Source organism: Neobacillus kokaensis (assembly GCF_014656545.1).
Lineage (GTDB): Bacteria > Bacillota > Bacilli > Bacillales > Cytobacillaceae > Neobacillus > Neobacillus kokaensis.
Genome location: NZ_BNDS01000007.1, coordinates 115,343 through 172,758 on the forward strand (window position 1 = coordinate 115,343; position 57,416 = coordinate 172,758).

Here is a 57,416-nt window from a genome sequence, read left to right on the forward strand (position 1 = left end):
TGTTCTGCCGTTTATTGCAGTATAGAATAGGTTTTAGCGGGCCGCCTTTTATGGCGACCCGCATTTTTTACTGTTCCTGCTTTTCACGCAATGCTTTTGGAATATAGACACAGAAAGGTTCGCTTTCCAAGTAATCCCCTGTCATCGCGTATGCCCTTGACCTTGAGCCCCCGCAAACATAGCGGAACTCACAAACACCACATTTTCCTTTAAAGCCATCGGGATTTCTTAATGCTTTAAAAATGGGTGATTCACGATAAATTTCCGCAAGTGGTGTTTGCCTGACATTCCCCGCCTTTACCGGCAGCAGCCCGCTTGGATAAACATCACCAATATGTGAAATGAATACAAAACCATTTCCGTCATTCACACCTTTTGGAGCTCTTCCCAAACCATCAATAGAACCTGTTAACCCTTTTTCCGTTAGAGCAGACAAATAGCTGATTTCATCAGTTTGCGCCTTTGCCTCACGCATTTTCTGCTGGATTACCACACGGCGGTAATGCATTGCCTCCGTCGTCTTAATATCGAATGCCACTCGTTTGCTAAGGTCATAAAGCCATCTTAGGACCTTTTCATGCTCTACTGGAGAAATCATATCAGATACTTGCCCTCTCCCAGTTGGAACAAGGAAAAAGACACTCCATAGGACACAATCTAATTCTTCAACCAGTTTTGCCATTTCCTCAAGATGCTCGTAATTGTATCGGGATACAACTGTATTTATTTGAATCGGCATTTCCAGTTCGTGTAAATATTGAATTTTTTCCATAGTGAGATCAAACGAGCCTGATGTACCGCGGAAATGGTCATGTATCTCAGCGGTAGGTCCATCCAGGCTGAATGCCCATCGTGAAAGCCCTACTTCTTTGGCTTTTCGCATTGCTTCAATGGTAACATTCGGCGTTGCACTCGGTGTCATCGAAACTCGTACACCTTTTTCCACAGCATATTTAGCAATATCGAATACGTCCTGCCGCATCAACGGGTCTCCTCCTGTAAATACAAGCAGCGGGTTATTCATTTCATATATTTGGTCAATAAGGTTTTTACCCTCTTCGAACGTTAATTCCCTTGGATCTCTTGTATATTGTGCATCTGCACGGCAATGCAGACACTTTAATTGACATGCACGTGTTAGTTCCCAAATTACAATAAACGGATCTTTATTAAAATCTCGGCTAAAATCCATTATGAGACGCCTCCTAATACAGCTATTTCAACCTCAAACAGCCTTAATATCTGTATTATAAAGGTGACTATGGTAAAAAAAAGTGAACTATCTCACAATCATTTTGGGTATATTTGTCCAATTTGTGAAGTAATAATAATAAAAAAACAGCAGAAAAATTCTGCTGTTTTTTATTATTATTATCGAATTCCCAATGCAATTTTCGCGTAACGTGACATCATGTCCTTGTTCCAAGGCGGATTCCATACAATATTGACTTCTACATCTTTGATTTCAGGAATATCTGCTAATGCTCTTTTCACTTGATCAACAATTGTTCCAGCAAGCGGGCATCCCATTGCGGTTAACGTCATCGTAACAGTCAGATTACTTTCATCATCCATTTCAAGATCATATATTAAACCTAAATTAACAATATCTATTCCTAGTTCAGGGTCAATTACCAGCTCCAATGCACCCATTATATTTTCTTTTAATTCTTCGTTCATGTTCGCTCACTCCTACTTTTAAAGTTATCACTATTATATCAAAGGAAATAATATTACCTTAGTTCAAGCATAGTATATCGAATTTTTTAGATCAATGGTGTGAATTTTTTTACAGCTTAGCTATAATCTTGTTAACATAGTTTATATAGGAATTAATTATTTTTTTTATTTATTATGTAGTGTATCATGTAATAACATTTTTTCCTAAAGTTGAGCTTTTTAGCTGAAAATATATAAAGCGAGGGATCTTCCTATGCCACAAAGACATTTAATTGCATTAGACCTAGATGGAACATTACTAAAAGATGATAAAACAATATCTGTAAAAACGAAAGAAGTGCTGAATAAAGCAAAAGAAGAAGGGCATGTTGTGATGATTGCCACAGGAAGACCTTACCGTTCAAGTGAAATGTACTATCGAGAATTGGAATTGGACACACCAATCGTTAATTTTAACGGTGCCTTCACGCACCATCCACGTCAATCGAACTGGGGATTTTATCATGAACCACTTGATGTAAAGGTAGCAAAGGAAATCGTAGATGCATGCCGCAGCTTCCAATTTCACAATATTATTGCCGAAGTAATGGATGATGTGTATTTTCACTATCATGACCAAAAACTATTAGATATTTTTAGCTTTGGTAATCCCAAAATTACCACTGGTGATTTAATGAGTTACCTACATGACTCTCCTACCAGCTTGTTGATTCATACAGAAGAAGAACAGTTAAAAAAAATTCGCAATCATTTATCCGAAGTTCATGCAGAAGTCATTGAGCAGCGCAGCTGGGCGGCACCGTGGCATGTTATTGAAATTATAAAAGCTGGGTTAAATAAGGCAGTCGGATTGAAAAAAGCTGCTGATTATTATGGAATTCCAGCGGAAAGAGTAATTGCTTTCGGTGATGAGGATAATGATTTAGAAATGATTGAATATGCCGGTCATGGAATTGCCATGGGAAATGCGATCCATCAATTAAAAAGCATTGCCAACGATGTAACACTTACCAATGAAGAAGATGGTGTTGCAGCCTACATTGAGGATCTCCTAAATTTGAAATAATTCATTCATTTAGCCATTGTTTACCTAAATGAACGTGCAGTAGTTAGAGCATACTACATTGTGAGGCAGCAGTGCTGTTTCAAAATAGGCTTTTTAGCATATTGGAGGGATTCTAATGGGTAGATCGAACAAATCGAAACGCTTTGTCCAGCAAGGAAAGGATTCCGTTAACAAGCATGCTGAAAGGATTCCTTATCACATGACCTACGCTGAAGCAGAAGCTCAGAAAATGGCCAATGTGCATGACTCTTCGCTCGGAGGAATATAAAAATGGGTAACCAATTATTCCAAGAAGCAAGAAGATTTGTGGAGATGGCAAAGACAGCCGACCCAGAGAATCGTGAAAGTGCAGTATCAAAAGCAAAGAATGCCCTAAGTTCTGCTTTTGCAAACTCCACTTTTGCGGAGCAAAGACAGCTCCAAGAAATGCAACAAGAGCTTGACCAGATCACATAAAGAAAAGCGGATGCACGATCAATTGATGTGCATCCGCTTTTCTTTATTCTAATCGTTCCAGAACAAAAGGATAAGTATGAACCTTTTTACCTTCATTATTTTTTTCATAAAAATACATTAGTAAAGAAGCGTTATGTGGAAGTTTTTCCTGAGGAATGTGAATATCAATTTTAAAAGGCACCCACTCTTGATCTTTCTTCCCTAATTGGACCTTATTTTCTTTAATATATTCTATATGACCGTCTTCTACAACGTAATATAATTCTGCATTTTGATGTTTAATCTCACCCCTGACCAGATAGTTTCCTTTAGTTCCTGACACCTTCACATCCCGGAATGATTCTTCAACTCCCGGAATATATATTTTTTGTTTACTGCTCAGTTTGGAACGATTTTTGATTGGTTTGTTGTTGATATTAATTGGTTTTAAGGTTGTATAAATGGTGTATTCACCTTCTGGAAGCCTCTTCCCTTCAAATTGGTAATTCCATTTTACCACCCGTTTAAGATCATCATGTGGTTGTACTGTAATTGTTTGAAATGCCTGTAAGAAATAACGTCCTTTTGAATAGACATAAACTTCGTTACCGCCTTTATCCGTAATGATCATTTCAAATAATTGTGAAGTTGGAAACTCAAAATCGAGCGGGAATTCCTCATTATTCTTAACAGCAATCACAATTTCTGTCTGGTTTGGTCCTGTAATTGGAGTAACATTCACTTGATAATCCAAATCATCCTCCCCATTCGCAGCAGCATTGACCATGTTTGCTAGAAAAAATATTACGATATAAATAATAATACGCATAATCATCACCTAATCCCTTTAATCTCTTCGAAAGAATCCATAAACTCCAGTGGTCTGAATAATATTTGTAAATGCATTCGGATCTACTTCTTTAATTACCCGTTCCAAATCAAATAATTCATAACGTGTAATGACAATCATCATTATGTCCCTTGTTTCGTTTGAGAAGGCACCTTTACCAGGAATCATCGTAATCCCTCTCACTAGTTTTGCATGAATCGCCTTTTTCATTTCATCTGCTTTTTTCGTGATAATAAAGGCGGTCAGTTTAGAATGCCTTGTATGAATTGTATCGATGACCCTTGTTGAAGTGTATAAGAACACAAGGGTATAAAGGGCTTTTTCCCAGCCATATAGAAATCCCGCCGTTAAAATAATGACACTGTTTAAAGCTAGCATATAAGGTCCTATCGGTCGATCCTTCATTCTCGAAAGCACCATGGCGATTATATCTAATCCTCCTGTAGATGCACCCCATTTCAAGGTAAACCCTACCCCGATTGCAATGATGACCCCTCCAAAAACGGCATTTAGCAAAATATCATGTGACATTTCCTTCACCGGTATTATTTCTAAAAATAATGATGAAAGAACTACACTGATAAAACTGTAAATCGTAAATGATTTACCGACCTTTTTCCAGCCGAGAATAGCAACCGGAATATTCAGTAATAACAATAAGAAGCCGATTGATATATGAATGGGCGTATAATCGGTTAACACCTTAGAAAGTAATTGAGCAATACCGGTAAAACCGCTTGAATAGACATTTGCAGGAATTAAAAATAAATTCATTCCTAGCGCCGTTAAAAAGGCTCCAGCAATTACGATACTGAATTTCTTTATTTCAAGCCACAAAATGAATTCCCCCTCATTTTTTCCTCCATAGCCATAAGAAGAATTGTATTTTTTAAATGAAACCGCTAAACTAAAGCTTGATAACGAATAGTTTGAAAGCAGGTGAGCTTCATGCAGGTAAAAATACTAGCTGACAGCGCATGCGATTTACCAAAAAGTTTTTATGAAGAAAATAATGTCACACTGATTCCATTAAAGGTGTATATCGATGGCAGTGAATACGAAGACGTAAAAAATATTGATCCAAAAACAGTTTACGACTCGATCCGCCGCGGAAATGTTCCAAAGACATCTCAGGCATCACCGCTGCTATTTGAAGAAATCTTTACATCTATGGCGGAAAAGAACGAGGATGGAATTTACATCGCTTTTTCCTCGGAATTATCAGGAACATATTCTACCGCTGTTATGATTCTTGACCAAGTGAAGGAAAAATATCCAAATTTTAATTTAGCGATTATTGATACAAAATGTGCCTCATTAGGTCAGGGCTTAATTGTTATGGAAGCTGCACGTCTTGCAGCTGTTAATGCTCCAAAAGATAAAATTGTAAAAGATGTAGAATTTAAATGTAAGCATATGGAGCATCTTTTTACTGTCGAAGACCTTGATTATTTAGCGAAGGGCGGCCGCGTATCAAAAGCATCTGCCTTCCTAGGGGGATTATTGAATATAAAACCTGTTTTAAATGTGGAGGACGGAAAGCTTGTCCCGATTGAAAAAATTCGCGGTAAGAAAAAAGTTTTCCGCCGTTTAATTGAACTGATGCAGGAGCGCGGCACAAAAATGGAGCAGCAAGTAATCGGCCTCAGCCATGCGGATAATGAGGAAACGGCATTGGAAGTAAAAGCGATGATTGAAGAGGCGTTTCATCCAAAACAGGTTTATATTTCTTCTATTGGTTCAGCTATTGGAGCACATACAGGCGCAGGAACGATTGCTATTTTTTTCTTAAATAAATTACCATAAGTAAAAAGAGCGAGGTAAAATCTCGCTCTTTTTACTTATGATCGGTTTTTTTGGAATACTGATTTTTCCCTGCCTGGCGGTTTTTTTCGCGCATCATATTTTTTTCATTACGCAGTGCATTATTGTCTTGTGCTTTTTTATCATTATCTGAAGTATGCGGCATGCTCATTACCCCTTTCAAATCACTTTATCCGATGTTAGTGTCTGTCAATTTGAAACAGGTTATGTAATGAATTTTACGAATCCTTTTTTTCGTACGTCCAGCCGCCTTCCTGGTAAACCCTTCCTTCTTTAATTAACTTACCTAATGCCCGCTTAAAAGCTGCTTTACTTAGGCCGAACCGCTCCATTATATCCTCAGGCATGCTTTTATCGGTATACGGCATGGCACCGTTTCTGCTCATCAAATATTCATAAATACGAGCTGCATCTACATCCTGTGATTCTTGTTTTCTGGCAAGAAGGGACACATTAATTGTTCCATCCTCCTTAATATCAATGACCCGCCCTTCCACTTTTTCACCGAGTCGCGGTTCCTGGTTGCGCTGCGATTCATGAATGAACCCTTTAAACCCTTCAAGAGTAAAAATCCAGCTGCCGACTTTAGCCGTACGATAAATATAACCTTGGACATTTTTATTAAAGCTTTCCCTTGTCGCTTTTGTTGAAATCGACTGAATTACTTGATCACTTGCAAGCTTTGCGTATAAGAGATAATTACGGTTTACCCGCAATGTAATGAAGACCATGTCCCCCTCTTTAGGCCAGACTGACTTATGGGCCGGCAGGTCATCCTTCCCCAACAAGATATCCTTTTGCAGTCCAATATTTAAAAACACCCCAATATCCGGTTTAACGTCTGTTACCTTCACCCATGCATAGCGTCCTACAGCTATCTCAGGAATCACAGTTGATGCCGTTGGCCGCCCTTCTGAATCAACATAAAGGAAAACCTCAATCTGCTCTCCTTCTTCAATTTCACGATGGGCTTCATTTTTATGTAATAACACGTCCTCATTTCCATCCGTTAAAAAAAAGCCAAATTCGGCTTTCCGTGCCACAGTTAATATCGTGGTTTGACCAACAAGTTCTTTCAATGACATGTCGAACTCCCCTTTCATTTGGAGCTTTGGCTTTAGGTTGTAAAACTACGGCTTATTTTACTATAATGTAGGCATGAAGGGAAACTTTAACAATAAATTTCAACATTCAGATAATATGGAGGTCTAGTTATGTCTAAAGATAGTTCATTTGATATTGTATCCAAAGTAGATTTTTCCGAGGTTACAAATGCTATTTCACAAACAATGAAGGAAATTAGTACCCGCTATGATTTTAAAGGGAGCAAAAGTGAGGTTTCACTTGATAAAGAAGAACTTGTTCTCATATCTGATGATGAGTACAAAATGGATCAGCTAAAGGATGTCCTGCTTAGTAAATTAATTAAAAGAGGTGTCCCGATTAAAAATCTTGATTACGGTAAAATTGAAAAAGCCTCAGGCGGTACAGTAAGACAACGAGCAAAGCTTGTACAAGGGATTGATAAAGAAAATGCAAAAAAAATAAATACGATTATTAAAAATAGCGGGGTAAAGGTTAAAAGTCAAGTACAAGATGATCAAGTTCGTGTCAGCGGCAAAAGCCGAGACGACCTTCAGAAAATTATTTCGCTGGTTCGGGAAGCAGATTTAACTATTGATGTCCAATTTATTAATTATCGCTAATATTCCAGGCATAAGGGTGCATCCTTATGCCATTTTTATTTCTTCTTATAATTCTTGCCTTTTTTCTAAAACTAACAAGTGTATTGGACAATTGGAGGTAGATATTATGAGCAGCAATCAAAAACAGCAGAAACGGATATTTCCGCCGCAGCACCAAAACCGCCAGCCTGGTATTGAAAGTGAAATGAATCCAAGACCAATTACAGTTGACCCTAACTATCAAGCAGCTGGAAAACTATCAGGAAAAACAGCAATCGTTACTGGTGGTGACAGCGGGATTGGAAAATCTGCAGCGATTTATTTTGCCAAAGAAGGGGCAGATGTTGCCATTGCTTATTTAAATGAGCATCAGGATGCTGAGGAAACTAGGCAGCTTATTGAAGCAGAAGGCAGAAAATGCCTCCTGTTTGCCGGTGATATTGGAGATGAAGCTTATTGTAAGGAAATCGTTAATCAGACAATTGCTGCATTTGGCAAGCTTGATATTCTGGTTAACAATGCTGCAGAGCAGCATCCACAAAACAGTTTATTGAATATCACAGCCGCCCAGCTGGAAAAGACATTTCGAACGAATATTTTTTCCTATTTTTATATGACAAAAATGGCCCTTCCCTATTTAAAAAAAGGAGCCGTCATTATCAATACGGCATCGATTACTGCCTATAAAGGAAACGAGCAATTGCTCGATTATTCAGCAACAAAAGGAGCCGTTGTTTCCTTTACCCGCTCCTTGGCGGCATCTTTGGCAGCGCAGGGTATTCGCGTAAATGGAGTTGCACCAGGGCCGATTTGGACACCGCTGATTCCCTCCACCTTTCCGCCTGACCAAGTAGCCACTTTTGGCTCCACAACTCCAATGGGGCGGGCTGGAGAGCCGTGCGAGCTTGCACCATGCTATGTGTTTCTAGCATCAGACGATTCCTCATATATCAGCGGTCAAATGTTTCACGTTAATGGCGGGACAATAATTAATGGATAGAGAGGAAAAAACACAGTGGAGGAAGTCCTCCCGCTGTGTTTTAGTCATTTTTATTCCTTTTCCTTCTTTTTAATATCAAAAATAGAAATACAAAAACTAAGATGTAGACAACTATTAATGAGGCTACCAATGGAATATTGATTCCCGACTTTTCAGTTAGAACATAGATTTCAGAGTGGTCACGGTCTAAAATCATAATATATCGGTCCTTATGACTGCGTACTATGTCTCCTGCAAGCAGGCCGCGAAGCTCTTTATTCTTTCCGCCTTCCAGCTGATCAGCCGTCAGCGTGACCTTTTGGGATTTATTTGTATTATTAACAGCTATTAAAGCTGTTTCTCCTTTATACTTGCGTTTGTATACTATCATCCCATCTTTATTGTAAAGCATTTCAAACGTGCCTCTTGTTAATGATGGTAATTGTCCCCTTAATTCACCAATTTGGGTAATGTAATCTATCAGTTCTTTTTCCGTTCGGAAATTCATTTGCCTTCGGTTATCAGGAATGCCGCTGCCATTTAAGGCAATTTCAGTGCCATAATAAACAATTGGAATTCCAGGTGTGGTATATAAATACGTTAAAGCTGTTTTCCAGCGTGATCCGGGAAATTGCCGTTTGTCGACAATATCATGGGTAAATCTTACCGTATTTTCATTGTCGAAAAAATTTGCCTGCAGAATCGATTTTTGATTACTGTTTGAAGCCTTAGTTTCTTTTGGCAGCGACTTGTCAGTCCCAGCGAAGACATTCCTCAGACCTTGAGCGCGTCCAAAATCCAACACACTGTCAACTCCGGCAGCTTGATATTTATTTACATCGACGGCAGTGCTTTTCGATGGTATCCCTAAAAGAAAAAAGTCTTTTTTTTCATTTTTAACTGCAAGGGAAAAATCATTCCAAAAGCTTCCGGGAACATGGTTAACATCTGGCAGGCTGTATCCATCAATATTAGTTTTCTTTATCCACCATTTTGCGGCATCGATTAAATATTTGCTTACTTCCGGATTTTCCTGATTCAAGTCTGGCAGACCATCCACCCAGCCATTTTCAACCTGCTGCTGGTTATTCCAATCCTTTATTTCTTGTTCTGCATGAAACCAATCCTTCTTGTCAGCATCACTCGCCCATGGGTGGCTTTCTGCAACATTATTTGTAACAAAATCAAGCAGCACCCTCATTTTTCGCTTATGAGCTTCCTTTACAAGCTTTTTGAAAGTTTTCAGGGAACCAAAATGCTCGTCCACTTTATAAAAATCAGTTACCCAATAACCGTGATAGCCATTCTTCGCATTATCAAAAATGGGTGTCAGCCTAATAGCTGTAAATCCCATATCATGAATGTAGTCTAATCGATCAATAATACCTTGAAAATCACCGCCGTTATAGGCTAACGGGTTTTTCGCATCCACCTCTTTATCATTTTGTGTATCACCATTATTAAAGCGGTCGATCATAATAGAATAGACGGTTTCATCCTGCCACAAACGGCCTTCTTTTTCTACCTTGGCATAGGCAGGAAAGGACGAACATAATAAAACGATAATTAAAATGGGTATAATTCTTTTATTCATGAAAAAATCCTCCTTAATCTACACCCATTTTAATCTATGAAAGTAGTTATTCCAAATTTTATTATTCAAAATAGGTTTCTTACTTGTGGCCTGCCTATTTTATATAGGCTGGTAACATGACAAAGTATCAGAATGAACAAATTTAGAATACTTTAAATTAGGGGAAATTTCGGATTGACGCAATTTACGACTAATTGTTATCAAATGAAATTGAAACCTGTGATTAGACATTAACTGCCTTTCCTCCCCACCCAGCCTTTCACAAAATTCCAACTAAATCAGGTTATAAAATTCCAGGAAGATGTCTAAAAAGAAAAATGAAGCATCTGGCATGGAGGTAAACAATGAATCGACAACAACGAATGCACCTTTATGATATTCAAAACAGAGCCTATACCGAGGGAACTGTTGAGCAAATAAATGATCAATGGATATTTTTTGATGAGGAAACGGAAGAGGCTTCCATGTTGGAGGATTTTCTCCAGCAAGAGATTGAAATTTTCCGGATGAATCGCTGGAAAAAAGGGGTCCTGTACGAAGCTGGGAAAGTTCGCATTGGAAATGAAGTAATCATGCTTCGTGATCACGATTTGGTCAGAATTAGAAAGCATTTAATTTATTCGCTTGAGAGACTATTAGAGGGAATTAATGATGATGCCTTTTTCCAATTCGTTACTACATTAAACTCATTAAACTTTTCCATTTTTGATTGTATTTATTGTTACAACCATTTATCCTTTCTTTCCGATGAACATCGAAAAGACGGGGTGAATTTTATGGTATTCGATAATCAAGACGAAATTTGTAATGTCCAGCATCACTTTTGCTATTATGAAAAAGTAAATGATCGATTTGAATTCACAATAAATACCGGGAAGCGTTTGATTATTGAAAAATTAATATCTTAAAAAGCAAAAGGCATGTTAGGGAGTCTCACTATATGCCTTTTGCTTTTTAAATTTAAACCCCAATATATTTTGCATAAAGCGATTTTGCTTCCATTTAAGAAGTACATCTATTACCTTATCTCCATCAGGATGAACTTCCACCGTAACCCCGCCGCAGATTTCTCCTAAGTTGGCAAACTCCTTCACTTTCACCATATCTCCTCTCCCTATTATCTAAAATTAAAATCCTACTTATAACTTGTCTATTAAAAAAGCTGTCGACGAATCTTCGCCTAACAGCTTTTCATCTTTATTTTACATACAAAATGGACATTGGAAGCTCAACAAAGCCTAAATAAAGTACAAGCGCCCAAGCAATAATAAATTGAATCCAAAAAACAGAAGTTCTGCGCTTATTAGCAGCACGGCTTAGTATCATTTCAAAAAGACCAATAATCCATAAACCAACAACTGCCTTTAAAATATACATTACACTAATATTAGATACCATGAAAAGCAGTCCAACACCTGTTGCAATAATAAGCAGGTAAAGTACCCTTAAAATCATTTGGACAATTTTAGCTCCTTTAGCCTTGCCTCCCGATTGTAAAAGAAGGGCAACAATAAATAAAATAAGAGCTAAAGCCCAGGCTGTAACGTGGCCATGTATCATGTATTTTCCTCCTATGTATCATAGTCGAAACTATCATAACATAGGCAATTAAAAATTACGAAGAAAAGGTAGTTAAATATGGTATCAATTAAAGTAATATTGAATTACTCCATTACCCCTCAACATAATTAACTAGCGTTCCAATTTTTTCAACCGTTATTTCTATTTTATCACCAGGCTTTAAAAACTTTGGCGGTTTCAAACCTTTGCCCACACCCGCAGGGGTTCCTGTAGCGATGATATCACCTGGCTCAAGTGTCATTCCTGCGGATAATACAGAAATAATTTCTTCCACTGGAAAAATAAATTGGTTTGTATTAGCGCTTTGTCTTACCTCACCGTTAACTTTTGTCTCAATATTTAAATGATTGGGATTGTCAACCATGCTTTTATGTACAATCCACGGACCCATTGGACAGGTAGTATCTAAACTTTTTCCGATAAAAAATTGCTTATGCCTTGATTGAAGGTCTCTTGCCGTTACATCATTAACAATTGTATATCCAAAAACGTAATCCAGCGCTTCTTCGCGTTTAATGCCACGGCCCTTTTTGCCAATAACCACTGCCAATTCCCCTTCATAATCAAGCTGATCTGTTACAGTTTGATGATTTAATACTACATTGTTCGGACCTGTAACAGTCGTCGGTGCTTTAGTAAAAACCATGACATGTTCAGGAATATCGGCGGCACTTCCCAATTCAATAGCGTGCTCAGCGTAGTTTTTACCGACACAAAAAATATTTTTAGCCGGCCTTGGAATTGGAGCAAGCACGGTTACCTTATCCATTGACACGTAAAATGAATCAGGCTTCTCCTGTGATTGCACCCAATCCACTAATTTTTTTACCTTGCTAATGAAATCCTCACCTGCAGCAATGCAATCAATCATCGATGCCGGAATAGTCTTCTGGTCTTTCATAGCCTCTTCCGCTTTATGTATTAAAAGGATTTTCTCCAATCCATCGTCGATTAATCCAACAAGAATTTCCTCCATTTTTTTTACTGTTACAAATTTCAATACGATCACCTCAAAATAATTTTAACAATAAACTGAACAATCACACAAATATAAAATTTGGGCGAATGAATCACATTACATCTGCCTATACATAAGATGACAGTAGAATAATAACGAAGGGTGTTGTCCATGCCAGCAATTGTTGGGGTTGCCCAGGTAATTACACTCGGTAACAGTTCGGTGTTTCATATCGGCGATGTTTATAAAATTATGCCATTTGCTACGGCAAAAACCTTCTCTGGTGCTGGTTCCTTTAATACCGGCGATCAGATAGACGTTCAAAATAGATTAAGCTCAACGAATGTAACTGACCCTGATAATATTGACCAAAATATTTCACTCAATATGTAATGAACGGGTGGGGTTAAAATGAACTTTTTCATCCAGCAGACCATTCATATAAATTTCATCAAGATTGGAGGGATTACCAATTCATCTGTCCTGCAAATCGGCAGTGCCGGAATCATAAAACCGTCTGCACACCTATATAATACCGGGGGATTTACAGGACCAGCTCCTTCAGGGGTAAAACCTGGAGAGCAAATATTAGCACCTTCAGTTCCCTTACAAGCCCCTGTTGTATAGCCTTACCACCCTATTTCGGAAAATGATGCAAATCCTTAAACATTTATGCATATAGATTAGAAGACAAGGTGAAAAGGCTATTTTCGGGTGGGGTGATTAAGATGTATCAGGATTTATACCAATATCTTCAATGGCTGCAAATGTGTTTTCAAGCACAGGAAAAAAGAATAGCAGCTTTAGAAACTACAATCCAAAACTTACAAAAGCAATTAAAACAAATACAAGAAAAGCCAACGATTCATGTTGATACGATTGAATATAAATTTGATCAATTGAAGGTTGAAACACTTGAAGGTACATTGAATATCGGTTTAAATCCAAATGAACTATCCGGAATTGAAGACTTCGCAGTAGAAAACCAATCACTAAATACCCCTTTTTCCCCTGAACAACAAATGAGATTATCAATGAAAATTGAAGAGTCTATTCATGAATATTTGAATACAGACTTACCTCAAATCGTTGATAGCACTCAACGAAATTTGGCCATTCCGCCTAATGAATCTTATTTATCCTTTATTAAAGAGGATATTATAAAACAACTGCCCAGCCGGATTGACTATCATCTAAAAGCTCTTGCACAAAAGAATCAAGGGAAAGATAGTAACGAAGCAATTGAGAATAAAGTTATTGTTGCCCTAAAGCAAGAAATTCAAAATGGGGTACAGGTCTTTTTAAATAACTTACCTGAAAACATGAAAGGAATGAACACCGATGAACTTTGAGGTTTACAACCGCGTCTTGCATGTCGAAAACATTCGAATAACTGGTGTCGCGAGTTCCTCAGTATTTTTGATTGGTGATGTGGAAACAATCCAGCAAACTTCAGCGTTTGACACTCCGCCGGAATCATTAATTATTGGACCATTCGTTCCTTTAGAACGGGATGTGACCCCTGGCTATGCTGACCCGAATCTCTAGCGTTGATCATGTGGAGTCAAAGGAAGTTGCTTTCAGTTCAACTTTTCAGATTGGGGATTCATCCATTATTAATGCATTTTCCAGGGCACTTGCTGTGCAGCGGGAAGCAGAGATATTCTTTGGTGACGAGGGTAACTTTCCTTCTTATCCTGTTTTTAAAAAGCCGCTTCCGTTGCCTATTATAGATGAACCAATGAATATGGTCCGGCATAATCTTTCACCGATCATAAAGGTGAATAATATTAGTCTTAATGCGGTTGCCTTTTCTTCCGTTTTACACATTGGAAACAGTAAACATATCTCCTTGGAGGTTAGGATTAAGCATATCCGTCAGCTGCTGCCTGAAAGGCATTAACAGGATATGATTAAACGCATATGATAACGAAAAGTAGAATTTATAGCCCAAATGGTAAAGGATGTTTTTAATGCCAGCAATTATTGGTCCAGTACAAATCGTGAATGTAGGCGGAGGTATTGTACATTTTGGCGATACCCTGTATATTTCCCCAAAGTCCAGCGCAAAAACCTTTGCCGGCTCAGGTGGCTTTAATACCGGCGGGGTAATTATTTCAACTAGTGGATTAAGTAATACTAACGTACTTGATGCAAATGTAGTCGATCAGCCAATTGCAGGAAATAATTAAAAAAGACATAAACCAAGGCTGGTTTATGTCTTTTTTTAATCTATTTTTAAAATATGTGCTCCGTCAAAGAAAAATAAATATCTCTCCGCCACTTTTCGCCTCCAGATCTTTTCGATAGCCTTTGTGTATAGATTAATTTGCAGTTTATATCTATCCTCAAGAATCGGTTTAGCCTGATTAAAGCCGCCATTAAAGCGATCCGTAATACTATCTGATTTATAGTCAATCAGGACAAGTCCATCCTCGTCCTCAAGTATGCAGTCGATAATCCCCTGAACAAAAACAGACTCATCCGCATCCCGCCAATCGTGATACACTTCATTGGCCATTAAAGATAGTGTAAATGGTACCTCACGATGGACATTTGATGCCTGGAAATATCTTTGTCCCAATTCTGTTCTGAAAAATTGTGCTATTAAATTAGCATCAATCACTTCAGCTTGCTCATCGGTTAATAATTCATGATGTATCATTGTTTGAATTTGATCAGAAATCGATTGGGAACTTACAGGTTTTGTTAAATCTACATGCTGCATCACCATATGCATGGCTGTTCCTCGTTCAGCCGGGCTTAAAGCCTTCTCCTGCATAAATTTTGGACGTTTCAGAATCGGCTTCTTAAATCTTTGAATAAAGTCAGTACCGCTTTGCTCATCCGCGATTTCCCGCTGTCTTTTTATTTCTGATACCGACTGCTTTGAACGATGAGTCGCTGCATTTTGAAAGGAATATTGCCAGGAAAGCCTTGCAGTAATTTCATCGGTAAAAGGTGAAGTTACTAGAACCTCTTTTTCATCTTCCACCAATTGCATAAAGTCATCGGCATTAAGTTCGGGTGCTGATTCCTCATTCGTAATATCATCAGCACTTATTATTGAAATCTTCCAAGAGGAAGGGTGCTTTATTATATCTTCCGGTACAAGAGGATTTATTTCTCCAAAGGCTCTTAATACCTCACAGTCTTGATGCCTTACAAGTGCCGGACCAATCCAATCTAGATAACTGGCAGCGGCTGCCCGGCTGTAGTCCTTTAGCAGCCATCTAGGATGATCGACTACGTCATTCCACTGATCCAATGCTTTCGTGGCATCTTTAAGTGTCGCTGTCAAATAAAGCTTTTCCTTTGCCCTTGTCATTGCCACATACAAGACGCGCATTTCTTCGGCGAGAAGTTCCATTTTCTTTTTCCGTTTGAAAGCAATTTGCGGCAAGGATGGATAAGACAACCGCTTTTCGGCATTTACGTACTTAGCAGCAAAGCCATACTCTTTGTCCAGCATAAACGCCTTTTTCATATCTGTCGTGTTGAAATTTCGGGCCATTCCCGCCATGAAAACAACTGGAAACTCTAACCCTTTACTGCTATGAATCGTCATTATACGGACGACATCCTCCTGCTCTCCAAGGGCACGTGCTGCACCAAGGTCATCTCCCCGGTCAATCATGCGTTCCACAAAACGTAAAAAGCGGAACAAACCACGGAAAGATGTTTGTTCATAAGCTCTCGCCCTGTCATAAAGGGCACGTAAGTTAGCCTGCCGCTGTTTTCCGCCTGGGAGACCACCAACAAAATCATAAAATTTAGTATCACGGTACAGCTGCCAAATCAACTCAGAAAGTGCCCCCTGCCGTGCCATTGTGCGCCAATCATTTAATGAATCATAAAAATGACGCATTTTTCCATAAAATACTTCCTCAGATTCATTTTTTCGATTTTGACAAAAAGCAGTAACGGCCTCCCAAAATGAGCCGCGCTTTTGATGAATACGAACCTTTGCTAGTTCTTCCTCATTTAATCCAACAATCGGTGAACGTAATACAGAAGCTAATGGAATATCCTGGAAAGGATTATCGATTACTCTTAAAAGGGACAGCATTACCGCAACCTCAGTAGCTTGAAAATAGCCGGTAGATATATCGGCATAGATTGGTATCCCTTGCTGCTTAAACTCTTCCATAATTTGCGGTGCCCAAGTAAATGAGCGAAGTAAAATCACGATATCACGGTACATCAGCGGCTTATAAGACTGCAGTTTTGGATTATAAACGGACGTTCCGTTTGCGACCAATTCCTTAATTTTTGCAGCAATAAACCTTGCCTCAAGCTGGGACTGCTCAAGATCTGCCTGATCAAACACATCTGCTTCTTCCTCGTTTTCTGGTTCCGAGTCCGCAGCTTCCTCTATGTTTTCCTTTTTTTGATCAATTAGAATTAGTTCTACCGGGAATGGATTGTCTTCTGGATATGGCGCGCCGTTACGTAATTCAGCCGCCTCGTCATATTCGATTTCGCCAACCTTAACGCCCATGATTTGTTTAAATAAGTAATTAACCCCATCGAGAACTTCTTTGCGGCTCCGGAAATTCCGTGCTAAATCAATTCTTAAACCAGTTGAATCCCCATCTATTTGAAAACGATTATATTTTGATAAAAATAAATTCGGTTCCGCTAATCGAAAGCGATAAATAGATTGCTTGACGTCACCGACCATAAAGAGATTTCCTTCTGCCTCGCTCTCTTTTGCAATCAGCTTTAAAATGGTTTCTTGTACCATGTTCGTATCTTGGTATTCATCGACAAATACCTCTTTAAATTGGCGTCTGTACGAAAGGGCTGCATCAGAAGGTATAAACTCCCCTTCTGATGAGATTTCTCCGGTTAAAATATCCAGGCAATAATGCTCCAAATCAGCATAATCTACAAGCCCTTTGTCTTTCTTAGCTTTTTCAAACCGTTTTGAGAACTTCTTCACTAGATTCGTAAGAGTCTCTATTAGCGGATACATCTCTTCCATATCCCGCAGGAAGCTTTCTGGCTTTCGGGTGAAAAGTTCTGTTTGAATGGCTTGTATCTTTTTCTTCGCCTTATCGCGCAGCTTTTGCGCCTTTGCTGTCAGTTCCTCATCATACTCACCTTTTTTCAGCCTTTTGGCAGTGGAGAATGACACGTTTTGCAGTGCCTGGTAAAGTGTATCCCATGAGTCTTCTTTTGCTTTTATCAAGGTATCGATAATGTGCAGATCATCTAAGAAATTTTCCGCCCTCGGTGCTGGTCCTTCTGGCAGCTTGGTTATTTCTAAGCCTTTAACGATCATTTCTTTGGCTGCTTCGAGCTGCAATTCAATGTCAAAAAAAAGTTCCTGTGTAAACGGAAGTTCTTCAATATGTTTGATTAATGAGACATCATACATCGACGCGATGGAATCCAAATAGATTTGCGGTCTTGGATTTGCCTGTGCAAAGTCATAGATAGACTGAACGATTGACTGAAGCGCTGCATCACTGCGGTCACTGGTAAATGAATCAACTAAATTAAAAAATGGTTCATTATCCTTTTTCCCGTATTCGTCCTCTAACAGTTCATCCATTACTTCATCTCGCATTAATTGTGCCTCTGTCACATCCGCAATTCGAAAACCGGGATCAACGTCAATTAGATAATAGAATTTCCGGATAACCTCCATACAAAAGGAATGGAGCGTGGAAATAGAGGCCTTATTCAATAAGCTTAGCTGCTTCCTTAAATGCCGTGAGTGCGGATCTATGTCAATTGCTTTTTCTAATGCCTCACCAATCCGGTGCCGCATTTCAGCTGCTGAGGCATTCGTAAACGTAACGACCAATAATTCATCGACATCAATTGGTTCTTTTTCCGAAATAATTTGTTGGATGATTCTTTCAACTAGGACTGCAGTTTTACCTGAACCGGCTGCTGCGGCAACAAGAATATCCTTGCCTGTTGCCATAATTGCCTTCCATTGGTCATCTGTCCATGTTACCCCTTCCGGCTTTTCCGGTATGATAATTTTACTCATTTATCGAAACCTCCTTTCGTATTCTTTCTAAAACATCATCCTTCGTATGCGGTGTGAGGATTCGAAAGCGGTTCGGTTCAATTGATTCATCAAATTGACATACCGATTTAAATGAACAAAATGTACAAGGAATTTTATCCTTCAATTTGAACGGTGAAATATTTGTCTCACCCTCAATTATCGCATTACCTGTCTTTTGGTAGACCCCGCGTACATACGTCTTAATGTCATCAAATTCATTCATGCTAGCAACCTTTGATTTTTTTGATATTTGTCCGTCTTTTTTAATTCCGGCAGCAATTATCTGTGAATCACCGGATTCAAGCGATTTGTCCATTAAGCGAAGCACTTCTGGATCACTGACCATTAAGCCGTTCATTTTAAATTTCTTCAAAATCTCCTGTTCAATATCCTCTATTGTCAGCACTTTCGTCGTGTTAATAAATGGATTATGAACATGAAAGTAAAGAACGCCTGCCGGATTCGCCTTCATTTCTACTAATTCCTTTGAATGGGTCATAACAATATCTAGGTAGGTAAGCATTTGCAGTGCCAACCCATAATATACTTCCGTTAAATTGACATCCTTTTCACTTGACTTATAGTCAATCACTCGTAAATAGATACTATTATCTTCAGCTCTTGCTTGGTCAACTCGATCAATTCTACCGGCTAATTCCATTCTCTTCCCATTTTTCAAAGAGAAGGCCAGCGGCGGAAGCTTACCGTTAGGGCCAAATCCCAATTCCAATCCTATTGGTGAAAAACCGCTTACTTTTGCATGGTCGCTAAGGACAAGTGAAGCCCTAGTGATAATTTGTTCGAGCTTCCGTCTAATATAATGGTGTCGTTCGGAACTTAATAGAATTTCATTTTGCAATCTTGGCGCTAATGTTTTCACAGCCTCTTTCGATAGATCTTCACATTGCTGTCTTGAAAGCTGGGCCCACGACAGCTTTTGTTCGTTGACAATATCAGCTATTTGCTTTAATGCCGCATGGAATAGTTCACCGATATCGGGAGCCTCAAGCCGAAATACCTGCCTTTCCCTTAGCTTCAGCCCATGCTGAGCGAAATGCGAAAACGCGCAGGAGTTATATAGTTCCATTCTTGAAACACTCGCTTGAATCGTTTCGCCATATAATTCATCTGCTGTTTCCCTTGAGAGTTTAACAGTCTGATTGGTATAAAACAGACTGGAAAATACTAATTGTGCCTGAGCTTTATCTGCACTTTTAAGATAATAGTTATAAACATCCCACCATAAATCTGAAATCGGATAGTTTCGCTTTTTCAATTGCAGCTGGGCATTCAAATAAGAGAGCGTTGTTGTCCTATTTGTCACAAAGAGAAGCTGCTCTGCCTCTGGTAATTCCCCTGGATCCGTCACATAAAAATGTTCAGGTGCATCAGGAAACATATCTTTCAATCTTTTAATATAGGAAGAAGGGATTAATGATTTTCCTTCCTCATTAGCAAGTGGACAGCTTACATAGAGCAATTCGGAAGGAGCGGTAAAGGCTTTATAGGCTAAAAAGTTTTCATCCAGCAGTCGAATCCGGCTGCTTGGAGCTAATTTGATTCCCTGTGACATTAACAATTCCCGGTCTTCATCGGATAGTATTCCATCCTCGGAAAACTTCGCCGGCAATACCCCCTCGTTGACACCTGCTACAAACACGACTTTGATTTGATTTAATCTTGATTTCTCCAAATCACCGATTAACACTTGGTCGAGTGCAGGAGGAATAAGGGAAAAATGCAATGATTCAAACCCTGCCTCAAGTATGTCCGCAAATGACTTTACTGTTACCTTGTCATCTCCTAATATTTCAACATATTGGTCCAGAAGGTCAATCACGGCATTCCAAACTTGTTCGTGTTCACGCGCTTTTACAAGATTCCCTTTTTCTTCTGCAGCCGCCTTCCAATTTTCAAGCTTGGCGGGGATATCTAATTCCTCTAAATATAAATAAATTGCTTCGCACAGCTTTCTGCCCGTATCAGCTCGTTTTAGACGCCTTGATAAGCGCAGCAGCGGTGCAGTTATCATCAGTTTTAATTCATTTAACTCCTGTTCCCATTCTATTTCTGCATCGGTCTGGTTCCTTACACCTAATTCCAACCCTCGTATGTTTCGATAAACCCAGCGGTCCTTTTTTGTCCACTTACTTCCATTAATTCCGTATGAAAGGACATAGTTTTCAAGCTTGTCCATTTTCTCACGCATTTTTCCAAGATTCTCCTGGATCGGAAAGATTAATTCACTTTTGGCCACCCTGAAAACCGGTTCATAGCGCCAATATGACTCAATCACTTCAAGGCTTGAGCGAATCAATTCAATTAGCGGATGGTTCAGCATCGTCCTTTTTTGATCGATAAAATAAGGAATTTGACAGTCGCTGAAAACCGGCTCAACAAGCTCATGATAATCCCCGCCATTTCTGATTAATAAGGCAATATCCCGATAACGATATCCTTTTGTTCGTACCAATTGATAAATTTCGCGGGCAATACCTTCAATTTCGGCGCGGCGATTTACCCCCTGACAAAGATGAATAGCGGTATCTCCTTGATAACTTTGAGCTGGACGCTCATCAAATGTCCCCTCCATGTGCCTTAAAGATGGATGATTCCATTTTTTTTGCTGATGCAAAACCACCGGCGGCTCCATTTCAATTTGTAAAACACTTGCTAGGTCAAATAGTGTACAGCAGGTCTCACCTGCAGAGCGAAATATATCCAATTCATCAGGGGCTTTATCGAACGATCTCTTGTCCGTCGTCATCGCAATTGACAGCCTTTTGCAATGCTTCGCCAACTCCTGAATAATTTGATATTCCTGCGGAGAGAAGCTATAAAACCCATCGATATAAATTTCTGCGTTATTTAGATATGCCGAATTCGATATTTTTTCCGCTAGGAGGCGAAAATAATCTTCAGAATCAACATATTTGCCAAAGATTTCATCTTCAAATTTTTGATAAATAATTTCTAAATCATGCAGTTTATCCTGTAAGCCTTTTGAGGAAAACTGGTTTAGTTCATTCACAAGCTCCTCTGGTCTGATACAATAACGCTTGAATTCTGTGACCATCTGCTCTAATTGCTTGATAAAACCATTCTTATCAACTGCCCGCTGAAAGAGTTTCAATTGCTCCTTCTCTTCATCAATGATTTTACGGATTAACATACTAATTCCAACACTGCTTAAATGTGTCCGGCTAATCCCGCCGGTTTCCTGTAAAATTCTCCATGCAAGCCGAGAAAAGCTATATACTTGAGCCCGAATCATGCCGCCAATTTCCTTGTCCGTTGCAAGGTGATATTCTGATTGAAACGTCATCTGCTCCGGTACGATATAAATAAGCGGCGGCCCTTCTGGATTTTCGACCAATTTAGCACGAATCTCATCTAGAAACATAGCAGTTTTGCCGCTTCCAGAGCGTCCAATCACCATTCTTATTGACATGCATAAACCTCACTTTCCATTCATCACTGTATCTTTCATTTTAACATATATAAGCACAAATGTTTGGATTCTTATCAAGCAGATTTTAGGCATAACTGGTAAAATAAACAAAAAAAAACACGATATTCATATCGTGCTATTCCCAACATTTAAAAATGTACGTCCATTTCGTTTAACGGCCAATAACGAAGGTCTACTTTCCCAACTACCTGACTTACAGAAATATAACCAAAATGACGACTATCCCAGCTCCCTAATCGATTATCGCCTAGAACAAATAATTTCCCCTCTGGGACCTTATCTTCACCCGTAATTTCTTTCAAACTGAAATCACCTGTCAGCTTCATGCCGGGTGATTCTTGCTTATATACACTTAAAAATGGCTCCTTATACTTATGACCGTTAACATATAACTGATCATCACGATATTCTAATTTATCACCAGGCAGTCCGATAATTCGTTTTACAAAATCTTCTTTCGCATTTGCGTGGAAAACAATAACATCGAAGCGCTGCAAATCACTGACTTGAAACCCGATCTTATTGACAACCAGCTTATTGCCATCCTGCAGTGTCGGCATCATAGACTCGCCTTCTACTATATAATTGGAAAAGAAAAAAGTTCGAATAAATGCAAAGATAATAATGCCGACAGCAAATGCTTTAACCCATTCCATTCCTTCCCTTTTCCATTTACCGTTCATTAAAGTCCCCTCCGTTTCTCCACCTCATTGTTTTGATCTGTTTTCCCATTATCGTCACTTACATAAGCTTTATTCAATTTTACTTCAATTCTTTTACCTACATACCAAAGACCAAAAATCACTGCCAAAACGATGGCTGTCCGATATGGCTGGGTAATTAATGCCCTGATGTCGTATCCAATAAAGCTTATCGTAAAAATCATTACCATTTTCCCAATACATACTGCCAGCATATATTGGGCACGGCTGATTTTTGAAAGACCGGCAACAATGTTCACTACTGCCGATGGTGTAAACGGGAAACATAGCAGCAAGAAAAGCGGACCGAAACCATGGCGGTCTACCCAATCCATTAGCTTACGAACTTGCGGATGCCGCGGCAAAAAAGCTAATAGTTTTGTTTGTCCCAAATGTCTGACCAAGGAAAAAACAAGCATGGCACCAACGCAAGCTCCAATCCAAGAGTATAAAAATCCCATCCATAGACCAAACGCATTGGCATTTGCCATTACAAAAACAAACAAAGGGAGAAACGGCAAAAAGGCTTCAACCATGGTCAGCAAAACACCCGGTACTGGCCCAAGGGTACGATAATCCTGTATTAGATTCATCATGTTGTCAATTGTAAACCAAGCTCTGATTGTTTCAAAATCCATCCGTTTTCTCCTCTTTTTACTCTATTTTAAAGATTTTACTGCGATTATTTTGTAATAAATTGGTGAAGAGCTTCTTTATTTTTTTCAACATCAATATCAAGCACAAGACCATCCTCTGGCACCCGTGGTTCGGTAAAGCTATTTTCAATTGGGATTCTTAACGTATCCACAGTACCTCGTTTTTCTGAAAGAAAGTCCTTTGCCATAAATAAAGCGTCAGAAGTTTTCATATTCGTATTGACATATGGAGTAACAACACCAATTAATTTTGGCAGTTTAGCAATTGTTTGAATGCCGCTTAATTGATCTTTTATAGCCTTAACTGTTTTTTGCTGACGTTCAACCCGTCCAAAATCACCGATCGCATCATGACGAAAGCGAACATAGCCAAGCAGTTCTTTACCATTTAATCTTTGTCTTCCTGGCTCAAGTGTAACACCAATATTTTTCTTCATTTCTTTTTCTACATCAATTTCTACCCCATTTGGAAAGGCTTCATCAATTAGCTGTACAAACCCTTGGAAATCAACTATTGCATAGTACTGCAGATCAATATCGAAATTTTGTTTAATGGTTTGTCTCATTAATTCCGGTCCTCCACGAGCAAAAGCAGAATTAATTTTATGCTTACCATGCCCTGGAATCTCTACGTAGCAATCCCTCATAATGGAAGTCAATTTAAACGTTCCTTTGTCTTCGTTAAAGTGAACAATCATGATGGTATCAGAACGAGACCTTTCTTTCCCTCTGGCATCACTGCCAAGCAGGAGAACATTAGTATCTCCATATTGATCCTTTTGTCCTTCAAAGCTGTATACCACTTTGGAAGGATCTTGATCCATCTTTTTTAATGATTGGTTTACTCCTTGTTTATACTGAAAATAGGAATAGCCAGCCCCTAAGCAAATAAGCAGTAAAAAACCAAGCAGAACGGACCGCCAGCGTCGTTTCCTTTTTCCTTGATGTCTTTCTGACCGCATTTGTATCACCTATCTGTCCAATTGTATTTTAATTTTACTATATATTTGACTAATTTTTGCTCTACAAGGTTTCTTTTTTTAATCATTTTCCCCTATTTAGTATCTATCTATTTAGGGAAATTTTCTCAATAAAAAATCCGCCTTAATAAGCGGAAGTAAATTGGAAAACATCTAAAACAAACGAAAGCAGTATTGCTTTTATTGTTTCTATTGTGTAAAATAAAACAGGAACACTAGTTCCTATTTTGAGGTGTAAATATGCCATGACACGAATTCCAGAAAATGACCGCGATATTATTGAGAAAGTCATTTATTTACCGATGGTATTAATTGTCTTAAACCGTGATTTATCTGTTGTCCAAAACAGTCCATTTAAATTAAAAAAACCTTATTTAGATTTAATTGAAGAAACAATGAAGAATGTTCAGAGGGAGTTGGCGGAAGCAAAACAATACATGAAAAAGAATAAGCTCAAAGTAATTGAAACAAAACGGGACGATGCCTTTACAACGTATTTGTTTATTTATAAAGGTTATGAAGAAAATCATAATTACTTTAATCCAAGGATTCGCAATAAGGTCCAAGAGCTAATGGAGACTTATTTTTTAAAAAAACACCTGTCCCGCTAAGTGATATGCCGTTATTTCCGATTCATTGAAAAACTATCATTCCCATATTCACTAAAGTTCTCAGATGCCTTCGATAATTTTGGACCATGTAAATAAAATGACTTTTTTTGATTACCTTCAATTCTTTGGAGTAACTTTGTTTTTAATAAGGCTGTACGTAACATCTGTGACTCAACTGTCCCATATGAAACTTGAAAGACATATGATTGTTTATTGCTAAAAGTAATAAGCGTTTGCTGTGGTCCAACACGGCGGAAACTTTCAACATGTTCATGAGATATCCATACACATTCAAGGGAATTCGGCGATGTTGTTGGGAAAAAGAAAAGATGATTTGCCGGCTCAATCACAATTGGTACTTTCCGGGTGTAACCAATTAATTCAGTAGTCCCTTTTTTCCTGCTTTCAAAGCTGACTCCGAAATAACTGCAGTTTTTTTTCATAAGGTCAATCGGTTTAAAGGGTGCTATGAACTCCTCATCGCCCTCCATTATCTTAGAAAAGATTTTCCCACCATATTGCACGGGCATAATACTCATGGTGCAAGAATTTATTTCATAGTATTCAATCTGCTTCATCCTTTTCAACTCCTTTTTCATACATTTTTTCCACCATATCTTACCACTTTTATTTCTTTATTTCTTCAAATTTTCTAATTGTTACTAAATTATTCACAAAATCTTTCAAAAAAATTACTTTTTGAAAATTTAAAAATATTGATGATAATATCTTAAAAACTCCATATAATTAAAAAAAGCAACAGAGGTGATTTTCATGAAGGAAAAGTCGTATGGCGAATTAATGAAAATTGCTGCTATGAAAAACAACCAGAGAAAGGAGAATTTTATCCAAGATTTATACATTGACATGCTCTTATCAGAAATCCAGCTAACAGTGGAAAAGGAAAAATTATTACGGAAAATTGACACGGCTATTGATCATCGGGACAAAAAATCATTTTTGCGGTTATCCGGACAGCTCAAGGAAATCAACAAACGTTTTGGAACTTAACAACTGCCCATAAAAAGGCTGAAGACAAATTAACACGTCTTCAGCCTTTTTATGGTATTATTCAATATTCCTCTGTTTAATTTCAAATTCTTCCAGTTTGGATATACGGTCAAGCATAGATGGATGGGTATATCGGAAAATTTTCACCAATAACGGCGGATTCACTTGACTTAATCCCGAACGAGTTAACTCCTGAAAGGATGTAATCGCAGCCTCAGGATTTTTCGTCATCTCGATCGCATAATGATCAGCTCGTGTTTCTTGATAGCGGGAAGCAAGATTCGTAAATGGGCTGGCTGTAAACAGTAGAAATGAAATTATCATAAAAAATAATGGTAATGATCGTATGTCCCTTACATCAGGAATTTTTAATTCCTTGCCGTACCTTCTTACAGCCCAATTCATTAACCGATATGTTAAATATAGGCCAAAGAGCGAAAGCAATAAATAGCCGCCAATTCCCCAATAAATATGTTTTTCCACATAATGGCACATCTCATGAGCCATTATAAATAAAATTTGGTTATCTGTTAGTTTATTCAAAGTCGTATCCCAAAGAACTATTCTTGCATTAGAACCAATCCCTGTTACATAGGCATTCATTGCATTGGTTTTTTCCGCCATGTCGACTTCAAATACATGCTTAGCTGGAATCTGCGCTTTATCTGCTATAGCTAATATTTTTGTTTCAAGCTGTTTGTCTTTCAGTGGATAAAAATCATTGTATAACGGATCGATAACGACAGGCTGAAGAAACATCATAAATAATGTAAATGGCACCGATAACAGCCAGCCATACAGCCACCAGCGTTTTTTACTTTTTTTCATCAGCCAGTATAATACTGGAACAATAATGAGCCATGTTCCGAAATTGATCCAAAAATCAATTAACTCATCCTTCATCCAGGCCGGAAAGCTTTGGGTTGAAATATGATACGTTTTTGACAAAGAATAACTGATATAGCTTAGCGGAAATGTAGCAATAAAAGCAAAAATTGATAACCAGAAAAGGTAAATAGCCGTATGAAGATATTTATATTTCGTTGAATGTTCCGCCCACCTTTTGAAGACCCTCGAAAATCCGAATAATAGAATGAGGAAGTAGAAAAGCCATTCAAATGGTGTACTTAAGAAAAACAATAGGTTTCTAAATTTCGAATATTCTTCGCTTAACATAAGTTCCCGACCATTTAAAAAAGTTGAAGGATCGGCTTTTGTTCCTTGATATTCAAATGGCAGCTTTGGTTCAGCAAATTGAAATAAATACCAATAAAAAAACAATCCATATAGGACATATGCCAAAACTGCATAGAACCCCATTTTTCGTACCATGATTTGTCCCCCCCTTTTGTACAACCTCTTTATACTTAGTTTAGTTAAAAAGACGAGATTTAGAACATAAAAAATGAGACCGACTCGTGCCAGCCTCATATAAGGTAGGAATATAATGTTAGAAAACAATGGAATGAAGAGTGCAACAATGACATTTGCTTCAGGCTAAACTACTCCTTACGTTAAAATAAAATCGAAAAAGGGAAGCCAAATGCCCGCCTTTCTTTAAATATGAGTGACTTGTTTTTTTAATGCCCGTCTTAGAATTTTTCCGGTAGTATTCTTTGGAAGTTCTTCCAAAAATTCAATTGAGGCTGGGACTTTGTATTTTGCTAAATATTTCTTACAATACTCCTGCAACTGTTCAGCAGTCAGTTCCGGGTTTTTAGTAACTGCATAGGCGCTGACGGCCTCTCCTTGATTTGGATCTGGAATCCCTAAAACTGCAGCCTCTACAACGTCCTTATGATTGTAAATGACCTCTTCTACCTCACGCGGATACACATTATATCCGCCTACTATAATTAAATCCTTTTTTCGATCGACAATATAAAAATAACCTTCTTTATCCATTCGCGCCAAATCACCGGTATAGAGCCAGCCGTCCTTAATCGTGGCAGCCGTTTCTTCCGGCATCTTATAATATCCCTTCATCACATTAGGTCCACGAACAATCAATTCGCCAACCTCGCCGATAGGAAGCTCTTCCCCAAGCTCATTGACAACTTTATTCTCTACGTGAAGAATCGATGTGCCAATTGAGCCGGGCTTCCGCGGACGGTCTAAAGGGTTAAAGCACGTAACCGGTGATGCCTCTGATAATCCATAGCCTTCAGAAATCAAGACATTAAATTTAGCTTCAAAATTCTGTAATAATGCGACTGGCATAGAAGCTCCTCCAGAAATACATAGGCGAAAATGTTTTAAATCCTCAGTATTCACCTCTGGATATTGAAAAAGGAAGTTGTACATTGTCGGTACTCCTGCAAAAACAGTGGCTTCGTATTGCTTTGCAAGACGAAAAATTTCTTTTGGACTAAACTTTGGAACAATCAAAATAGTAGCCCCGCTTAAGAGCGGTGCATTTAAAGCAACTGTCAAACAAAACACATGAAACATTGGCAAAGCCGTAATCACCCTGTCATCATGGTTGATTTTTAAGTAATCACCGATATCCTTTGCATTTCTGTATAAATTTTTATGTGTTAACATGGCTCCTTTTGGTTTTCCTGTTGTACCTGATGTATAAAGAATAAGTGCGGTATCATCATCTTGAAGCTCAGCACCTATGAAGCTTAAATCACCAGCAGCCACTACATCTGAAAACGATTTCATTTTTGGGTATATCGAAAACTCTTCAGCAAAACTTACAGCATTTTGTTCTGTTTTACAGATAATATAATGCTCCACTTTTGGCAGAAGATGATGTACTCTTTCAGCAAGCGGGATCATCAAATCAAGGCCGACCACTACTTTTACGTCGCCATTATTTAGAATATAGCCAATTTCATCTGCAGTATAAATCGGATTGACTGGGATAACGGTTGCCCCTAACCGAAGTGCCCCATATAAACTGACCACAAATTGCGGTGAGTTTCCTAACAATAATGCAATATGATCACCTTTTTTCACTCCTAATTTCTCAAGACCTGATGCAAATTTTGTGATGGCCTCATCCAATTCAGCATAAGTACAAAGTTTGTCTAAGAAGTAATAGGCTATTTTTCCAGCTGATGCCTTTGCTGTTTCGTGAAGCTGTGATGAAAGATTCATGAACTCGCTCCCCATTTATGAATGAATACTCACTCATTTATTTTTAAAAATTTTCTAAATATATTATATTGAAAGCTGGCAATCTATTCAAGTATAATTTTAAAAATTTGGAAAACTTCAGATAATAATAAATAACCCAAGGCACCTGATAGCAGGTGCCTTTGGCAGAAACAGCATTAATATATTAAGTTAATAAATTCTTCCTTCGAAATATTTCCAAAATAGTAAGTGGTATCAATATCAGCCAGTGCCTTTTCGATTTCACTCTTTTCATAGCGAATCCCGACCAGTTTCTTCTCAATCTCGCTTACGTCCCCCACACCAAAGAAGTCACCATAGATTTTACAATTTTCAAGAATTCCTTTATTTACTTCAAGACGAACATCGATGGTTCCGGCTGGGAAGCGATGGGAATGCTGCAAATTGAATTTTGGGGATTTACCATAATTCCAGTCCCAGTTTTGATATCTCTCTTTTGAAAGCTCATGAATCTTTACCCAATCCTCTTCCGTTAACACGTATTCGGGTATTTCCTCCTGCCCCTCAAAGATATTTTTCAACAAGAAGGAACGAAATTCTTCGATGGTGATATTTTCGGATAAAAATTCCGATATATTAGCAACCCGGCTGCGAACTGATTTAATTCCTTTCGATTCAATCTTTTCCTTCTTTACTTTCAATGCTGATGCAACATGTTCCATTTCGGAATTAAACAGAAGGGTTCCATGCGTGAACATTCTTCCCTTTGTGGAAAATTGGGCATTCCCGGAAATTTTCCTTCCCCCAACTTCAATATCATTGCGGCCGCTTAACTCTGCATTTACCCCTAATTTTTGTAATGCTCCAATAACCGGCTCGGTAAATTTGCGGAAGTTATGGAAAGACTCACCATCATCTTTCGTGATAAAGCTAAAATTTAAATTTCCTAAATCATGATAAACCGCCCCGCCGCCTGATAATCGTCGAACAACATGAATGCCATTTTTCTCAACATATTCTGTATTGATTTCCTCAATTGTATTTTGGTTCTTGCCAATGATGATTGATGGTTCGTTTATGTAAAATAAAAAATATGTCTCATTAATATCAAGATTTTTTAAAGCATATTCCTCAATAGCCAGATTAATTCGCGGATCGGTAATCCCCTTGTTATCAATAAATAACATAATAAATGCCCCCTCTTATAGGATAAAAGTATCAAATTCTGCCGCCAGCTTTATTATACCAGGAAATTCCGAGGTTGCTTCAGTAACTATATCAGCAAGATTTCCGTAATGCGGCAAATGGGTCAAAAGCAGCTGTTTTACTTCAGCATTGCGGGCAAACCGACCAGCATCGATACTATTCATATGGCCAGCAGATTTCCCGTTTTGATTTCCGTAGAAGTTACACTCACATAATAACAAGTCAGCCCCGCTGCTAAATTCAATAAACTCTTCCTTAAAAGAACTATCAGCAGTATAAACAAGTGCCTTACCACCAGCCTCTATTCTCATCGCATAGCATGGCACCGGATGGTCAGTTTTTAAAAATAATATTTGAAATGGACCGACAGCTAGGATATTGCTGGGATCATAGGCCTCCCCTTTGGTTATATTCTTATAGCTTAATTTCGTAAATTCATGCTGGTCAAAGGAATGACCGTATATCGGCAAAGTTGGGAAGTTCTTTCCTAAAAACCCTTGAATTAATCTCGCATGCTGCAAGACGCCGATGTCGGCAATATGATCAGGATGATAATGAGAAATTATTACCGCGCCAAGATCTTCCGGCTGTAAAATATTTTGCAGTTTTGAAAGAACACCGCTGCCGCAGTCGATTAATAAATGAAAGCCTTCATGCTCAAGCAAATATCCCGCGCTTGCAGCATTCTGTTTCGGATAGCCGCCCCATGGTCCAATTATCGTAAGTTTCAACGTTTTTCCCTCCATATATATAACTCGTTAATCTAATTAAACATGAAAAAACCAGCCGTTTCAAATCAATCCGGCTGGTTTTATAATTATTGTTGTGCAGCAATTTTATATTTTGCATTATGCCTTATCGTCAAGTATGAGGTTGTTAATAAAGCAAACACTACTATATAACTAAATAAAATTGTCAGGTTATGCCACATAAAGCTGTAATCACCACTTGAAATGACTGCCTTAAAGCCTGAAACAGTATACGTCATTGGCAGGAAGGCGTTAAAATGTTGTAAGAAATTAGGGATTAATTCAAGTGGGAATGTTCCTGCACTTGTCGTTAATTGAAAAATTAATACCAAGATTGCTAGGAAACGTCCGGCATCCGCGAACACTGTAACAAAGAACTGTACTAAAGAAATAAACGTTAAACTTGTTATAATTGAAAATAGGATAAATTTAGGTACACTTGCCACATGTAAATTCAATGCACCTAAAATGACGGCATCCGCTATTAAAGCCTGTACAACCCCAAAAACTGCTAATATAGCAAATTTGCTGATGAACCAGTTGAAGCCATTTGCAGGTGTAACTGCCGGGTCACGCATCGGGAAGACAATTGAGAGTAAGAGTGCCCCAACAAACAAACCTAGTGAAAGGAAATATGGTGTAAATCCTGTTCCGTAGTTCGGAACGTGATTTACCTTTTCCGTATCAAGCTTCACTGGCTTTGACATCATATCATAGGTTTTATCATTCGCATGAACCTTAGACACTTCTTTTGCGCCATCTTTCAGTTTATCTGCTAGTTCAGTTGTACCAGCAGTAAGCTGACTTGTGCCATCCTTCAAATGCTCCGAACCATCTGCTAGCTTGCCAGCGCCGGAGGTAATCGCGTCCGCACCGTTGGTTAATTGGCTCATACCGCTTGAAAGATCAGATGCACCGTTTTTAAGATTACTAGAGCCAGAAGCAATTTGTCCCGCGCCTGATGACAACGCATCGGAACCAGAAGCAAGTTTCTCCATTCCACTTAATAAATCGTAAGCACCGATTCGTAAAGCTTGTGAACCAGAGGATAATTGAACCGCTCCTTCCGTTAACGCATTTGAACCATCAGTAAGCTGATTCATTCCAAATAAAAGTGTTGATGAACCATTGGCCAGTTGATCAGCACCTGCTTTGGCATCTTTAAATTTCTCTCCAAACAACTCCATTTGATCAGAAAAGCTTTTTTGACCGGTGTGAAGAGCCTCAAGCTTTGTTGATATCTGCTCCGCTCCGTCTGAAAGCTGACTCGCTGCATCAGATAAGTCTTTGGTTCCAGATTTTAGTGCGGCACTGCCGCTTTCTAATTGATCCAAGGCTTGAATCAGTTGAGCCTTTTTATCCTCTGGCAAATTGCCTAATAACGGCATCATTTGTGTTATTTGCTTTTTTAAAGAGGTAATCCCTTGATTTAAGTCTTCAGCACCTTTTACTGCACTGGTAGAGCCTTTTTGCCATTCACTTAATTTTAATGATAATTCTTCGGCCCCAGCATGTAATTGTTTACCACCAGCTTCCAGCTGTGTTGAGGCAATTTCCAGCTTTTTATGTCCGTTAAGCAGTTGACCGAGACCTTCATTCAATTGTTTACTGCCAGCTGCAACTTTATTAGCGCCTGAGTTGGCAGATTGCATCCCGGCATTGAACTCTCCTGATTTTTCCGCTAACACTGCTAGCCCATCATCCAAATCTTTGGACCCTGAAGCAAGCTTCTGTACTCCTGAATTAGCGGATTGCATTCCCGCATTAAATTCAATTGATTTTTCTGCCAGTATTGCGAGCCCGTTATATAAATCATTTGAACCGGAAGCAAGTTTTTTAGAGCCTTCATCAGCTGATTTCATCCCATTATTAAATTCAATTGATTTTTTAGCTAATGTTGCGATTCCCGTGTTTAAATCCGCTGAACCTTTATTCAAATTCTTTGAACCATCACTTAGTTTTTCAGCACCATTACTGGCCTTCTGAAAACCGGCAGATACATCATTGATTTTTTCAAAGATCGTTTCCGCATAGGTTTCAGTTACCTTTTCGGCAACAGCTGTTTTAATTTTTTCTGCCGCTGTCCCGCCAATTTGAGCAGAAAGAAAATTAAAACCTTCGTTTGGAACATAAATTAATTCCAGCTTCTTCGGATTTTTATCCATAAGTGTTGTCGCATTATTGGAGAAATTTTCTGGAATTTCGATTAACATGTAATATTTTTGTTTCTTTAGCTCGTTATAGCCATCTTGTTTGTTCAGGATTTGATAATCAAAATCCTTGCTTTTCTTTAGTTTCTCAACAAGGTCCTCACCCAGCTTAAGTTGTTCATCATCCATTACAGCTCCCTTGTCATTGTTGACAATCGCTACAGGCAACTCATCCATTTTTCCGTATGGATCCCAAAATGCCCAAAGAAATAATCCTGCATACAGAACTGGAATAAACAAAACAGCGATAATTGGAATTAAGATTTTTTTATTTTTAATAATTGTAAAAAGTTCTTGTTTAAACAAGCCATTTTTCACCATAATACCTCCTTTTTTCACATTGACCACTTTGTCCATCTAGTCATTTTTCTTCAAAAAAGAAAGACTATTAATGTTTAATAATCTCCTTAAAAATGACTATTTGAACATTTCGGTCATTCAATACTTAAAGAGTATAACTCTATTTATTCTTATTGGCAAGTAAAATAAAAAAGAAGCTATAATGAATAGCTTCTTTTTTAGTATTAATTATTTTTTAAAAAATTCAAGACATTTTGAACTGCTGCTTCCCCTTGGTCGATACAATCCGGCACACCAACCCCCCCGTAAGAGGCTCCAGCTAAAAACACTCCCGGAAGTTCGATTTTCAAATGTTCTAATATGTTTGCCAACCTGGTTTTATGACCAACAGTATATTGCGGCATAGCATTTTTCCAGCGCGAAACAACGGTAAAATCAGGATTCATCGTAATATCCATCGTCTTCTTTAAGTCATCAAGAACTATCTTAATAATTTGGTCATCGGATAGGTCAACGATTGTCTCATCGCCCGCTCTCCCTACATAACAGCGAAGCAATACTTTTCCCTTTGGTGCCGAATGAATCCATTTTTTATGTGTCCACGTACATGCCGTAATGGAATAATCGCTTCTTCGGGAGACAACAAATCCGGTCCCATTAATATCATTTTTAATTGCTGCCTCAGGAAAAGCTAGGGAAACTGTGGCAACCGACGTGGATGGAACAGATTTTAACGGGTCAAAAAAAGCATAATCTGAAAACATCGCTTGAGTGACATTATGCGGAGTTGCCGCAATTATACTATCCGCCACAATTGTCTCACCATTATTAAGATATATTTCATATTTTTCAAACACTCTGCTAATTTTCTTAACCCGGTGCCCTTTTAAGATCATGTGCGGATCTAATTTTGCTTCAATTGCTTCGGCAAATGACTGAAGGCCGGTTTTAAACGTAAGAAACGCTCCTTGAGACTTATTTTGGTTAATAGGCTGGCTAGGTTTAGGTGATTTCGTTTTTTTCATTCCAATGATTAGGCTTCGGTACTGCTGCTCAACTTCATAAAATTGCGGGAATGTTGCCATCAGACTCATTTGATCAATATCACCAGCATAAATTCCTGATAATAATGGTTCTATTAAATTGTCAACTACTTCATCGCCTAATCTTCGACGAAAAAATTCTCCCAACGATTGATCTTTCCCACTTTTTGACCGCGGTAATATAAAATCTGCTGCTGCCCTAAGCTTTCCGGGAATGGAAAATAAATTAGTTGTAATAAACGGCCTAATTTCTGTTGGAATTCCCATTATGGAACCGCCAGGCATGGAATAAAGCCTTTCATTTACTAAGACATACGATTTCCCAGTGGAATTATGAACTAACTTATCATCCATCCCGACTTCCCTTGCGAGACGAATCATACTTGTTTTTCTAGCTAAAAATGAATCAGGACCACGCTCAATGGTAAACCCGTCACGTACAACCGTTTGCATTTTCCCCCCAAGACGGTGGGAGGCTTCAATAAGCTGAATCTCGATAGAGAGATTTTTTTCAAGTACTTCCTTTTGAAGATAGTAGGCTGCCGTTAATCCGGCTGCGCCTCCCCCAATTATGACAACCTTCCGTTTATCTTCTGCCACGGATGTCACCTTCTTCCACTAATTCCCTTACCATATGTTAATTATTTATTTTTTTCAAAACTACATCCGCTAATAGATCAATAAATTCTTTCTTAGCATTTGGCATCTCCGGACGATAGTAGCTTACCCCTAATTCATCAGTAACCGCTTTACACTCAATATCATTATCATACAACACCTCAAGGTGGTCACAGACAAATCCTACAGGAGCATAAACAAATGCCTGATAATGATGTTCCTTAAATAAGTCTTTTGTTAAATCCTGAACATCTGGACCCAGCCATGGCTCTGGAGTGTTTCCAGCACTTTGCCAGCCAATCACGTAATTCTTCACATCCGCTTGTTTTGCAATCAGATCGGCTGTTTCCTGAAGCTGCTGTGGATATGGGTCGCCAAACTGAAGAATCTTCTCCGGTAGACTATGGGCAGAGACGATCAGGACAGCATTTTCTCTTTCTTCAGCTGGCATCTGATGAAAGATTTTATTGATTTCATCTGACCAATAGGAAATAAATTTCGGCTCTTCATACCAGCTTTCAATTGTTTTAATTTTAAGCGTGCCGCCTAATTTCCCAGCCTCTTCTACCGCCCTGCCATTATACGATTTCACACTAAAGGTTGAAAAATGAGGGGCAAGTACGATGCTGACAGCCTCCTCGATTCCATCCTCTATCATTTGTTTAACGGCATCCTCAATAAACGGATTAATGTGTTTTAAGCCGAGATACATCTTAAACTCAATTTCATCTTGAATTTTATTTAAATGTTCTTCAAGTTTCTCCGCTTGTTCGAGTGTGATTTTGGCTAGTGGTGAGATTCCGCCAATCGCCTCATAACGGCTGCGGAGGTCCTCAATCATTTCCGGGGAAGGTTTTCGCCCATGGCGGATATGTGTATAATAACGATCTAAATCATCTGATGTATATGGGGTACCGTACGCCATTACAAGTAAACCCATTTTCTTTTTTGTCATTCTTTGCACCTCATTTTTAGAAACAGTTGGTTTCCTTCTAAAATTATGCTAGGGCCACCCTAGCGCTCGACAAATTACACCAATGCGACCATCGTGACCCTTACTCTAAAATAACTCTTTTTATTTTGCCAAAATATAAAACAGTTTACTAATGATTATTCTAGGCATTCCATTAGCGTCCTAGTTTGGCAGCGGAATATTCATGGACGAAGGAAGTTAATCTCTTTAAAGTCTCCGGCTTTACAGCCGGGAACACACCATGGCCTAAATTAAAGATATAACCCTCTCCCGTCATCCCTTGGTCTAGAATGGCTTTTGCCTTTTCTTCAATGACTTCCCAAGGAGCAAGTAAAATGGCTGGGTCCAGGTTCCCTTGCACAGTCTTATGAATGCCCAGCTCCCTTGCTTTTGCGATAGGAAGGCGCCAATCCAGCCCTACTACATCCAGCGGCAGGTCATTCCATTCGAGTGCTAAGTGACTCGCACCGACTCCAAACATGATTAATGGAACATTTTCTTTTTGTAATTCGGTAAAGATTCTGTTCATAACCGGTTTAATAAAAATGCGGTAATCCTCAACATTTAATGCGCCCACCCAGGAATCGAAGATCTGAATTGCCTTTGCTCCTGCGCCAATTTGCGCTTTCACATATGTAATCACCATATCGCCCAGCTTGTCCATTAATGCAAACCACGCCTTTGGCTCTGCATACATAAATGCTTTTGTCTTGTTGTAGTTCTTGGATGGCCCGCCTTCAATCATATAGCTTGCAAGTGTAAACGGAGCTCCTGAAAAACCAATCAATGGGACAGATAATTGTTCTTTTGTTAATAATTTTATTGTATCTAAAACGTAAGGAATATCTTCCTCCGGATTTAATTCTCCCAATTTTTCTACATCGGCAAGAGATTGAATCGGGTTGTCTATAACAGGTCCAATTCCACCCTTTATTTCAACATGCATTCCCATTGCAGGAAGCGGTGTCATGATATCTTTATATAAAATGGCTGCGTCAACATTGTACTGTTCAACAGGCAAACGGGTGACATAGGCACATAACTCAGGCTGGTGTGTGATTTCAAATAAAGAATATTTTTCTTTAATTTCACGATACTCCGGCTGCGACCGCCCGGCCTGACGCATATACCAAACAGGAACGTGGCCCGTCTTTTCACCTCTCGCTGCTTTTAAAAATGTTTCGTTGATTTGTTTTGTCATTTCATACAGTCCACCTTTCAAGACATGTCTGCTATTTATTTTAATATATTTAGCATAAATTTAAAAACTATCTTAAGCATACTGTATCCACTATAGCGGTTATTCCTATTTGTGTATAGTAAACAACACAAACTGTCAAAAAAAAGTCGTTTTTTCATTAGAATTCGTGGAATAATATAAATTAGACTAAATTACGGGGGTTGATGAAATGAACATCTATATAACCACAGGGACACATGATTTTTTAAAAAAAATTGAAGCAAAGTACTCTGGGGAAACTATGGTAACTATGATTAATCCAAATGGATCTTTATTACTTCACGAAACAATGGGAAAATCCGTATTTAACGCACCAAGAAAATATGAAGCAATTGGAGCGAGCGGGAAATTGCCAACCAAAGAAGGCTTTGTTGTAATGAATAACATCCCCATTAACGAGGAAGAACGCCCCTTATTTGAGCACCAAATATCGAACCAGGGAAATCAAGCTGCAAATGATGCTGGTTTTATCGCTTTAAGAATACTCCGTCCTTTAACCTCGAATACGTATATCATCATGACAGTTTGGGAAAATGAGGCAAACTATGAAAAATGGAAGGGCTCCCAATCCTATTTCCCATCATACGATACCAAAGGGACCATTGACCCTCAGCAAAAAATATTCCAAAGCGCACCTTATATAAGTGAATATATGATAACAGAATAAATAAATCATTAACGGTGTCAGGCATCATGTGAAAATTCACATGGTGCCTGACACCGTTTTTTATGAACTTCATATTCTATATTACATTTATTAGGGCATTAGCCCACTGAATGTGGAAAGGGGGTAAAAAATATGCTTGTTGAATTATCTGCTCTTCATTGGATATATGTGGTCTTTATTGCTCTTATTATCAGTTTTATGGTGATGAGAAGAGATACGACCATCGTCTGCATTGTTGGGATTTTCTTAATTGCGATTACCGCCACTGGAAGCATCAGCCATTCTATCAGCAGTATTTTTAATAGCTTTAGTTACGCGATAACCGAATTATTGTCTACTATTCTGGTCATCTCGATTATTGTTGCAATGAGCCATACCCTGACGAAAACAGGGATAAATGATGTGATGATTTCTCCATTTAGAAAACTGATTCGCAATCCAACACTGGCTTATTGGACAATCGGAGTTCTTATGATGGTTATCTCCTGGTTTTTCTGGCCATCACCGGCTGTAGCATTATTAGGTGCCGTTCTCCTTCCGGTTGCCATTCGCGCAGGCCTGCCGGCATTAGGTGTAGCGATGGCAATGAATCTGTTCGGACATGGGATTGCCTTATCAGGAGATTTTGTAATTCAGGCAGCACCAAAGCTGACGGCTGATGCAGCCGGGATTCCCATCCAAGAAGTGATTGATGCCAGTATCCCGCTAGTATTAATTATGGGCATTGTGACAACTGTTACCGCCTTCTACTTGCTGCGTCGGGATATGAAGCATGGAAAACTGAAAGCTATCACGGAAATTATTCCTGCAGCATCAACAGAAACCTCTAATCAGCTCGCCCTTCTATCCATTAACCAAAAAAGATTTTTTGCAATCGTAGTCCCATTATTATTTGCTGCTGATGTTACAGCCATGACCATCCTTGATTTAACGGGAGGAGACGCAACAGCACTAATCGGGGGAACCTCCATTTTAATTCTGCTTCTTATTTCCTTAACAGGATACAAAGATAAAGGACTTGAAAAAACAACCCAATTTTTAATCGATGGCTTCCAATTTGGCTTTAAAGTATTTGGACCCGTTATTCCTATTGCCGCCTTCTTCTATTTAGGCGATGCAGGATTTTCTAAAATCATCGGTGAATTTTTACCAAAAGCCTCTCATGGAATTGTTAATGATTTAGGTCTTGCCCTTGCCAATATTGTCCCATTAAGCAAAGCCGTTGGGGCTGTCACCTTGACCACTGTTGGTGCAATAACAGGACTTGATGGGTCCGGGTTTTCCGGCATTTCCCTCGCCGGGTCAGTAGCGAGTTTATTCGCTATTGCCATAGGAAAAGGCGCTGCTACACTGACTGCCTTAGGGCAAATTGCTGCGATTTGGGTCGGCGGCGGAACGCTCATCCCATGGGCCTTGATTCCTGCCGCTGCCATTTGTAATGTCGATCCATTTGAGCTGGCAAGACGAAATCTCATTCCCGTTGTGATTGGCCTCGTCGTTACAACCATAGCCGCGATATTTCTAATATAATAGGAAAAAGCCCCTGAACAAAATTAAACTTCAGGGGCTTTTTTCAATAGCCGCAAGCGATAGGCATTCATCGCCGTTTCACCAAGCAATTTTAAGATATTATTGTTCGCATATGCACCAACAAAAGCACCAATTCCCGGTACAAGCTGAAACATTTTAACAAGGTCGATATAATCGCGGTACTCCTGCTGGAACTTCTGCCAATCCATTTCAACCAGTTCCTCTTTTCTGCTTTCCCAATTTTCAATATCGTCCAGCGTCTGCCTGCGGATTTCGTCGCTCGAAAATGCCAGCTGAAAGACATGAAGCATAAATAACCTTTCTTCATACTCTTTTGTATTAAAGCCATAGATAGCCGCTACCTCAAATAAAAATTTCATCTCAATCGTCAAAAGCAGAGGAAAATCAGCGAGACCAAGCAAAATTCCTCCAGCCCCTGTACCGGCTCCTTCCACAATCGCTGTTTTCTGATAGGCAGCAATTTTTTTCAGCACCAGTTCATCCCTTTCTTCCAATGAAAGTCCTTGCGCTTGATTTTGATTCGTAGTCAGCTGTGAGCCGAATAACGTAGCTTTCACCATCGCTTTAATACTGTCAGTCATCATCTGATGTACTTTATCTGGAATATATTCATTCATTTTCACTTGTGCTTTTTTTGAAATCCTCTTCATCATTCCGGAGCGTCTTGTTAACTTTCGCTTCCAATCCTCCACCTCATCATATACTTTTAATTCATACTCATTCATTGCTCAACACCCCTTAGCTATAAATATGCCGGATCATCCAAAAATCAGCCTAACTTTTATAAAAAAATCCCCTTCAATTTATAAGGGGATTTCCACTAACCTTTTAAACGTTTTTTACTGTAAACATACACAAAGAGCCAATTAAATAGTAAACCGGCCAGTAAGCAAAGCAATGCTACAGCGAATTCTCCTTTAATGGAAATAAGCAACGCGAAGATGACCGCCTCAACAGATAAAATAATCATAAGTAAAGAATGGAAAGCCTTTTGCTTCATTTGATCTGTTACGGGATAAAGGTCAGTCCAAAGCTTGTTTTGATGGTGATTCATAAGCGGAAGCAATTGAAACCCGGTTAAATATAAAAATAGCAGGCCAAGCACTATTTGCCCTAGGCCAAAAGAAATAAAATATATCGCCAGCGAACCGATCACCGTTAAGCGGATAAACAATCCCAAATAATCGGAGGAACGTAGAAAAGCCCGAGAAAATAAGTACATATACGTTTGATCCTGCGAAAATTTTATTCGGCTAAGGAATAAATCTAAATACTTTCTTCTTCTCACTGTATCCTTAATATTTGGCACATCTGTAAACATGTTAGCCAGACGGTAAAAGGAAGCCATTCGTTTTTCTTCTTGGTCGATCAATACATCCCATTTCAAGCCCATCTTCTTTGTCCGTACGTAAAAATATTGGAAATAAAGAAGCATAACAATCCCGATCACAAGCAGAATAATAAAATCGGCCTGTTTTAGCAGTAAAAAAGTAAATGTGAAATTGATAAAATAACGAACCAACATGTCCCATCTTTGCACAGACTGCTGGACAAAATATAATATCCGCCATTTAACAACAATATTCCAAACCTTTACTACTAACAGAGCTATCAAAAATGGCAAAAACAAACTAAAGCCGCTTGAACTTGCATGGGCATACATCGGCATCAGCACAGCAAATACCATTAAAAGTATGTATCCCTGAAATACCAAGCTCACCGTCCCAGAGCGCAGGAAATATCCATTTAATTTTTCCTCAACAGCAATTAAAAATACTTTATCTGCATCGAGCAAAAAATTATAAACAGGACTATAGGTAAGAAATAGACTAAGTATTACAGCCAAAATCGCTTCTGCCGGGAAATTTGCAGGAAGAGTCTCAATCCACTTCTGATAATAAAAGGCTGCGGTTCCGATTAGAAATAACAACACGATGACAAGGTGTCCATTGAAAATATACCTTAAATACCTGCTTAAATCTTTAACTCGTCTCCCAGCACGATCTCTCCATAACTTCTTGTCATCAAACATATTTTTCTTCCTTCGTCAATTGAATATATAAGTCATCAAGTGAGGCATTCGGCATGTTAAACTGCTCCCTTAGTTGTTGCAGCGTCCCTTTTGCTCTTATTTTTCCTTCATGAAGTATGACAAAGCGGTCGCAATATTTCTCCGCAGTTGCCAAAATATGCGTCGACATTAATATACCCGCTCCGTTTTCCTTCATTTTTTTCATTAAATCAAGAAGGGATTGGATGCCAAGCGGGTCGAGCCCGACAAATGGTTCATCGACAATATAAAGCGATGGCTGTACTAGAAAGGCACACATGATCATCACCTTTTGCTTCATCCCCTTTGAAAAATGCGCAGGAAACCAATTTAATCGCTTTTCCATCCGAAACTCCTCAAGCAATGGAGAAACCCGTTCTTTATATGCTTCTTCCTCTAAGCCATAAGCCATAGCGGTTAAACGTAAATGCTCTTCTAATGTTAGCTCTTCATATAATACAGGGGTTTCCGGTACAAACGTAAACATCCGACGATATGCTTCTTTATCATCTGTAAAGACCTTCCCGTTGATCTTTATGAATCCTTGATGTGGTTCCATTAATCCAATAATATGTTTAATGGTCGTACTCTTTCCTGCTCCATTTAAGCCAATTAAGCCCACTAGTTCGTTTTCCTTTACGTCAAAGGAGATCTCTTTTAAAACGGGGTTTCTCGTATAGCCCCCAACAAGATTTTCAATTGATAATAAAGCCATGTGCAACGTCCTTCCGTAGCATGATTATTGTTATTTTAACAAATTGTGGTTCATAAAAATAGAAATTCACTTTTTAAAATTTATTTTGTATATAACCTTGTAAAACGGATATCATAATATTCGAAGGGGAAATTCACTTGATGAAGAAAATCATTTCAATCCTTGAAATGAGGTGTCTACAAAAGACAATTTCCAATCAAACAAGCAAGCTTCACAAAACGTTTCATAACAAGGGGATGGTTGTATTGTACAATGTGCGAACAAACCATTATGAGTTCATATAACACCACTGGAGTTTTGGTAAATAAACTAAACAAATGAGGTGTTTATCGCAGACATCGTCCGTTTTTAAAGGTAAGGTAACCGATAAAAACAACTAGGGGATGGTCAGCTTGAACAATGATGTTTCTTTCTCAAAACACTAAATTGTCAAATGAGGTGTTTACCAAAGAACATTCCTAATTGAACGTCAAATTTGAAGCAGTTCCCCTTCGAGAGGGCGGGATTCCATGCGAATCCTGCTCTTTTCTTTTTTATCTTCCTATTATATGGTAGAATAATTCAAACTATTTATATAAAGAAAGGCTGTGTGAATCAATGAGTAATTGTATTTTTTGTAAAATTGTTAACGGCGAAATTCCCGCTGCAAAGGTGTTTGAAGATGAACATGTCGTAGCATTTATGGATATCAGCCAAGTGACAAAAGGGCATACACTTGTGATTCCAAAGGTACATAAGGAAAACCTTTATGAGTTAACCCCTGAAATTGCCGGAAATATTTTTAAAGCGGTACCTGCGATTGCCAATGCTTTAAAAACAGAATTCGAACCAGCCGGTTTAAACATCGTTAATAATAATGGTGAACAAGCAGGACAAACCGTGTTTCATTTCCACATTCATTTGATTCCCCGCTACGGGAAGGGTGACGGGTTTGGAGCTGTTTGGAAAAATAATCAAAACGATTATACTCCACAAATGTTAACCGATATGGCAACAGGAATTGCCAAACATCTCCAATAATTTTCTGAAAATTATATCTTTATTAATATTATATTAATATGCTATAATGGGAATAAGTTTTTTGCTGCAGGCAATTAGGGCACTGCAGGAAAAACATTTAGTTTAGAAAAGCAGAGGAGAGATGAGAAATGAATACGAAAAACCTTGTCATTTTAGCACTATTAGCGGGGATTGGGGTTGTTTTGCATACAGTAATGCCAAGCTTCTTTGGAATAAAGCCAGATATGATGCTGGCCATGATGTTTTTAGGCATTGTATTAATTCCGGAAATTAAAAGCGTACTGCTTCTGGCTATTGTAACTGGTGTATTATCTGGTTTAACTACCGGCTTCCCTGGCGGTCAAATTCCTAATATGATCGATAAACCTATAACAGCTTTAGTCTTTTTCGGTTTATTTTTAATTTTAAACAAATACCGTAATTCCGTCATTAGTGTTGCTGTTTTAACTGCAGTGGGAACACTTATTTCAGGCACGGTCTTTTTGACAGCAGCATATTTAATCGTAGGCTTGCCAAGCTCTTTTGCGGTCCTTTTCGCTGCTGGAGTTTTACCAGCTATAGCTATTAATGCTGCTGTAATGGTTATTGTGTATCCAATTGCACAATCAATCTTCAAAAGAACGAAAATTTCATCTGCTTCCGTCATCCAAAAATAATGACCGGAGGCCGCTAAGAAAAGAACCCTTCAAGGGTTCTTTTCTTAAATATAGAATAAGACTACATGAAGTAAGAAAACATGAAGGCGATAAGCAGGAACATTCCTCCGCCTCCCGCTAACACTATGGCCCTGCTTTTTAATACTTGTTTAGGCGGGTATACACCCGGTTTTTTTAAAGCAAAAAAATATTTAGCGGATCCTAAAAAAAGAATGACACAAATAATAAATAAAATCATAATGAAAATTTTCATCAAGGCCCCCCTTGCTAGGAATCAGAATTCCTGTATTGCTGTAACTAATTATATGTTTTAACGTCCTAACCTATGAACAAGGTGACGTTTAATCAAGAATGATATGAGGCTAAAATCGCTCACATTATATTAATCTTTTAAATTCAATATAAAAAATGCATCAATTTCTAAAAATTTTGTTAATTAATATCTTTATTAATTTTTATTTTATTGGCATAATGATAGTAGAGAAATAAAAAAGTAGGTGACAATGGGGATGACAGAGAAACAATATTCGATGAAGGAAGCGATGCTTTTTAGTCAAAGAATGGCACAATTAAGTAAAGCTTTATGGAAATCTATTGAAAAAGATTGGCAGCAATGGATTAAACCTTTTGATTTAAACATCAACGAACACCACATTCTTTGGATTGCCTTTCATTTGAATGGTGCTTCCATTTCGGATGTAGCAAAGTTTGGGGTGATGCATGTATCCACAGCTTTTAATTTTTCAAAAAAATTAGAAGAAAGAGGCTTGCTGAAATTTTCGAAAAAGGAAAATGACAAGCGAAATACTTATATTCAACTTACCCCGCAAGGAGAAGAAATTCTGTTGCAGCTAATGGAGACATATAAACCAGATGAATATGCTGTCTTTTCCGGCGCTTTGCCTCTTAGAGAATTGTATGGGAAGTTTCCTGAAATCATTGAAATGATGGCAATTGTCCGAAATATTTATGGGGACGATTTTATGGAAATTTTTGAGCGCTGCTTCAATAACATTGAAGGGAAATTCGTTGAAGAGGACGGAACGCTTAAAAAACACAAAAAAACGGAACAGGGACTAATCTAGGTAAGATACTTATAAGTATTTGGAAAATTCCTGAAAAAGAGGCTCATATAGCTTCTGTGTTAAACAGGCCTTTGTAACATGATGAAGCTCCAGTCCATCTGGCAAGGCAGCTACAAATTCGACAAGAAGCGGATAGAAATAAACAAACCCTTCCGCTTTTTGTTTCTCTAATTTAAGACTAAGTTCGTCACATAGGTCAAAAAACGTTTCCATTTCCTGTTTGGATTTACCGTTTTCAACGATTAACCGATAAAAATCCAAATTAGGATTTTGAATTAGCTTTAATAATAGCCCCTGATGAAATTCAAGCAGCTGAATTTTTTCCATTAGTATTTGGATATTATTTTCACACATCCCAATCCCTCTTTTCCAAACATCTTGTCCCCTTATTTTCATTATTTACTAAGTTTGAACTGGGGTAAACCTAAATGCTTTACAATTTTGCCTTTACAGGTAAAAAGTCTACTAGTCTTCAAATTTTTGTGACTATCTTTTTCACGTAATATTTGGTATCTTAAAAAGGATAACACGTCATGAGGAGGGAATCCATGATGATCTCCATATTTATTGTCTTTGCCATTTTCATCTTATTTTATGTAAATAAAATGACCAGTTCATTATGTATTCAAAAAGAAATTCCAGAAGAACGCCAGCATAAGGTCTTTCGTACCATTAATGTTCTAATCACAATTCTTTTGATTTCTTCGTATTTGGAAATTTTATATACATAATTCACCCTGACTGACTTTTGGGTAAATTCAAAAAAAATACAAGCGATGAGGAAAACTCATCGCTTTTTTACTTTACCAAACCCAAGCTGCACCAACGATAATCAATAGGATGAAAAGGACTACGATTAACGCAAAGCCTCCACCGTAACCAGCTGCACCACTCATTTTATAACCTCCTTTTTTCTTTTCTAAGATATACTATTCAATCGGTCCCCATTTCGATTAGGCACTTTCCTTATTTTTAATGGAAAAGTCATTCATACTTTTTTAACATTTATAAGCGCCCAATTTAATGGTTTATTTTTTGCAGTGCTTACCATTTATGTTATAGTAAAGGATATGGACAATCGCCCATAAGAATTTACAATTTAGGAGAGATTTCAACATGAAAAAATGGATATTAGCCTTATCTTTGGCTGGAGGGGTACTTGCATTAAGTGCATGTAACCAAACCGGTTCTGAAACGATAGCTGAAAGTAAAGCAGGAGATGTAACACAAGAGGAACTTTATAATGCCATGAAGGAAAAAGTAGGAGATCAAGCACTGCAGCAGCTTGTCTATGAAAAAGTTCTTTCAAAGAAATATAAAGTAACGGATAAGGATGTCGACGAGAAAATTAAGCAATTGAAAAAAGATCTTGGCACCAACTTTGAAACTGCCCTAGCGCAATACGGATACAAAAGTGAAGAAGATCTAAAGAGCACTTTAAAGCTGGGCATGCTGCAAGAAAAAGCTGCGATGAAAGACATTAAAGTAACCGACAAAGAATTAAAGGATTACTATGATAACTATAAACCTGAAATTAAGGTTCGTCATATCCTCGTCAAGGATGAAAAGACGGCTAACGATGTAAAGAAACAGCTAGAATCTGGCAAAAAATTTGAAGATGTTGCGAAAAAAGAGTCAACAGATACGGTTTCTGCCCAAAATGGCGGTGATTTAGGCGTCATTAACAACCAAAACGCTGCGCAATATGACAAAGACTTTATTAAAGCAGCATATGGCCTAAAAGTTAACGATATCAGTGCGCCTGTTAAAACACAATTTGGCTACCACATCATTCAAGTAACAGAAAAGGCTGAGAAAAAGCCTTATGATGAAATGAAAAAAGAGATTGAATATGATGTAAAATCCTCTAAATTAACAAATGAAGACATTAGTAAGGCGATGGAGCGGGAAATTAAGGATGCAAATGTAAAAATTTCAGATAAAGATTTAAAGGATGCCTTAAAACCACAAACTCCTCCTGCCGGTCAATAAGTATGATGAAAGCGCCCATTGAAATGGGCGCTTTCACTATTTATTATTCACCAGTTACCTTTAGGTCTTGCCTCTCTTCTTTTTCTCTTTCTAACCGTTTCATGTAGATTTCACCTTCACGCTCGATGTTCTCCATTTCAAGCTGCCGTTCTTCCCTGCCAGTTTTAATAGCCATTAGGGCGCTTATTACAATACCAACCACAACTGCATATATCCAAATCGGAATCGTCAACTTCTTTTCCCCCTTATAGTGGTTGTCCACATCTTGATATCATAATATGCTTAAAAAAAGTAAATATGTCAAAAAAAAAAAGAGACAACCAGAAAAGGTCATCTCTATTTATGAAATAATGGTTTGTAAAATGAACGGTTGTCCAAGGCAAATATTCGTTCCGTAAATTCGCCTGGTTTGACTCTTTCTAACGCGCGATCCAGCATGTTCATTTTTGCATCTAGATTATCAATATAATGAAGAATTTCTGCTTCCTTGATTAAAGGCGGTTTCGGACTTCCCCATTCTGCTTTCCCGTGATGGCTGAGTACGAGATGCTGAAGAATTAACACTTCTTCTCCGGAAATCCCTAATTCCTCTGCTGCTTTACCAATTTCATTAATCATAATAGTAATATGTCCTAGCAAATTTCCCTCTAATGTATAGACTGTGGAAATCGGTCCAGATAGTTCCATTACCTTTCCCATATCATGGAGGATGATTCCTGCGTAAAGCAGGTCCTTATCCAGGGTTGGATATAGCCCTGAGATTGCCTTCGCCAGGTCAAGCATGCTGACAACATGATAGGCGAGCCCTGAAACGAACTCATGATGGTTTTTGGTTGCAGCTGGGTACTCCAAGAATGCATTTTGGTGTTTCTTGATTAAATGACGGGTAATTCTCTGGATGTTCGGATTCTTCATTTCAAAGATATACTGTGTCAGTTTGCTGACCATCTCTTCTTGACTTAGCGGAGCGGTCTCAAGGAAATCCTCCAGCTTAACGCCATCCATCGGACCTGACTTGCGAATTTGGCGGATCTTTAACTGGCTCTTTCCTCGGTAGTTTTGGACATCACCGATGATTTTTACAATATTCTGGGCCGCATACAGCTTTTCTTCTTCTTCTCCTACATCCCAAAGCTTCGCTTCTATATCGCCGCTTTTGTCTTGCAGAATCAACGTTAAGAATGGTTTCCCATTGCTGGCAATCCCCTTTGTTGAACTCTTAATTAAGAAAAACAATTCAATTTGTTCCCCGACTTCATGATACATAATCCCTTTTGCCAACCTGATCACGCCCTTTCACATATTTAAAGTATAACATATTCATCTATCAGCCTATGAACTTATCTGTACAGCACCTTTTTCCAGCCTCAGAACATTTTCCTTTGCAAATAATGGCAATAAATGTGCATGACATGTAAAGAACAGGATTTGATTTCGTTCAAGCTTTGTCAGCAGCTCAATAACTTTCCTCGTTCTTCCTGAATCAAAATTAACAAAACTATCGTCAATGATAATTGGAAACTGATATTTCTGATAAAGTGTCATCGCCAGCGCCAGCCTAATAGAAACATACAGCTGTTCTGTCGTTGCTTGGCTTAATTCATTTGCTTCAAAGATTGTGTGGTCGTTCCGTTCTACTAAGAACCCGCTTCCCGAAGGATTTATATGAATCTTATTGTATCTGTCATTTGTGAGAAAAGCTAAATATTCTTGAGCCTGGATGATCATCTTTGGAAGATGGAGATTTTTATAAGTTTCGATCGTATTCATTAGAATATCATGTGCAACAGAATAGACAGCCCACTCTTTAACATCCTCAGCTATTTCATATTGTTTCTGTCTAAACTTATGCAGAAGCTCTGAATATCCTCCGCCCTCCTCTAATGCTTGTATTTCATATTTAATTGCCGCTTGTTCCTCCTGAAGAGTATTTAATTTCTCTCTTATATGCTGTGTTTCACGTTTTAAATTCGGCACTGTCTCATCATGCGGCTGTATTTGCAGAAACTTCTCCCTTTCCTGTTCAGAAAGGATAGAGTATTGCAGCTGTCCCTGTAATGATTGCAATCGTTCTTGAAGAGCCTGTCTTTTTTCTGCTTTCTCGCCAAGTTCATAGAATTGCTGTTCGGAATTAGTATTGGCAGAGTTTATAAGCTTGAAATACTCAGCTTTTAGGTGCGTAAGTTCTTGGTGTATTTGTTTCCATTCCATTTTAAGCTCGTTTAGTTTCTTCTTTATTTCCTGGCTTTTAATTTTCTTTTCGAGTTCGCTTTTAAGTTTTTTACGTAATAAATAAGCGGCTTGCTGAAGACTTGTTCCATTTTCCGTTAAAAAACGATCAACATAACTTATTATGCCGGTTTCAATTTTCACCTGCTGCCCATCCACCTCTTTCAGTCTTTTGAGCAGTTGATGCTTCTTGCGAACAATAGGCTTGTATTGTTCAATAAACTGAAATGCTTCTACTAAAAATAAAGCGGCCATATTTTCGGGAATATGTAACTCCGCACTTAATGTTTTTAGCATTTTCTTATTTTCCGCTGATTCAAATTCCCATGTCTCAAATTTTGTAATAACCTTATCAAATTGTACTTGCTGCTGTTTCAATTTAAAGGATAGCAATTTTAGCTGTTCCCGCAGCTCCCGGTCTTGCTCCAATTTTTGTTCTACCTTAGCCAAATCCATATATTTTGCGGATTGCAGCTGCTGCATTAATTGTTGTTCTTTCTCTTTTAAAGCTTCAAGTTTTTGTGCGGCATCCTTATCTTTCCTTTGCTTGATGCTTTGGGTCATGAATAGTGCAATAACAGCAATTCCCGCCAGTCCAATTAACAGTAGAATAAATTGCTTAGTAACTGCCCCGTAAAAAATTAGCCCCAAGAGGATTAATTGAAAAATCATAAATTGAAGTTTTTGCCTGCCCTTAGCATCCTTGTCTTGCTTAAGCAAAAATTCGTAGAAGTCGATTTTCTCTCTAATATTCTTTAAATCCTCTTCAGTACCCAACTTGTCATTTCGCGCAGAAGCCTGCTCCTCAAGAAGTACCCGTTCCCGCTTTGGTAAACACTGGCTTTCAGTTTGAGTTATTTCTATTTCAATCTCTTCTAACGAATTTTTTTCTTGAAGATACTGCTTATCCAATTCCAGCTTTAATTCAGCTAACTTTTTGCATTGGAGCGATACTATTTCTACCTGGTTTTTCATATAAATATTGGTATTGATAGTGAAAATATCTTCTTCATTTAGCTTCAAGTGAAGTTTCTCTTTTATAACTAAAAGTTCTTCTTCATATTCTTTCAGCTTTGTTTCATATTGCTGTTTTTCCAGCTTCAATTGCTCATAAATAGGAACCTGATCCAGCAGTGCTGACAGTTCAGGCTCCGCTTCAAGGAAAGACACATCCGGGACAATTAATTCTAGCTCCTGTTCTGTTTGTTCCATTACTTCACCAATAGTTTTCAACCTGGCATTGCAAGGATGAATAAGCTCAGCCAGTTTCTCCAGGCGCTCTATTCCTCTCACCGGGAACTTAGCCATCTCCCCCAGTTCGCCTAATTCATTTTTAAGCCTTTTCTCTTCCTTTACAATGGCTTCTATCCTGAACCATTCATTTAGCTTTTCTATACTTTCCTGAATTTCCTTGAGCCTCTTATTTATCTGTTCGATTTCCTGCTGTAGATTTTCACCTTTTCTAACTAAATTCTCATACTCCTTATTTTTTGCAGCTGATTTTTTTAATTCCTGGTTTAATTCATGAAGGGCTTGTAATTTTCCATTTAGAATAGGCTTTTTCCCACTCGGCTTAAAGCGGGACTCCAGCTCCTTCTGCAGTATCGTTTCTGTTTTTGCCAAGCGTTCAGTTCCCAAAGTCCCCGCAGAAAATAGAAATTTTCCGATTTCTTCACCTTTCATTTGGTGAATATTTTGCAGTCCGTGCAAATTAAAGGAAAAAACGGCTTGAAACAGGTTCTTATCAAAATTCTCGAGTAATTCTTTTAAAAGCTCCTCCCCGCCGAATGTTCCATTATCCAACAACACCGTTACATCGCCTGCTGCTTTTCCTTTTACCCGCTCGATTACGGCATATCCCATCTTTTCATGATAAATTCTTATTTTCCCGCCGTACTTTGTATGATGTTTTGGCTCGTATCTCAGTTCTGATTGCTGCTTTGTTGGAAAGCCAAAAAGAATGCCATGGATAAAAGCCATAATCGTCGATTTTCCTGCCTCGTTTTCACCATAAAAAACTTGAAAATCAGTTAGGTTATCAATCACGGTATCTGCTAATTGGCCATAGCCGTAAATATGCAGTGCGGTAATTTTCAAGCGGTATACACTCCTTTCTATTATTCTATTTGTTTAACAAATCAAGCAGTAATTTTTCCGCTTGGTTAATTAGCTCAAGCTCCTCTTCTTTGGACAACTTGGCCGCATACTTTCTTCCTAATGAATGTCCGTATAAAGGGGACATAGCGCGGTCAAAATTTTCATAATGCTCAATTGTTTGAAAAAGCTCACCATAGAAGCTTGCTTCTGTTTTCAATTGTTCCTTATCAAGCATCTTTCGTTCTGAAATATACAGCTCAACGACCCATACAAAGGAATCCTCCTCTTGCTCATCTTCCACTAGAAGCTCTAACAGGTTATCCTTTAGACTGTTTTTTTCGAGGTAATCATCCAACTCCATATTTTTCAAATGAATGGTTAGCAGAGTTCCCTTTCCTTCGTCACGAATCTGATTCATTACTTCCCTGCATAATTGTACTGCCTCATGAAAGGTCCCTGCTGATGCGGCATCAATTTCCGCTTCTCTCCAAACAATATCAGAGGATTCTATAAAACTTGGTTTTGCCTCTATTTCGTTCAAGCTGACATGATAAAAGCCCTTAATCCCAGTTTCCTTTCGACTTCTTCCTTGAATATTGCCAGGATAGATAATTGGAGGGTCTTCCGATAGAATTGTTCTTTTATGAATATGACCTAATGCCCAATAGTCAAAATCTTTCTCCTGCAGGTCTTTCACTGAAAAAGGTGCGTAGTTATCGTGCTCGCTTCCTGAACTTTCATTGCCATGAAGAATACCAATATGAAAATCAGCTCCATCCAGCTTCCGATAATCATCTATTTTCCTCTCAAACACATTTCTAGTTGGATAGCTAAAACCATAAAGTCCAACCACTGTCCCATTTTTTGTATGTAATACTTTTGTTTCTACTTCAGTGCCAAACACATGAACGTTCACCGGCATCTCAAGATCAACCCATGTACCGTTTAAATGATCGTGATTTCCATGAATAACATAAACGGGAATTCCTTTTTCTTTAAGCTTCAGCATTTCTGCACGAAAGCGGGACTGTGCCCGTAAACTGCGGTCTTCTCCATCATATAAATCTCCCGCAAGAATGACAAAGTCTACCTGCTGTTCAATCGCCGCGGCTGTCAATCTTTTTAAAGCAGTGAAGGTGCTCTCTTTTATCCTTTTAAAAATAGGTTCCGGTAATGATTTCAAGCCGACCATCGGACTGTCCAAATGAAGGTCAGCAGCATGGATAAATGAAAATTTCTTCATTAAAATTTCCTCTCATCAGTTCTTTTCTATATTGTAGCACTTTGTAAATACGAATGCACGTTCTTATACAAAAAACCTCTGCAAATGACAGAGGTTCTCTTTTTCTATTCATTTTTCGTTAATTGCAGTGCTTTTTTAATATCTTTAAAGGAGTTGGACTTTCCGTACATTAATACGCCGCCTCGGTATACACGAGCGCCAAAAATCGCTAAACCAACAATGGTCCCTATTAGGACGGCAATACCAAGCATTGCCTCCCAGATTGGTATTGACAGCATACCGACCCTTAGGAACATAATCATTGGCGTAAAAAATGGAATAAAGGAAGTAATCGTAATAAACGGAGCATCCGGCTTCCCGAGCCCAAACATCGCAATCATAAAACCTGCCACGACCATTAAGGTCATTGGTGTAATCATTTGCTGGACATCCTCAATGCGGCTAACTAAAGAACCTAAAAATGCCGCAAGTGTAGCATACAGGAAGTAGCCTAAAATAAAGAACACTATCGCATAAACAATTGTTCCGATTGGCACGTCCCCAAAGCCATAAACTCCCCAAAATCCGTCTTTTAAAGATTCCATATTGCTTGTTAGTGAATAATAGCCGACAATCAAGAATACCGCCAGCTGCGTTAAGCTTAATAAACCAATTCCAAAAATTTTTGCAAACATTTGCTTAATTGGGGAGACACTTGAAATTAATATTTCCATTACCCTTGATGACTTTTCCGTTGCCACTTCCATCGCAATCATATTGGCATACATGATGACAGAAAAATAAATGATAAATAACAGAATATATACTAGACCCCTCGCCTGATTCAGTTCCTCTTCTGATTTTGCATTTTTCTCTAGAGCCACTTTTTCAAAAGCTGCCGGCTCATACAGTTTTTGCAGCTGTGCTTCGGTTAAATTTATTTTGGTGGCTGATTGCATGGTTTTTAGCTGCTGAAGGCCTGTTTGCAGATCAGTAAATAAGGATGAATCAGCGATACTCATAGCTTTATAGGTAGCCTCTGGCAGCCGCTCCTCATTAAAACGCAGCTGAATTAGCGCATCGAAATCCCCAGCTTCCACATCCTTTTCTGCTTCTTTATCACTTCCATTATAGTTAGTAAGTTTAATATCTTTATTAATAGCAGTAATCTGCTGTTTAAATGGTTCATAAAGTCTGCCCGTTTCATCTAGGACAGCAACTGTCTCCTTCCCGCCGCTCTTGTCAAAAAGATTAATGATATTATTGATATTTGTAAGACCGAGGACAATTACAACTGTCAATATCGTTGTAATAATAAAAGATTTACTTTTCAATTTGTTTAAGTAGGTATGGAATAAAATAATCCAAAAACTATTCATACGAGTCACCTACTTTCTCGATAAAAATATCGTTCAGAGACGGTTCTTCCAAGGCAAATTTCCGAATGAATCCTTTCCCAACAATCTGCTTTAAGATACTTTCCGCCACCTTTTCGCTTTCGATTTGTAAGAGAACCCCTTCCATTGTCAGCCTTGCCTTTACAACACCAGGAAAATCTTGTAACGATTGCAGCGGGAAATCGGCATGAATGATCAGATTCTTTTTTCCAAATGATCGTTTTATCTCTTTTAACGATCCGTGAACAACTGGTCTTCCTTTATGCATAATACATAAATGTTCACACAGCTCCTCCACATGATGCATTTGATGACTTGAAAACACAATCGTGGTCCCATTTTCTTTTAATGCTATAACGGCATCTTTTAATTGTTCAACATTCACTGGATCGAGTCCGCTGAACGGCTCATCAAGAATTAATAATTTCGGCTTATGTATCACGGCAGCAATAAATTGAATTTTTTGCTGATTCCCCTTGGACAGTTCTTCCACCTTTTTGTTCTCGTATTCTGGTACTTTAAATTTTTCCAGCCAGAATCGTAATTCCCTTAAAGCTTCTGTTTTCTCCATCCCTCTTAATCTTGCTAAATAGACAATCTGGTCCCGGACTTTTAATTTTGGGTATAGCCCTCTTTCCTCGGGAAGATAGCCGACTATATGACTCGTTGAATAATTTAGCGGCAGCCCGTCCCAGCTGATTTTTCCTCCGCTCGTATCAAGCAATCCTAATATCATTCGAAATGTAGTTGTCTTACCGGCACCATTTGCTCCTAAAAAACCGAATATCTCTTTCTCCGGAATCTCTAGTGATAAATTGTTAACAGCAGTAAATTGTCCAAACCGTTTCATTACTTGTTTCAGTTTCAGAACCAAACTCCTCACTCCTTTCCTTCTACCCATAAATATACCATATTATGGTTTTAATTTCCCTTTTGCACAATTTAAAGAATTGTGCAAAAATAAGGGTAATAGTCTTTAAAAAAGGGGGTTTTTAAAAATGAAAATATACAAATTAACAGCATTTGAAGCAAATGGAGAAAAAATTATCGATGAATCCTTCCAGGCTGATAATGATGATGCAGCCAAAGAACTAGGAGAAAAGCTTTTGGCAGAAAAAAATTTATTAGAAAAAACTCACCGCTGCACATCTCCTAGCGGTAAGCTGCTGTTGTTTCATGCATAAATTTTTTAATGAAACAGGGCGCATAATTCATTTATGCGCCCTTCCATTTTATTTTCCAATAAATGTTGGTTTCCTTTTTTCAATAAATGCTTTGATTCCCTCTTGGTGGTCCTGAGTTTCACGCATTTTCTGCTGCCCGTATTTTTCTAGTTCTAATAGTTTTAATAATTGCGGACGGTTCTTTTCGGCTAAAATCTTTTTCGTCTTAATCATTGCCTGCACAGGCCGGCTTAGCCAATCTGTAACTCTAATATGTACAGCATCCTGCAGTTCGCCATCCGCTACTTCTTGTATCAGCCCCAGTGAAAACGCTTCCTCTGAAGTCATCACTTTACCATCCCATATAACCTGCTTTGTCCTTGTTTCCCCTAATCGTTTTTCTAAAAAGAAATGTGCTCCCCCATCAGGAATTAAGCCAATTCCAATAAAATTCATTGCCAGCTTGCTGTCTTTGTCAGCGATAATATAATCGGTCGCCAGCGCTAAACTAAAGCCTAATCCAGCTGCAGCCCCTGTAACTGCACTAATGGTTAGCTTCGGCAGGCTGTAAAGAGTAATGACAAGTTCATTAATACATTCCATTACCGGATAAAATTCGGATGGATCCGAATTAGATAGCATCGTTTTAATATCGCCGCCGGCGGAAAATGCTTTCCCTTTTCCAGTTATAACAACAATATCAACATCATCCGAATCTCCTATTTCCTTTAGTCTGCAGACAAGCCCCTTAATCATGTCTATGTCCATTGCATTTAATGATTCAGGTCGATTCAATTCAACAGTTGCGACCCGGCCATCTACCTTCACGTTTACCTTATCGGTTACATAATTGGCTGGCATTTCTTCCCCTCCCATAATTTTTCAATTATATTATATATGAAATAAAAGTATTAGAGACATAATTTATGAACTATTTTGCAAATAGTTAATAGGACAAGCAGGATGAGCTCTTGTCCTATTCTATTAATTTATTTATGAACTTCCTTTTGTACCTGTTCACGCAGTGTGCGCTTTAGAAATTTTCCAACGGATGTTTTTGGAATTTCCTCAAGGAAGAGAATATCATCCGGGATCCACCATTTCGCAAACTGCGGTTTTAAAAAATCTAATAACTCTCCCTTTGTTGTTTTTCCTTTAAATGTCTCCTTTAACACAACACAGGCAAATGGACGCTCCTGCCATTGATCATGAGGGACAGCTACAACCGCTGCCTCAAATACCGCTTCATGTGCCATTAACGCATTTTCCAAATCCACCGATGAAATCCATTCACCGCCGCTCTTAATTAAATCCTTGGTACGGTCGACAATTTTAACAAAACCTTCTTCATCAATGCTAACCACATCCCCGGTGTGGAGCCAGCCATCATGGAATGCATCCAATGTCCGTTCATCCTTATAATACTTAGAGGCAATCCATGGCCCCCGCAGGCATAATTCGCCCATTTCCTTGCCGTCCCAAGCAACTTCGCCATCCTTACCGACAATTTTCATTTCCAAGCCTGGAACAAGTGTCCCTTGTTTTGACCGCAGTTCTAGTTTTTCCTCGGGATCTAACTCCTCTTGGTAACTTTTTAACGTAGAGATGAGGGCAAGCGGACTTGTTTCAGTCATACCATAAGCATGTTTAAATGGAATGTTATACTTTTGTTCAAATGTCTTAATCATTCCTTTCGGTGCAGCTGACCCGCCGCATAAAACAGCCCGTAAGCTGCCCATGTCCCAGGACCCGGATTCAAGTTCTTTTAATAAACCCAGCCAGATGGTCGGTACCCCTGCAGTTATGGTAACTTTTTCTGTTTCTATTAATTCTGCCAATAATTTTGGCGTAAAATACGGTCCGGGCAGGACTAAGGTGGACCCGAACCATACACCTGCAAAAGGAATCCCCCAGGCATTTACATGGAACATCGGCACAACCGGCATGGCAATATCTCTTTCGCTAATTCCGCCGCCATCTGCAAGTCCAAGCGCCAAACTGTGGAGGACGATGCCTCGGTGTGTATAGATAACTCCTT

General features: G+C 38.5%; 62 protein-coding genes (2 of these 62 running past the window's edge). 24 read left to right on the forward strand and 38 right to left on the reverse strand.

Going from position 1 to position 57,416, the window contains the following annotated elements; translation table 11 throughout:
* A protein-coding gene (locus tag IE222_RS10250) for a Crp/Fnr family transcriptional regulator (RefSeq protein ID WP_191272419.1) crosses the window boundary here: on the forward strand, positions 1-30 show its 3' portion. It extends 669 nt beyond the left edge of the window; only the last 30 of its 699 coding nucleotides appear in the window; its start codon lies beyond the left edge, outside the window; its stop codon occupies positions 28-30.
* Between the two features lie 37 nt (positions 31-67).
* Here the strand turns inward: IE222_RS10250 and IE222_RS10255 are convergent, their stop codons facing one another.
* Entirely contained in the window at positions 68-1,192 is a 1,125-nt protein-coding gene (locus tag IE222_RS10255) for a TIGR04053 family radical SAM/SPASM domain-containing protein (RefSeq protein ID WP_191272420.1), read from the reverse strand.
* A gap of 179 nt (positions 1,193-1,371) precedes the next feature.
* A complete protein-coding gene (locus tag IE222_RS10260; RefSeq protein WP_191272422.1) occupies positions 1,372-1,680 on the reverse strand; it encodes a metal-sulfur cluster assembly factor in 309 nt (102 codons plus the stop codon).
* Positions 1,681-1,933: 253 nt separating this feature from the next.
* On the opposite strand from IE222_RS10260, the gene IE222_RS10265 reads away from it, so the two are divergent.
* The 3 genes from IE222_RS10265 to IE222_RS10275 all read left to right on the forward strand — a co-directional run bounded on the left by IE222_RS10265 (position 1,934) and on the right by IE222_RS10275 (position 3,202).
* Positions 1,934-2,746 (forward strand): Cof-type HAD-IIB family hydrolase, encoded by an 813-nt coding sequence (locus tag IE222_RS10265; protein ID WP_191272424.1) that lies wholly within the window; start codon positions 1,934-1,936, stop codon positions 2,744-2,746.
* 115 nt (positions 2,747-2,861) lie between these two features.
* Positions 2,862-3,014 carry a hypothetical protein gene (locus tag IE222_RS10270; protein WP_191272426.1) on the forward strand — a complete coding sequence of 51 codons (153 nt, stop codon included), beginning with the start codon at positions 2,862-2,864 and terminating at the stop codon, positions 3,012-3,014.
* A gap of 2 nt (positions 3,015-3,016) precedes the next feature.
* The gene (locus tag IE222_RS10275) at positions 3,017-3,202 is read left to right on the forward strand and encodes a DUF3813 domain-containing protein (RefSeq protein WP_191272427.1); all 186 of its coding nucleotides are present in this window, start codon (positions 3,017-3,019) and stop codon (positions 3,200-3,202) included.
* Between the two features lie 43 nt (positions 3,203-3,245).
* Here IE222_RS10275 and IE222_RS10280 read toward each other — a convergent pair whose 3' ends face one another.
* Positions 3,246-4,016, reverse strand: a complete 771-nt coding sequence (locus IE222_RS10280; protein ID WP_191272429.1) for a BsuPI-related putative proteinase inhibitor — start codon at positions 4,014-4,016, stop codon at positions 3,246-3,248.
* Between the two features lie 12 nt (positions 4,017-4,028).
* Positions 4,029-4,871 (reverse strand): YitT family protein, encoded by an 843-nt coding sequence (locus IE222_RS10285; protein ID WP_191272635.1) that lies wholly within the window; start codon positions 4,869-4,871, stop codon positions 4,029-4,031.
* 108 nt (positions 4,872-4,979) lie between these two features.
* Here IE222_RS10285 and IE222_RS10290 point away from each other — a divergent pair, with 108 nt between their 5' ends.
* On the forward strand, positions 4,980-5,837 hold the full coding sequence (locus tag IE222_RS10290) for a DegV family protein (protein WP_191272431.1): 858 nt from the start codon (positions 4,980-4,982) through the stop codon (positions 5,835-5,837).
* A gap of 31 nt (positions 5,838-5,868) precedes the next feature.
* Here IE222_RS10290 and IE222_RS10295 read toward each other — a convergent pair whose 3' ends face one another.
* Both IE222_RS10295 and IE222_RS10300 read right to left on the reverse strand, forming a co-directional pair.
* Positions 5,869-6,000: a DUF3941 domain-containing protein gene (locus IE222_RS10295; protein WP_191272433.1), complete on the reverse strand. Its 132-nt coding sequence runs from the start codon at positions 5,998-6,000 to the stop codon at positions 5,869-5,871.
* 73 nt (positions 6,001-6,073) lie between these two features.
* Positions 6,074-6,940, reverse strand: a complete 867-nt coding sequence (locus tag IE222_RS10300) for a CvfB family protein (RefSeq protein WP_191272435.1) — start codon at positions 6,938-6,940, stop codon at positions 6,074-6,076.
* 129 nt (positions 6,941-7,069) lie between these two features.
* Between IE222_RS10300 and IE222_RS10305 the strand changes: the two genes are divergently transcribed.
* Both IE222_RS10305 and IE222_RS10310 read left to right on the forward strand, forming a co-directional pair.
* Complete coding sequence (locus IE222_RS10305; protein ID WP_191272437.1) at positions 7,070-7,561, forward strand: YajQ family cyclic di-GMP-binding protein; 492 nt, start codon at positions 7,070-7,072, stop codon at positions 7,559-7,561.
* A 106-nt stretch (positions 7,562-7,667) separates the two neighbouring features.
* Positions 7,668-8,540 (forward strand): SDR family oxidoreductase, encoded by an 873-nt coding sequence (locus tag IE222_RS10310; RefSeq protein WP_191272439.1) that lies wholly within the window; start codon positions 7,668-7,670, stop codon positions 8,538-8,540.
* Positions 8,541-8,580: 40 nt separating this feature from the next.
* On the opposite strand, the gene IE222_RS10315 is transcribed toward IE222_RS10310, so the two are convergent.
* Positions 8,581-10,113, reverse strand: a complete 1,533-nt coding sequence (locus IE222_RS10315; protein WP_191272441.1) for an alpha-amylase family glycosyl hydrolase — start codon at positions 10,111-10,113, stop codon at positions 8,581-8,583.
* Between the two features lie 344 nt (positions 10,114-10,457).
* On the opposite strand from IE222_RS10315, the gene IE222_RS10320 reads away from it, so the two are divergent.
* Positions 10,458-11,021, forward strand: coding sequence for a DUF2777 domain-containing protein (locus tag IE222_RS10320; protein ID WP_191272443.1), 564 nt, complete (start codon positions 10,458-10,460; stop codon positions 11,019-11,021).
* Positions 11,022-11,036: 15 nt separating this feature from the next.
* Here the strand turns inward: IE222_RS10320 and IE222_RS26345 are convergent, their stop codons facing one another.
* The 3 genes from IE222_RS26345 to IE222_RS10335 all read right to left on the reverse strand — a co-directional run bounded on the left by IE222_RS26345 (position 11,037) and on the right by IE222_RS10335 (position 12,694).
* Entirely contained in the window at positions 11,037-11,216 is a 180-nt protein-coding gene (locus tag IE222_RS26345; protein ID WP_223282642.1) for a hypothetical protein, read from the reverse strand.
* A 94-nt stretch (positions 11,217-11,310) separates the two neighbouring features.
* Positions 11,311-11,673, reverse strand: a complete 363-nt coding sequence (locus tag IE222_RS10330; RefSeq protein WP_191272445.1) for a YisL family protein — start codon at positions 11,671-11,673, stop codon at positions 11,311-11,313.
* 112 nt (positions 11,674-11,785) lie between these two features.
* On the reverse strand, positions 11,786-12,694 hold the full coding sequence (locus IE222_RS10335; RefSeq protein WP_191272447.1) for a fumarylacetoacetate hydrolase family protein: 909 nt from the start codon (positions 12,692-12,694) through the stop codon (positions 11,786-11,788).
* Positions 12,695-12,823: 129 nt separating this feature from the next.
* On the opposite strand from IE222_RS10335, the gene IE222_RS10340 reads away from it, so the two are divergent.
* The 6 genes from IE222_RS10340 (at position 12,824) to IE222_RS10365 (ending at position 14,844) form a co-directional block, all read left to right on the forward strand.
* Positions 12,824-13,045 (forward strand): spore germination protein, encoded by a 222-nt coding sequence (locus IE222_RS10340; RefSeq protein WP_066394810.1) that lies wholly within the window; start codon positions 12,824-12,826, stop codon positions 13,043-13,045.
* Between the two features lie 18 nt (positions 13,046-13,063).
* Positions 13,064-13,279: a spore germination protein GerPB gene (locus IE222_RS10345; RefSeq protein ID WP_191272449.1), complete on the forward strand. Its 216-nt coding sequence runs from the start codon at positions 13,064-13,066 to the stop codon at positions 13,277-13,279.
* A 101-nt stretch (positions 13,280-13,380) separates the two neighbouring features.
* Complete coding sequence (gerPC, locus tag IE222_RS10350; protein ID WP_191272450.1) at positions 13,381-14,004, forward strand: spore germination protein GerPC; 624 nt, start codon at positions 13,381-13,383, stop codon at positions 14,002-14,004.
* A complete protein-coding gene (locus tag IE222_RS10355) occupies positions 13,994-14,200 on the forward strand; it encodes a spore germination protein GerPD (protein ID WP_191272452.1) in 207 nt (68 codons plus the stop codon). The genes gerPC and IE222_RS10355 overlap by 11 nt, the downstream gene beginning before the upstream one ends.
* Positions 14,181-14,555 (forward strand): spore germination protein GerPE, encoded by a 375-nt coding sequence (locus IE222_RS10360; RefSeq protein WP_191272454.1) that lies wholly within the window; start codon positions 14,181-14,183, stop codon positions 14,553-14,555. Before IE222_RS10355 ends, IE222_RS10360 begins: the two co-directional genes overlap by 20 nt.
* Positions 14,556-14,625: 70 nt before the next feature.
* Complete coding sequence (locus tag IE222_RS10365; RefSeq protein WP_191272456.1) at positions 14,626-14,844, forward strand: spore germination protein; 219 nt, start codon at positions 14,626-14,628, stop codon at positions 14,842-14,844.
* Positions 14,845-14,879: 35 nt separating this feature from the next.
* On the opposite strand, the gene addA is transcribed toward IE222_RS10365, so the two are convergent.
* The 5 genes from addA to IE222_RS10390 form a co-directional block, all read right to left on the reverse strand.
* Positions 14,880-18,659, reverse strand: a complete 3,780-nt coding sequence (gene addA / locus IE222_RS10370) for a helicase-exonuclease AddAB subunit AddA (protein ID WP_191272458.1) — start codon at positions 18,657-18,659, stop codon at positions 14,880-14,882.
* Complete coding sequence (gene addB / locus IE222_RS10375) at positions 18,652-22,131, reverse strand: helicase-exonuclease AddAB subunit AddB (RefSeq protein WP_191272460.1); 3,480 nt, start codon at positions 22,129-22,131, stop codon at positions 18,652-18,654. The genes addA and addB overlap by 8 nt, the downstream gene beginning before the upstream one ends.
* 149 nt (positions 22,132-22,280) lie before the next feature.
* Entirely contained in the window at positions 22,281-22,835 is a 555-nt protein-coding gene (lepB, locus tag IE222_RS10380; RefSeq protein WP_191272462.1) for a signal peptidase I, read from the reverse strand.
* Positions 22,835-23,491, reverse strand: coding sequence for a TVP38/TMEM64 family protein (locus tag IE222_RS10385; protein ID WP_191272465.1), 657 nt, complete (start codon positions 23,489-23,491; stop codon positions 22,835-22,837). The genes lepB and IE222_RS10385 overlap by 1 nt, the downstream gene beginning before the upstream one ends.
* 44 nt (positions 23,492-23,535) lie before the next feature.
* Positions 23,536-24,471, reverse strand: a complete 936-nt coding sequence (locus tag IE222_RS10390; RefSeq protein ID WP_191272467.1) for an LCP family protein — start codon at positions 24,469-24,471, stop codon at positions 23,536-23,538.
* Between the two features lie 263 nt (positions 24,472-24,734).
* On the opposite strand from IE222_RS10390, the gene IE222_RS10395 reads away from it, so the two are divergent.
* Positions 24,735-25,100 (forward strand): YhjD family protein, encoded by a 366-nt coding sequence (locus tag IE222_RS10395; RefSeq protein WP_191272469.1) that lies wholly within the window; start codon positions 24,735-24,737, stop codon positions 25,098-25,100.
* Between the two features lie 11 nt (positions 25,101-25,111).
* Here the strand turns inward: IE222_RS10395 and IE222_RS10400 are convergent, their stop codons facing one another.
* Positions 25,112-25,678: a competence protein ComK gene (locus tag IE222_RS10400; protein ID WP_223282643.1), complete on the reverse strand. Its 567-nt coding sequence runs from the start codon at positions 25,676-25,678 to the stop codon at positions 25,112-25,114.
* 196 nt (positions 25,679-25,874) lie between these two features.
* On the opposite strand from IE222_RS10400, the gene IE222_RS10405 reads away from it, so the two are divergent.
* Positions 25,875-26,111, forward strand: coding sequence for an IDEAL domain-containing protein (locus IE222_RS10405; RefSeq protein ID WP_191272473.1), 237 nt, complete (start codon positions 25,875-25,877; stop codon positions 26,109-26,111).
* Positions 26,112-26,168: 57 nt separating this feature from the next.
* Here the strand turns inward: IE222_RS10405 and IE222_RS10410 are convergent, their stop codons facing one another.
* From IE222_RS10410 to hemE, 8 genes are all read right to left on the reverse strand, one after another.
* A complete protein-coding gene (locus tag IE222_RS10410; RefSeq protein ID WP_191272475.1) occupies positions 26,169-27,443 on the reverse strand; it encodes a M48 family metallopeptidase in 1,275 nt (424 codons plus the stop codon).
* A gap of 225 nt (positions 27,444-27,668) precedes the next feature.
* Entirely contained in the window at positions 27,669-29,216 is a 1,548-nt protein-coding gene (locus IE222_RS10415) for a fatty acid--CoA ligase family protein (protein ID WP_191272477.1), read from the reverse strand.
* Positions 29,217-29,392: 176 nt separating this feature from the next.
* Positions 29,393-30,382: a lipoate--protein ligase gene (gene lplA, locus IE222_RS10420; protein ID WP_191272479.1), complete on the reverse strand. Its 990-nt coding sequence runs from the start codon at positions 30,380-30,382 to the stop codon at positions 29,393-29,395.
* Positions 30,383-30,397: 15 nt separating this feature from the next.
* On the reverse strand, positions 30,398-31,132 hold the full coding sequence (locus tag IE222_RS10425; protein ID WP_191272481.1) for an MBL fold metallo-hydrolase: 735 nt from the start codon (positions 31,130-31,132) through the stop codon (positions 30,398-30,400).
* An 86-nt stretch (positions 31,133-31,218) separates the two neighbouring features.
* Positions 31,219-33,681, reverse strand: coding sequence for a YhgE/Pip domain-containing protein (locus IE222_RS10430; RefSeq protein WP_191272483.1), 2,463 nt, complete (start codon positions 33,679-33,681; stop codon positions 31,219-31,221).
* A gap of 203 nt (positions 33,682-33,884) precedes the next feature.
* A complete protein-coding gene (hemY, locus tag IE222_RS10435) occupies positions 33,885-35,303 on the reverse strand; it encodes a protoporphyrinogen oxidase (RefSeq protein WP_191272484.1) in 1,419 nt (472 codons plus the stop codon).
* A gap of 37 nt (positions 35,304-35,340) precedes the next feature.
* Entirely contained in the window at positions 35,341-36,276 is a 936-nt protein-coding gene (gene hemH, locus IE222_RS10440) for a ferrochelatase (protein ID WP_191272486.1), read from the reverse strand.
* Between the two features lie 172 nt (positions 36,277-36,448).
* A complete protein-coding gene (gene hemE / locus IE222_RS10445) occupies positions 36,449-37,495 on the reverse strand; it encodes a uroporphyrinogen decarboxylase (protein WP_191272488.1) in 1,047 nt (348 codons plus the stop codon).
* A gap of 208 nt (positions 37,496-37,703) precedes the next feature.
* Between hemE and IE222_RS10450 the strand changes: the two genes are divergently transcribed.
* Both IE222_RS10450 and IE222_RS10455 read left to right on the forward strand, forming a co-directional pair.
* The gene (locus IE222_RS10450; RefSeq protein ID WP_191272490.1) at positions 37,704-38,201 is read left to right on the forward strand and encodes an antibiotic biosynthesis monooxygenase family protein; all 498 of its coding nucleotides are present in this window, start codon (positions 37,704-37,706) and stop codon (positions 38,199-38,201) included.
* A gap of 132 nt (positions 38,202-38,333) precedes the next feature.
* A complete protein-coding gene (locus IE222_RS10455; RefSeq protein WP_191272492.1) occupies positions 38,334-39,731 on the forward strand; it encodes a hypothetical protein in 1,398 nt (465 codons plus the stop codon).
* Between the two features lie 23 nt (positions 39,732-39,754).
* Here the strand turns inward: IE222_RS10455 and IE222_RS10460 are convergent, their stop codons facing one another.
* The 3 genes from IE222_RS10460 to IE222_RS10470 all read right to left on the reverse strand — a co-directional run bounded on the left by IE222_RS10460 (position 39,755) and on the right by IE222_RS10470 (position 42,517).
* On the reverse strand, positions 39,755-40,477 hold the full coding sequence (locus tag IE222_RS10460) for an EcsC family protein (protein ID WP_191272494.1): 723 nt from the start codon (positions 40,475-40,477) through the stop codon (positions 39,755-39,757).
* A gap of 95 nt (positions 40,478-40,572) precedes the next feature.
* The gene (locus tag IE222_RS10465; RefSeq protein ID WP_191272496.1) at positions 40,573-41,784 is read right to left on the reverse strand and encodes an ABC transporter permease; all 1,212 of its coding nucleotides are present in this window, start codon (positions 41,782-41,784) and stop codon (positions 40,573-40,575) included.
* Positions 41,777-42,517, reverse strand: coding sequence for an ABC transporter ATP-binding protein (locus IE222_RS10470; RefSeq protein ID WP_191272498.1), 741 nt, complete (start codon positions 42,515-42,517; stop codon positions 41,777-41,779). The genes IE222_RS10465 and IE222_RS10470 overlap by 8 nt, the downstream gene beginning before the upstream one ends.
* A 597-nt stretch (positions 42,518-43,114) precedes the next feature.
* On the opposite strand from IE222_RS10470, the gene IE222_RS10475 reads away from it, so the two are divergent.
* On the forward strand, positions 43,115-43,537 hold the full coding sequence (locus tag IE222_RS10475; protein ID WP_191272499.1) for an HIT family protein: 423 nt from the start codon (positions 43,115-43,117) through the stop codon (positions 43,535-43,537).
* A 128-nt stretch (positions 43,538-43,665) separates the two neighbouring features.
* Entirely contained in the window at positions 43,666-44,193 is a 528-nt protein-coding gene (locus IE222_RS10480; RefSeq protein ID WP_191272501.1) for a tryptophan transporter, read from the forward strand.
* Positions 44,194-44,254: 61 nt separating this feature from the next.
* On the opposite strand, the gene yhzF is transcribed toward IE222_RS10480, so the two are convergent.
* Complete coding sequence (gene yhzF / locus IE222_RS10485) at positions 44,255-44,446, reverse strand: membrane protein YhzF (RefSeq protein ID WP_191272503.1); 192 nt, start codon at positions 44,444-44,446, stop codon at positions 44,255-44,257.
* Positions 44,447-44,702: 256 nt separating this feature from the next.
* Between yhzF and IE222_RS10490 the strand changes: the two genes are divergently transcribed.
* The gene (locus IE222_RS10490; RefSeq protein ID WP_191272505.1) at positions 44,703-45,278 is read left to right on the forward strand and encodes an HTH-type transcriptional regulator Hpr; all 576 of its coding nucleotides are present in this window, start codon (positions 44,703-44,705) and stop codon (positions 45,276-45,278) included.
* Between the two features lie 9 nt (positions 45,279-45,287).
* Here IE222_RS10490 and IE222_RS10495 read toward each other — a convergent pair whose 3' ends face one another.
* On the reverse strand, positions 45,288-45,632 hold the full coding sequence (locus IE222_RS10495) for a DUF1878 family protein (protein ID WP_191272507.1): 345 nt from the start codon (positions 45,630-45,632) through the stop codon (positions 45,288-45,290).
* 197 nt (positions 45,633-45,829) lie between these two features.
* Between IE222_RS10495 and IE222_RS10500 the strand changes: the two genes are divergently transcribed.
* Positions 45,830-46,009 carry a hypothetical protein gene (locus IE222_RS10500; RefSeq protein ID WP_191272637.1) on the forward strand — a complete coding sequence of 60 codons (180 nt, stop codon included), beginning with the start codon at positions 45,830-45,832 and terminating at the stop codon, positions 46,007-46,009.
* Between the two features lie 72 nt (positions 46,010-46,081).
* On the opposite strand, the gene IE222_RS10505 is transcribed toward IE222_RS10500, so the two are convergent.
* Positions 46,082-46,174, reverse strand: a complete 93-nt coding sequence (locus IE222_RS10505; protein WP_191272509.1) for a YjcZ family sporulation protein — start codon at positions 46,172-46,174, stop codon at positions 46,082-46,084.
* A gap of 220 nt (positions 46,175-46,394) precedes the next feature.
* Between IE222_RS10505 and IE222_RS10510 the strand changes: the two genes are divergently transcribed.
* Positions 46,395-47,270 (forward strand): peptidylprolyl isomerase, encoded by an 876-nt coding sequence (locus tag IE222_RS10510; protein WP_191272511.1) that lies wholly within the window; start codon positions 46,395-46,397, stop codon positions 47,268-47,270.
* A gap of 43 nt (positions 47,271-47,313) precedes the next feature.
* Here IE222_RS10510 and IE222_RS10515 read toward each other — a convergent pair whose 3' ends face one another.
* The 6 genes from IE222_RS10515 to IE222_RS10540 all read right to left on the reverse strand — a co-directional run bounded on the left by IE222_RS10515 (position 47,314) and on the right by IE222_RS10540 (position 55,089).
* Positions 47,314-47,502: a sporulation YhaL family protein gene (locus tag IE222_RS10515; protein WP_191272513.1), complete on the reverse strand. Its 189-nt coding sequence runs from the start codon at positions 47,500-47,502 to the stop codon at positions 47,314-47,316.
* Between the two features lie 104 nt (positions 47,503-47,606).
* Positions 47,607-48,551 carry a 3'-5' exoribonuclease YhaM gene (gene yhaM / locus IE222_RS10520; RefSeq protein WP_191272515.1) on the reverse strand — a complete coding sequence of 315 codons (945 nt, stop codon included), beginning with the start codon at positions 48,549-48,551 and terminating at the stop codon, positions 47,607-47,609.
* 51 nt (positions 48,552-48,602) lie between these two features.
* Positions 48,603-51,596 carry an ATP-binding protein gene (locus IE222_RS10525; RefSeq protein WP_191272517.1) on the reverse strand — a complete coding sequence of 998 codons (2,994 nt, stop codon included), beginning with the start codon at positions 51,594-51,596 and terminating at the stop codon, positions 48,603-48,605.
* 25 nt (positions 51,597-51,621) lie between these two features.
* The gene (locus IE222_RS10530) at positions 51,622-52,839 is read right to left on the reverse strand and encodes a metallophosphoesterase family protein (RefSeq protein ID WP_191272519.1); all 1,218 of its coding nucleotides are present in this window, start codon (positions 52,837-52,839) and stop codon (positions 51,622-51,624) included.
* A 104-nt stretch (positions 52,840-52,943) separates the two neighbouring features.
* Positions 52,944-54,197: an ABC transporter permease gene (locus tag IE222_RS10535; RefSeq protein WP_191272521.1), complete on the reverse strand. Its 1,254-nt coding sequence runs from the start codon at positions 54,195-54,197 to the stop codon at positions 52,944-52,946.
* Positions 54,190-55,089, reverse strand: coding sequence for an ABC transporter ATP-binding protein (locus IE222_RS10540; RefSeq protein WP_191272523.1), 900 nt, complete (start codon positions 55,087-55,089; stop codon positions 54,190-54,192). The genes IE222_RS10535 and IE222_RS10540 overlap by 8 nt, the downstream gene beginning before the upstream one ends.
* 124 nt (positions 55,090-55,213) lie before the next feature.
* On the opposite strand from IE222_RS10540, the gene IE222_RS10545 reads away from it, so the two are divergent.
* Positions 55,214-55,399, forward strand: coding sequence for a YhzD family protein (locus tag IE222_RS10545; protein ID WP_191272525.1), 186 nt, complete (start codon positions 55,214-55,216; stop codon positions 55,397-55,399).
* Positions 55,400-55,447: 48 nt separating this feature from the next.
* On the opposite strand, the gene IE222_RS10550 is transcribed toward IE222_RS10545, so the two are convergent.
* Both IE222_RS10550 and IE222_RS10555 read right to left on the reverse strand, forming a co-directional pair.
* Positions 55,448-56,239, reverse strand: a complete 792-nt coding sequence (locus tag IE222_RS10550; RefSeq protein ID WP_191272527.1) for an enoyl-CoA hydratase — start codon at positions 56,237-56,239, stop codon at positions 55,448-55,450.
* 128 nt (positions 56,240-56,367) lie between these two features.
* Positions 56,368-57,416 carry the 3' portion of a long-chain fatty acid--CoA ligase gene (locus IE222_RS10555; RefSeq protein WP_191272529.1) on the reverse strand. The gene runs 565 nt beyond the window's last position, so only the last 1,049 of its 1,614 coding nucleotides appear in the window; the start codon falls outside the window, past its right edge; its stop codon occupies positions 56,368-56,370.

Excerpts from the sequence above, each read along its gene's own strand:
- IE222_RS10465 (WP_191272496.1), bottom strand. The coding sequence starts at position 41,784 with ATGTTTGATGACAAGAAGTTATGGAGAGATCGTGCTGGGAGACGAGTT.
- IE222_RS10270 (WP_191272426.1), top strand. The coding sequence starts at position 2,862 with ATGGGTAGATCGAACAAATCGAAACGCTTTGTCCAGCAAGGAAAGGAT.
- IE222_RS10300 (WP_191272435.1), bottom strand. The coding sequence starts at position 6,940 with ATGTCATTGAAAGAACTTGTTGGTCAAACCACGATATTAACTGTGGCA.
- IE222_RS10345 (WP_191272449.1), top strand. The coding sequence starts at position 13,064 with ATGAACTTTTTCATCCAGCAGACCATTCATATAAATTTCATCAAGATT.
- IE222_RS10290 (WP_191272431.1), top strand. The coding sequence starts at position 4,980 with ATGCAGGTAAAAATACTAGCTGACAGCGCATGCGATTTACCAAAAAGT.
- IE222_RS10535 (WP_191272521.1), bottom strand. The coding sequence starts at position 54,197 with ATGAATAGTTTTTGGATTATTTTATTCCATACCTACTTAAACAAATTG.
- IE222_RS10480 (WP_191272501.1), top strand. The coding sequence starts at position 43,666 with ATGAATACGAAAAACCTTGTCATTTTAGCACTATTAGCGGGGATTGGG.
- IE222_RS10260 (WP_191272422.1), bottom strand. The coding sequence starts at position 1,680 with ATGAACGAAGAATTAAAAGAAAATATAATGGGTGCATTGGAGCTGGTA.
- lplA (WP_191272479.1), bottom strand. The coding sequence starts at position 30,382 with ATGTTATTTATTGATAACAAGGGGATTACCGATCCGCGAATTAATCTG.
- hemH (WP_191272486.1), bottom strand. The coding sequence starts at position 36,276 with ATGACAAAAAAGAAAATGGGTTTACTTGTAATGGCGTACGGTACCCCA.
- IE222_RS10415 (WP_191272477.1), bottom strand. The coding sequence starts at position 29,216 with ATGAATCTTTCATCACAGCTTCACGAAACAGCAAAGGCATCAGCTGGA.
- IE222_RS10390 (WP_191272467.1), bottom strand. The coding sequence starts at position 24,471 with ATGCGGTCAGAAAGACATCAAGGAAAAAGGAAACGACGCTGGCGGTCC.
- IE222_RS10315 (WP_191272441.1), bottom strand. The coding sequence starts at position 10,113 with ATGAATAAAAGAATTATACCCATTTTAATTATCGTTTTATTATGTTCG.
- IE222_RS10305 (WP_191272437.1), top strand. The coding sequence starts at position 7,070 with ATGTCTAAAGATAGTTCATTTGATATTGTATCCAAAGTAGATTTTTCC.
- IE222_RS10265 (WP_191272424.1), top strand. The coding sequence starts at position 1,934 with ATGCCACAAAGACATTTAATTGCATTAGACCTAGATGGAACATTACTA.
- IE222_RS10295 (WP_191272433.1), bottom strand. The coding sequence starts at position 6,000 with ATGCCGCATACTTCAGATAATGATAAAAAAGCACAAGACAATAATGCA.
- IE222_RS10550 (WP_191272527.1), bottom strand. The coding sequence starts at position 56,239 with ATGCCAGCCAATTATGTAACCGATAAGGTAAACGTGAAGGTAGATGGC.
- IE222_RS10395 (WP_191272469.1), top strand. The coding sequence starts at position 24,735 with ATGACACGAATTCCAGAAAATGACCGCGATATTATTGAGAAAGTCATT.
- IE222_RS26345 (WP_223282642.1), bottom strand. The coding sequence starts at position 11,216 with ATGGTGAAAGTGAAGGAGTTTGCCAACTTAGGAGAAATCTGCGGCGGG.
- IE222_RS10470 (WP_191272498.1), bottom strand. The coding sequence starts at position 42,517 with ATGGCTTTATTATCAATTGAAAATCTTGTTGGGGGCTATACGAGAAAC.
- IE222_RS10360 (WP_191272454.1), top strand. The coding sequence starts at position 14,181 with ATGCTGACCCGAATCTCTAGCGTTGATCATGTGGAGTCAAAGGAAGTT.
- IE222_RS10500 (WP_191272637.1), top strand. The coding sequence starts at position 45,830 with ATGATCTCCATATTTATTGTCTTTGCCATTTTCATCTTATTTTATGTA.
- gerPC (WP_191272450.1), top strand. The coding sequence starts at position 13,381 with ATGTATCAGGATTTATACCAATATCTTCAATGGCTGCAAATGTGTTTT.
- IE222_RS10495 (WP_191272507.1), bottom strand. The coding sequence starts at position 45,632 with ATGTGTGAAAATAATATCCAAATACTAATGGAAAAAATTCAGCTGCTT.
- addB (WP_191272460.1), bottom strand. The coding sequence starts at position 22,131 with ATGTCAATAAGAATGGTGATTGGACGCTCTGGAAGCGGCAAAACTGCT.
- IE222_RS10385 (WP_191272465.1), bottom strand. The coding sequence starts at position 23,491 with ATGGATTTTGAAACAATCAGAGCTTGGTTTACAATTGACAACATGATG.
- IE222_RS10355 (WP_191272452.1), top strand. The coding sequence starts at position 13,994 with ATGAACTTTGAGGTTTACAACCGCGTCTTGCATGTCGAAAACATTCGA.
- IE222_RS10475 (WP_191272499.1), top strand. The coding sequence starts at position 43,115 with ATGAGTAATTGTATTTTTTGTAAAATTGTTAACGGCGAAATTCCCGCT.
- IE222_RS10280 (WP_191272429.1), bottom strand. The coding sequence starts at position 4,016 with ATGATTATGCGTATTATTATTTATATCGTAATATTTTTTCTAGCAAAC.
- IE222_RS10340 (WP_066394810.1), top strand. The coding sequence starts at position 12,824 with ATGCCAGCAATTGTTGGGGTTGCCCAGGTAATTACACTCGGTAACAGT.
- IE222_RS10400 (WP_223282643.1), bottom strand. The coding sequence starts at position 25,678 with ATGAAGCAGATTGAATACTATGAAATAAATTCTTGCACCATGAGTATT.
- IE222_RS10490 (WP_191272505.1), top strand. The coding sequence starts at position 44,703 with ATGACAGAGAAACAATATTCGATGAAGGAAGCGATGCTTTTTAGTCAA.
- IE222_RS10545 (WP_191272525.1), top strand. The coding sequence starts at position 55,214 with ATGAAAATATACAAATTAACAGCATTTGAAGCAAATGGAGAAAAAATT.
- addA (WP_191272458.1), bottom strand. The coding sequence starts at position 18,659 with ATGAGTAAAATTATCATACCGGAAAAGCCGGAAGGGGTAACATGGACA.
- lepB (WP_191272462.1), bottom strand. The coding sequence starts at position 22,835 with ATGAACGGTAAATGGAAAAGGGAAGGAATGGAATGGGTTAAAGCATTT.
- IE222_RS10255 (WP_191272420.1), bottom strand. The coding sequence starts at position 1,192 with ATGGATTTTAGCCGAGATTTTAATAAAGATCCGTTTATTGTAATTTGG.
- IE222_RS10530 (WP_191272519.1), bottom strand. The coding sequence starts at position 52,839 with ATGAAGAAATTTTCATTTATCCATGCTGCTGACCTTCATTTGGACAGT.
- IE222_RS10365 (WP_191272456.1), top strand. The coding sequence starts at position 14,626 with ATGCCAGCAATTATTGGTCCAGTACAAATCGTGAATGTAGGCGGAGGT.
- IE222_RS10460 (WP_191272494.1), bottom strand. The coding sequence starts at position 40,477 with ATGAATGAGTATGAATTAAAAGTATATGATGAGGTGGAGGATTGGAAG.
- IE222_RS10330 (WP_191272445.1), bottom strand. The coding sequence starts at position 11,673 with ATGATACATGGCCACGTTACAGCCTGGGCTTTAGCTCTTATTTTATTT.
- IE222_RS10320 (WP_191272443.1), top strand. The coding sequence starts at position 10,458 with ATGAATCGACAACAACGAATGCACCTTTATGATATTCAAAACAGAGCC.
- IE222_RS10310 (WP_191272439.1), top strand. The coding sequence starts at position 7,668 with ATGAGCAGCAATCAAAAACAGCAGAAACGGATATTTCCGCCGCAGCAC.
- IE222_RS10275 (WP_191272427.1), top strand. The coding sequence starts at position 3,017 with ATGGGTAACCAATTATTCCAAGAAGCAAGAAGATTTGTGGAGATGGCA.
- IE222_RS10405 (WP_191272473.1), top strand. The coding sequence starts at position 25,875 with ATGAAGGAAAAGTCGTATGGCGAATTAATGAAAATTGCTGCTATGAAA.
- hemE (WP_191272488.1), bottom strand. The coding sequence starts at position 37,495 with ATGACAAAACAAATCAACGAAACATTTTTAAAAGCAGCGAGAGGTGAA.
- IE222_RS10450 (WP_191272490.1), top strand. The coding sequence starts at position 37,704 with ATGAACATCTATATAACCACAGGGACACATGATTTTTTAAAAAAAATT.
- yhzF (WP_191272503.1), bottom strand. The coding sequence starts at position 44,446 with ATGAAAATTTTCATTATGATTTTATTTATTATTTGTGTCATTCTTTTT.
- IE222_RS10505 (WP_191272509.1), bottom strand. The coding sequence starts at position 46,174 with ATGAGTGGTGCAGCTGGTTACGGTGGAGGCTTTGCGTTAATCGTAGTC.
- IE222_RS10510 (WP_191272511.1), top strand. The coding sequence starts at position 46,395 with ATGAAAAAATGGATATTAGCCTTATCTTTGGCTGGAGGGGTACTTGCA.
- IE222_RS10430 (WP_191272483.1), bottom strand. The coding sequence starts at position 33,681 with ATGGTGAAAAATGGCTTGTTTAAACAAGAACTTTTTACAATTATTAAA.
- IE222_RS10410 (WP_191272475.1), bottom strand. The coding sequence starts at position 27,443 with ATGGTACGAAAAATGGGGTTCTATGCAGTTTTGGCATATGTCCTATAT.
- IE222_RS10455 (WP_191272492.1), top strand. The coding sequence starts at position 38,334 with ATGCTTGTTGAATTATCTGCTCTTCATTGGATATATGTGGTCTTTATT.